59 protein-coding genes and 1 tRNA gene (1 of these 60 cut by a window edge) are annotated in these 55,021 nt (G+C 68.5%); 29 read left to right on the forward strand and 31 right to left on the reverse strand.

Going from position 1 to position 55,021, the window contains the following annotated elements; genetic code table 11:
* Positions 1–1,301 carry the 3' portion of an MFS transporter gene (locus ACFOY2_RS44665; RefSeq protein ID WP_379534225.1) on the forward strand. It extends 112 nt beyond the left edge of the window, so only the last 1,301 of its 1,413 coding nucleotides appear in the window; its start codon lies off the left edge, out of view; it ends in the stop codon at positions 1,299–1,301.
* Here the strand turns inward: ACFOY2_RS44665 and ACFOY2_RS44670 are convergent.
* Together ACFOY2_RS44670 and ACFOY2_RS44675 are read right to left on the reverse strand one after the other, a co-directional pair.
* Complete coding sequence (locus tag ACFOY2_RS44670; RefSeq protein WP_379534226.1) at positions 1,294–2,172, reverse strand: Fpg/Nei family DNA glycosylase; 879 nt, start codon at positions 2,170–2,172, stop codon at positions 1,294–1,296. The genes ACFOY2_RS44665 and ACFOY2_RS44670 overlap by 8 nt on opposite strands.
* A 19-nt stretch (positions 2,173–2,191) precedes the next feature.
* Positions 2,192–2,797, reverse strand: a complete 606-nt coding sequence (locus tag ACFOY2_RS44675; protein ID WP_379534227.1) for a TenA family protein — start codon at positions 2,795–2,797, stop codon at positions 2,192–2,194.
* Positions 2,798–2,820: 23 nt separating this feature from the next.
* On the opposite strand from ACFOY2_RS44675, the gene ACFOY2_RS44680 reads away from it, so the two are divergent.
* On the forward strand, positions 2,821–3,477 hold the full coding sequence (locus ACFOY2_RS44680; protein ID WP_379534228.1) for a GOLPH3/VPS74 family protein: 657 nt from the start codon (positions 2,821–2,823) through the stop codon (positions 3,475–3,477).
* Positions 3,478–3,544: 67 nt separating this feature from the next.
* On the opposite strand, the gene ACFOY2_RS44685 is transcribed toward ACFOY2_RS44680, so the two are convergent.
* Positions 3,545–4,804: an LCP family protein gene (locus ACFOY2_RS44685; protein WP_379534229.1), complete on the reverse strand. Its 1,260-nt coding sequence runs from the start codon at positions 4,802–4,804 to the stop codon at positions 3,545–3,547.
* A 335-nt stretch (positions 4,805–5,139) separates the two neighbouring features.
* Between ACFOY2_RS44685 and ACFOY2_RS44690 the strand changes: the two genes are divergently transcribed.
* Together ACFOY2_RS44690 and ACFOY2_RS44695 are read left to right on the forward strand one after the other, a co-directional pair.
* On the forward strand, positions 5,140–6,486 hold the full coding sequence (locus tag ACFOY2_RS44690) for a hemolysin family protein (RefSeq protein WP_379534230.1): 1,347 nt from the start codon (positions 5,140–5,142) through the stop codon (positions 6,484–6,486).
* Positions 6,483–7,496, forward strand: a complete 1,014-nt coding sequence (locus ACFOY2_RS44695) for a hemolysin family protein (protein ID WP_379534231.1) — start codon at positions 6,483–6,485, stop codon at positions 7,494–7,496. The genes ACFOY2_RS44690 and ACFOY2_RS44695 overlap by 4 nt, the downstream gene beginning before the upstream one ends.
* Positions 7,497–7,855: 359 nt before the next feature.
* On the opposite strand, the gene ACFOY2_RS44700 is transcribed toward ACFOY2_RS44695, so the two are convergent.
* Positions 7,856–7,938, reverse strand: a tRNA-Leu gene (locus tag ACFOY2_RS44700).
* Between the two features lie 200 nt (positions 7,939–8,138).
* Between ACFOY2_RS44700 and ACFOY2_RS44705 the strand changes: the two genes are divergently transcribed.
* From ACFOY2_RS44705 to pknB, 7 genes are all read left to right on the forward strand, one after another.
* Complete coding sequence (locus ACFOY2_RS44705) at positions 8,139–8,879, forward strand: DUF3662 and FHA domain-containing protein (protein ID WP_357813744.1); 741 nt, start codon at positions 8,139–8,141, stop codon at positions 8,877–8,879.
* Positions 8,880–8,896: 17 nt separating this feature from the next.
* On the forward strand, positions 8,897–9,367 hold the full coding sequence (locus ACFOY2_RS44710) for an FHA domain-containing protein FhaB/FipA (RefSeq protein ID WP_214319278.1): 471 nt from the start codon (positions 8,897–8,899) through the stop codon (positions 9,365–9,367).
* On the forward strand, positions 9,364–10,665 hold the full coding sequence (locus ACFOY2_RS44715; protein ID WP_379534232.1) for a Stp1/IreP family PP2C-type Ser/Thr phosphatase: 1,302 nt from the start codon (positions 9,364–9,366) through the stop codon (positions 10,663–10,665). Before ACFOY2_RS44710 ends, ACFOY2_RS44715 begins: the two co-directional genes overlap by 4 nt.
* The gene (locus tag ACFOY2_RS44720; protein WP_379534233.1) at positions 10,666–12,087 is read left to right on the forward strand and encodes an FtsW/RodA/SpoVE family cell cycle protein; all 1,422 of its coding nucleotides are present in this window, start codon (positions 10,666–10,668) and stop codon (positions 12,085–12,087) included.
* Positions 12,084–13,544, forward strand: a complete 1,461-nt coding sequence (locus ACFOY2_RS44725; RefSeq protein ID WP_379534234.1) for a peptidoglycan D,D-transpeptidase FtsI family protein — start codon at positions 12,084–12,086, stop codon at positions 13,542–13,544. Before ACFOY2_RS44720 ends, ACFOY2_RS44725 begins: the two co-directional genes overlap by 4 nt.
* 21 nt (positions 13,545–13,565) lie before the next feature.
* Entirely contained in the window at positions 13,566–14,921 is a 1,356-nt protein-coding gene (locus ACFOY2_RS44730) for a serine/threonine-protein kinase (protein ID WP_379534235.1), read from the forward strand.
* Positions 14,922–15,004: 83 nt separating this feature from the next.
* Complete coding sequence (gene pknB / locus ACFOY2_RS44735) at positions 15,005–16,864, forward strand: Stk1 family PASTA domain-containing Ser/Thr kinase (RefSeq protein WP_379534236.1); 1,860 nt, start codon at positions 15,005–15,007, stop codon at positions 16,862–16,864.
* 152 nt (positions 16,865–17,016) lie between these two features.
* Here pknB and ACFOY2_RS44740 read toward each other — a convergent pair whose 3' ends face one another.
* From ACFOY2_RS44740 to ACFOY2_RS44750, 3 genes are read right to left on the reverse strand one after another with little or no spacing between them, the layout of a single operon-like run.
* Entirely contained in the window at positions 17,017–17,589 is a 573-nt protein-coding gene (locus ACFOY2_RS44740; protein WP_379534237.1) for an anthranilate synthase component II, read from the reverse strand.
* Positions 17,586–17,744, reverse strand: coding sequence for a hypothetical protein (locus tag ACFOY2_RS44745; protein ID WP_379534238.1), 159 nt, complete (start codon positions 17,742–17,744; stop codon positions 17,586–17,588). The genes ACFOY2_RS44740 and ACFOY2_RS44745 overlap by 4 nt, the downstream gene beginning before the upstream one ends.
* A gap of 1 nt (position 17,745) precedes the next feature.
* Positions 17,746–18,354: a class E sortase gene (locus ACFOY2_RS44750; protein WP_379534239.1), complete on the reverse strand. Its 609-nt coding sequence runs from the start codon at positions 18,352–18,354 to the stop codon at positions 17,746–17,748.
* 144 nt (positions 18,355–18,498) lie between these two features.
* On the opposite strand from ACFOY2_RS44750, the gene ACFOY2_RS44755 reads away from it, so the two are divergent.
* Entirely contained in the window at positions 18,499–18,747 is a 249-nt protein-coding gene (locus ACFOY2_RS44755; protein WP_357813772.1) for a cell division protein CrgA, read from the forward strand.
* 55 nt (positions 18,748–18,802) lie between these two features.
* On the opposite strand, the gene ACFOY2_RS44760 is transcribed toward ACFOY2_RS44755, so the two are convergent.
* Together ACFOY2_RS44760 and ACFOY2_RS44765 are read right to left on the reverse strand one after the other, a co-directional pair.
* The gene (locus tag ACFOY2_RS44760; RefSeq protein WP_379534240.1) at positions 18,803–19,672 is read right to left on the reverse strand and encodes a rhomboid family intramembrane serine protease; all 870 of its coding nucleotides are present in this window, start codon (positions 19,670–19,672) and stop codon (positions 18,803–18,805) included.
* Between the two features lie 200 nt (positions 19,673–19,872).
* Positions 19,873–20,409, reverse strand: a complete 537-nt coding sequence (locus tag ACFOY2_RS44765) for a peptidylprolyl isomerase (protein ID WP_379534241.1) — start codon at positions 20,407–20,409, stop codon at positions 19,873–19,875.
* Positions 20,410–20,630: 221 nt separating this feature from the next.
* Between ACFOY2_RS44765 and ACFOY2_RS44770 the strand changes: the two genes are divergently transcribed.
* Positions 20,631–21,068: a YtxH domain-containing protein gene (locus tag ACFOY2_RS44770; protein ID WP_357813781.1), complete on the forward strand. Its 438-nt coding sequence runs from the start codon at positions 20,631–20,633 to the stop codon at positions 21,066–21,068.
* 95 nt (positions 21,069–21,163) lie between these two features.
* A complete protein-coding gene (locus ACFOY2_RS44775) occupies positions 21,164–22,240 on the forward strand; it encodes a hypothetical protein (RefSeq protein WP_379534242.1) in 1,077 nt (358 codons plus the stop codon).
* Position 22,241: 1 nt separating this feature from the next.
* On the opposite strand, the gene ACFOY2_RS44780 is transcribed toward ACFOY2_RS44775, so the two are convergent.
* The gene (locus ACFOY2_RS44780) at positions 22,242–22,757 is read right to left on the reverse strand and encodes a hypothetical protein (RefSeq protein ID WP_379534243.1); all 516 of its coding nucleotides are present in this window, start codon (positions 22,755–22,757) and stop codon (positions 22,242–22,244) included.
* 124 nt (positions 22,758–22,881) lie between these two features.
* Here ACFOY2_RS44780 and ACFOY2_RS44785 point away from each other — a divergent pair, with 124 nt between their 5' ends.
* Both ACFOY2_RS44785 and ACFOY2_RS44790 read left to right on the forward strand, forming a co-directional pair.
* On the forward strand, positions 22,882–23,553 hold the full coding sequence (locus ACFOY2_RS44785; RefSeq protein WP_379534244.1) for a response regulator transcription factor: 672 nt from the start codon (positions 22,882–22,884) through the stop codon (positions 23,551–23,553).
* Positions 23,550–24,917, forward strand: a complete 1,368-nt coding sequence (locus tag ACFOY2_RS44790) for a sensor histidine kinase (protein WP_379534245.1) — start codon at positions 23,550–23,552, stop codon at positions 24,915–24,917. The genes ACFOY2_RS44785 and ACFOY2_RS44790 overlap by 4 nt, the downstream gene beginning before the upstream one ends.
* An 11-nt stretch (positions 24,918–24,928) precedes the next feature.
* Here ACFOY2_RS44790 and ACFOY2_RS44795 read toward each other — a convergent pair whose 3' ends face one another.
* The 6 genes from ACFOY2_RS44795 to ACFOY2_RS44820 all read right to left on the reverse strand — a co-directional run bounded on the left by ACFOY2_RS44795 (position 24,929) and on the right by ACFOY2_RS44820 (position 28,455).
* Positions 24,929–25,264, reverse strand: a complete 336-nt coding sequence (locus ACFOY2_RS44795) for a hypothetical protein (RefSeq protein ID WP_379534246.1) — start codon at positions 25,262–25,264, stop codon at positions 24,929–24,931.
* Positions 25,261–25,638 (reverse strand): SgcJ/EcaC family oxidoreductase, encoded by a 378-nt coding sequence (locus tag ACFOY2_RS44800; protein ID WP_379534247.1) that lies wholly within the window; start codon positions 25,636–25,638, stop codon positions 25,261–25,263. The genes ACFOY2_RS44795 and ACFOY2_RS44800 overlap by 4 nt, the downstream gene beginning before the upstream one ends.
* A 111-nt stretch (positions 25,639–25,749) precedes the next feature.
* Positions 25,750–26,322, reverse strand: a complete 573-nt coding sequence (locus ACFOY2_RS44805) for a PadR family transcriptional regulator (RefSeq protein WP_379534248.1) — start codon at positions 26,320–26,322, stop codon at positions 25,750–25,752.
* 46 nt (positions 26,323–26,368) lie between these two features.
* The gene (locus ACFOY2_RS44810) at positions 26,369–27,163 is read right to left on the reverse strand and encodes an MBL fold metallo-hydrolase (RefSeq protein WP_379534249.1); all 795 of its coding nucleotides are present in this window, start codon (positions 27,161–27,163) and stop codon (positions 26,369–26,371) included.
* Positions 27,164–27,393: 230 nt separating this feature from the next.
* Positions 27,394–27,810 carry an acyl-CoA thioesterase gene (locus ACFOY2_RS44815; RefSeq protein WP_379534250.1) on the reverse strand — a complete coding sequence of 139 codons (417 nt, stop codon included), beginning with the start codon at positions 27,808–27,810 and terminating at the stop codon, positions 27,394–27,396.
* Positions 27,811–27,813: 3 nt separating this feature from the next.
* The gene (locus ACFOY2_RS44820; protein WP_379534251.1) at positions 27,814–28,455 is read right to left on the reverse strand and encodes a TetR/AcrR family transcriptional regulator; all 642 of its coding nucleotides are present in this window, start codon (positions 28,453–28,455) and stop codon (positions 27,814–27,816) included.
* 105 nt (positions 28,456–28,560) lie between these two features.
* Here ACFOY2_RS44820 and ACFOY2_RS44825 point away from each other — a divergent pair, with 105 nt between their 5' ends.
* From ACFOY2_RS44825 to ACFOY2_RS44835, 3 genes are all read left to right on the forward strand, one after another.
* A complete protein-coding gene (locus tag ACFOY2_RS44825) occupies positions 28,561–28,887 on the forward strand; it encodes a hypothetical protein (RefSeq protein ID WP_379534252.1) in 327 nt (108 codons plus the stop codon).
* Positions 28,888–28,889: 2 nt separating this feature from the next.
* Positions 28,890–29,276, forward strand: coding sequence for a hypothetical protein (locus tag ACFOY2_RS44830; RefSeq protein ID WP_357813819.1), 387 nt, complete (start codon positions 28,890–28,892; stop codon positions 29,274–29,276).
* 73 nt (positions 29,277–29,349) lie between these two features.
* Positions 29,350–30,687, forward strand: coding sequence for a hypothetical protein (locus tag ACFOY2_RS44835; RefSeq protein WP_379534253.1), 1,338 nt, complete (start codon positions 29,350–29,352; stop codon positions 30,685–30,687).
* A gap of 29 nt (positions 30,688–30,716) precedes the next feature.
* On the opposite strand, the gene ACFOY2_RS44840 is transcribed toward ACFOY2_RS44835, so the two are convergent.
* Genes ACFOY2_RS44840 through ACFOY2_RS44850 form a run of 3 tightly spaced genes read right to left on the reverse strand, consistent with a single transcriptional unit; the run spans position 30,717 to position 32,130 of the window.
* The gene (locus ACFOY2_RS44840; protein ID WP_379534254.1) at positions 30,717–31,148 is read right to left on the reverse strand and encodes a protein-tyrosine phosphatase family protein; all 432 of its coding nucleotides are present in this window, start codon (positions 31,146–31,148) and stop codon (positions 30,717–30,719) included.
* Between the two features lie 50 nt (positions 31,149–31,198).
* Positions 31,199–31,405, reverse strand: a complete 207-nt coding sequence (locus ACFOY2_RS54765) for a hypothetical protein (RefSeq protein ID WP_449290160.1) — start codon at positions 31,403–31,405, stop codon at positions 31,199–31,201.
* Positions 31,402–32,130, reverse strand: a complete 729-nt coding sequence (locus tag ACFOY2_RS44850; RefSeq protein WP_379534255.1) for a phosphotransferase — start codon at positions 32,128–32,130, stop codon at positions 31,402–31,404. Before ACFOY2_RS44850 ends, ACFOY2_RS54765 begins: the two co-directional genes overlap by 4 nt.
* A 135-nt stretch (positions 32,131–32,265) precedes the next feature.
* Between ACFOY2_RS44850 and ACFOY2_RS44855 the strand changes: the two genes are divergently transcribed.
* From ACFOY2_RS44855 to ACFOY2_RS44870, 4 genes are all read left to right on the forward strand, one after another.
* Positions 32,266–32,691, forward strand: coding sequence for a nuclear transport factor 2 family protein (locus ACFOY2_RS44855; RefSeq protein WP_379534256.1), 426 nt, complete (start codon positions 32,266–32,268; stop codon positions 32,689–32,691).
* Positions 32,692–32,731: 40 nt separating this feature from the next.
* Positions 32,732–33,175 carry a hypothetical protein gene (locus tag ACFOY2_RS44860; protein ID WP_379534257.1) on the forward strand — a complete coding sequence of 148 codons (444 nt, stop codon included), beginning with the start codon at positions 32,732–32,734 and terminating at the stop codon, positions 33,173–33,175.
* A 41-nt stretch (positions 33,176–33,216) separates the two neighbouring features.
* Entirely contained in the window at positions 33,217–33,519 is a 303-nt protein-coding gene (locus ACFOY2_RS44865; protein WP_379534258.1) for a type II toxin-antitoxin system Phd/YefM family antitoxin, read from the forward strand.
* Positions 33,520–33,689: 170 nt separating this feature from the next.
* Positions 33,690–34,088 carry a hypothetical protein gene (locus ACFOY2_RS44870; protein WP_379534259.1) on the forward strand — a complete coding sequence of 133 codons (399 nt, stop codon included), beginning with the start codon at positions 33,690–33,692 and terminating at the stop codon, positions 34,086–34,088.
* 8 nt (positions 34,089–34,096) lie between these two features.
* Here ACFOY2_RS44870 and ACFOY2_RS44875 read toward each other — a convergent pair whose 3' ends face one another.
* A complete protein-coding gene (locus ACFOY2_RS44875) occupies positions 34,097–35,830 on the reverse strand; it encodes an ABC transporter ATP-binding protein (protein ID WP_379534260.1) in 1,734 nt (577 codons plus the stop codon).
* Between the two features lie 257 nt (positions 35,831–36,087).
* Positions 36,088–37,047, reverse strand: a complete 960-nt coding sequence (locus tag ACFOY2_RS44880) for a 5'-nucleotidase C-terminal domain-containing protein (protein ID WP_379534261.1) — start codon at positions 37,045–37,047, stop codon at positions 36,088–36,090.
* Between the two features lie 254 nt (positions 37,048–37,301).
* Here ACFOY2_RS44880 and ACFOY2_RS44885 point away from each other — a divergent pair, with 254 nt between their 5' ends.
* A complete protein-coding gene (locus ACFOY2_RS44885) occupies positions 37,302–39,515 on the forward strand; it encodes a penicillin acylase family protein (protein WP_379534262.1) in 2,214 nt (737 codons plus the stop codon).
* Here the strand turns inward: ACFOY2_RS44885 and ACFOY2_RS44890 are convergent.
* The 9 genes from ACFOY2_RS44890 to ACFOY2_RS44930 form a co-directional block, all read right to left on the reverse strand.
* Positions 39,497–40,090, reverse strand: a complete 594-nt coding sequence (locus ACFOY2_RS44890) for a GTP-binding protein (RefSeq protein ID WP_379534263.1) — start codon at positions 40,088–40,090, stop codon at positions 39,497–39,499. The genes ACFOY2_RS44885 and ACFOY2_RS44890 overlap by 19 nt on opposite strands.
* The gene (locus tag ACFOY2_RS44895) at positions 40,071–40,469 is read right to left on the reverse strand and encodes a DUF742 domain-containing protein (RefSeq protein ID WP_379534264.1); all 399 of its coding nucleotides are present in this window, start codon (positions 40,467–40,469) and stop codon (positions 40,071–40,073) included. The genes ACFOY2_RS44890 and ACFOY2_RS44895 overlap by 20 nt, the downstream gene beginning before the upstream one ends.
* Positions 40,466–40,897, reverse strand: a complete 432-nt coding sequence (locus tag ACFOY2_RS44900) for a roadblock/LC7 domain-containing protein (protein ID WP_379534299.1) — start codon at positions 40,895–40,897, stop codon at positions 40,466–40,468. Before ACFOY2_RS44900 ends, ACFOY2_RS44895 begins: the two co-directional genes overlap by 4 nt.
* Positions 40,897–43,275, reverse strand: a complete 2,379-nt coding sequence (locus tag ACFOY2_RS44905) for a sensor histidine kinase (RefSeq protein ID WP_379534265.1) — start codon at positions 43,273–43,275, stop codon at positions 40,897–40,899. The genes ACFOY2_RS44900 and ACFOY2_RS44905 overlap by 1 nt, the downstream gene beginning before the upstream one ends.
* A 170-nt stretch (positions 43,276–43,445) precedes the next feature.
* A complete protein-coding gene (locus ACFOY2_RS44910; protein ID WP_379534266.1) occupies positions 43,446–43,967 on the reverse strand; it encodes a hypothetical protein in 522 nt (173 codons plus the stop codon).
* An 87-nt stretch (positions 43,968–44,054) separates the two neighbouring features.
* The gene (locus tag ACFOY2_RS44915) at positions 44,055–46,367 is read right to left on the reverse strand and encodes a peptidase M6 (protein ID WP_379534267.1); all 2,313 of its coding nucleotides are present in this window, start codon (positions 46,365–46,367) and stop codon (positions 44,055–44,057) included.
* Between the two features lie 137 nt (positions 46,368–46,504).
* Positions 46,505–48,556, reverse strand: coding sequence for an OmpL47-type beta-barrel domain-containing protein (locus tag ACFOY2_RS44920; protein WP_379534268.1), 2,052 nt, complete (start codon positions 48,554–48,556; stop codon positions 46,505–46,507).
* A 255-nt stretch (positions 48,557–48,811) separates the two neighbouring features.
* Entirely contained in the window at positions 48,812–49,339 is a 528-nt protein-coding gene (locus ACFOY2_RS44925; RefSeq protein WP_379534269.1) for an EF-hand domain-containing protein, read from the reverse strand.
* Positions 49,340–49,436: 97 nt separating this feature from the next.
* A complete protein-coding gene (locus ACFOY2_RS44930) occupies positions 49,437–49,964 on the reverse strand; it encodes a hypothetical protein (protein ID WP_379534270.1) in 528 nt (175 codons plus the stop codon).
* Positions 49,965–50,152: 188 nt separating this feature from the next.
* Between ACFOY2_RS44930 and ACFOY2_RS44935 the strand changes: the two genes are divergently transcribed.
* From ACFOY2_RS44935 to ACFOY2_RS44950, 4 genes are all read left to right on the forward strand, one after another.
* Positions 50,153–50,797 (forward strand): DNA alkylation repair protein, encoded by a 645-nt coding sequence (locus ACFOY2_RS44935; protein WP_379534300.1) that lies wholly within the window; start codon positions 50,153–50,155, stop codon positions 50,795–50,797.
* 5 nt (positions 50,798–50,802) lie between these two features.
* Positions 50,803–51,180, forward strand: coding sequence for a hypothetical protein (locus tag ACFOY2_RS44940; protein WP_379534271.1), 378 nt, complete (start codon positions 50,803–50,805; stop codon positions 51,178–51,180).
* Between the two features lie 63 nt (positions 51,181–51,243).
* Entirely contained in the window at positions 51,244–52,023 is a 780-nt protein-coding gene (locus tag ACFOY2_RS44945) for a class I SAM-dependent methyltransferase (protein ID WP_379534272.1), read from the forward strand.
* Between the two features lie 188 nt (positions 52,024–52,211).
* Positions 52,212–53,324 carry a winged helix DNA-binding domain-containing protein gene (locus ACFOY2_RS44950; RefSeq protein ID WP_379534273.1) on the forward strand — a complete coding sequence of 371 codons (1,113 nt, stop codon included), beginning with the start codon at positions 52,212–52,214 and terminating at the stop codon, positions 53,322–53,324.
* A gap of 179 nt (positions 53,325–53,503) precedes the next feature.
* Here the strand turns inward: ACFOY2_RS44950 and ACFOY2_RS44955 are convergent, their stop codons facing one another.
* A complete protein-coding gene (locus ACFOY2_RS44955; RefSeq protein ID WP_379534274.1) occupies positions 53,504–54,376 on the reverse strand; it encodes an aldo/keto reductase family oxidoreductase in 873 nt (290 codons plus the stop codon).
* A 130-nt stretch (positions 54,377–54,506) separates the two neighbouring features.
* Here ACFOY2_RS44955 and ACFOY2_RS44960 point away from each other — a divergent pair, with 130 nt between their 5' ends.
* Complete coding sequence (locus tag ACFOY2_RS44960) at positions 54,507–54,950, forward strand: winged helix-turn-helix transcriptional regulator (protein ID WP_379534275.1); 444 nt, start codon at positions 54,507–54,509, stop codon at positions 54,948–54,950.
* Positions 54,951–55,021 lie beyond the last annotated feature (71 nt).

A 55,021-nucleotide genomic window follows, 5' to 3' on the forward strand; every position in this document is an offset into this window, starting at 1 on the left:
CCGACCTGGGCCTGTCGACGGGAATGCTGAGCGGGGTCGTCAGCGCGTACGTGCTGGGCTACGGCGGCTTCATGCTGCTCGGCGGCCGGGTCGCCGACCTGCTGGGCCGGCGACGGGTGTTCCTGTTCTTCCTGGGGGTGTTCCTGCTCTTCTCGGGGCTCGGCGGCTTCGCGGAAGAGGGCTGGGTGCTGCTGGTGGCCAGGTTCGTGACGGGGGTGGCCGCCGCGTTCATGACGCCCGCGGGCCTGTCCCTGATCACCACGACGTTCCCCGAGGGCAGGCAGCGCAACCAGGCGCTGCTCATCTACGCGGGGACGGCCGCGGGCGGATTCGCGCTGGGGCTGGTGATCGGCGGGCTGCTGACGGCGTTCGGCTGGCGCTGGGTCTTCTTCGCCCCCGTCCTGTTCTCGGCGGCGCTCCTGATCGCCGCGATCCCCCTGCTCAAGGAGACCGGACGGCCGTCCTCGGCGCGCGGGTTCGACCTGGCGGGCGCGCTGAGCGTCACGGGCGCGATGATGCTGCTCGTCTATGGGGTCGTACGCCTGGAGCACCCGGAGAACGGCTGGCCGCTGACCGTCGCGGTCTTCGCGGGCGGGTTCGCCCTGCTGGCGGCCTTCGTCGCGATCGAGCGCCGCTCGGCCAGCCCGCTGGTCCGCCTGGGCATCCTGCGATCGGGCCCGCTCGTCCGGGCGAACATCATGGCCGCCCTGCTCACGGCCTCGTTCTTCGGCTTCCAGTTCCTGGTCACCCTGTACCTGCAGGAGCTGCGCGGCTGGTCCACCATCCAGACGGGCCTGGCCCTGCTGGCCGCCGCCGCCGACGTGATCCTCGCCCCCATACTGACGCCGTGGCTGGTCAACCGGTTCGGCAACGCCAAGGTCGTCCTCGCAGGGCTGCTCTCGGGCCTGCTGGCCTACGCCCTGTTCATCGGGGTGGGCCTGGACTGGACGTACGCGGCCATGCTGCCGTCGATGCTGCTGATCGGCGTGATGTTCGCCCTGGTGTACGGCCCGGTCACGATCGTGGCCACGGACGGCATCGCCGAGCACGAGCAGGGCCTGGCGGGCGGCCTGATCAACACCTCGTTCCAGTTCGGCGCGGCCCTTGGCCTGTCGGTCGTCACGGCGGTCAACGTGGCCGCGCTGGGGGCGGCGACAGGGCAGGAGGCAGGGCTGGCCGCGCTGCGTACGGCCCTGATCGTCCCGCTGACGGCCACGCTGCTCGGGGCGATCGTCGCCGCCGTCGGCCTGCTCGCCCGCACGCGGACCGCGGACCGCGTTCCCGTCAACGCGGCTACTTGAGCAGCCGGGAGAGCCTGCGGTCGGCGAGGGGCTTGCCGCCGGTCTGACAGGTGGGGCAGTACTGCAACGACGAGTCGGCGAACGACACCTCGCGGATGGTGTCGCCGCACACGTCGCAGGGCTGCCCCGCCCTGTTGTGGACCCGCAGCCCGGACTTCTTCTCCGCCTTGAGGTCCTTGGCCGCCAGCCCCTGGGCCCGCTCCACGGCGTCGGCCAGCGTGGTGACGATGGCCTCGTGCAGGTCGGCGATCTGCTCGTCCGTCAGGGTCGCGGCGATCTTGAACGGGGACATCCTGGCCGCGTGCAGCACCTCGTCGGAGTAGGCGTTGCCGATGCCGGCGATGATCTTCTGGTCGCGCAGCAGGCCCTTGATCTGGGTACGGTTGCCGCCGACGATGCGCTTGAGCGCCTCGACGGTGAAGGATTCGTCGAGGGGGTCGGGGCCGAGGGCGGCGACGCCGGGGACATCGTCCGGATTTTTCGTGACATAGACGGCGAGGCGCTTCTGCGTCCCCGCCTCGGTCAGCTCGAACCCCGGCGCCAGGCCCTCGTCGTCGGGCGCCATCCTGACCCGCACCGCGAGCGGGCCCTTGCCGGGACGGACGGGCTTGGCATTCGAGAGGTCCTCACGCCAGCGCAGCCACCCCGCCCTGGCCAGGTGGATGACCAGGTGGAGACCGTCACAGTCGAGATCGAGGAACTTGCCGTGCCTCGAAACACCGGTGACGGTCAGCCCGCCGAGCGCCGTGACCGGCGGATCGAAGGTCTTGAGCGCCTGGATGGCGACCACGTCGACCCCCAGGATCGTGCGCCCCACCGCCCGCTCACGCAGAAAGTGGGTGAGAGACTCCACCTCGGGAAGTTCCGGCATCTCACCAGGGTACGCGGCGCTACGGCACGTCCCAGAACGCCAGCTCGTGGGCCATCCCCTCGGTGAACAGCGCCTGCGCCCGTTCGGGATCGGGGTCGGCCTCGTCGATCATCTGCCCGATCCGCGCGGTGAGCGCCGCGAAGCCCGGGTCCGCGTAGGTGTCCACCCAGGCGCGGTAGCGCGGCTCAACAGGCGGATTCTCCGCCAATATCCGCCCAAGGGTCGAATATCCCCACATGCACGGATACAGCGCCGCCAGCCCCTCCCCGTACGACGCCGCCGACTCCAGCAGGAACGCCGTGTACGCTGCACACGCCGGCCCCTTCACCGCCCCCTCCAGATCGGCGCCGAACTCCGCCGGCATCGTCCTGTGCAGACTCAGCTCGTCGTGGAACGTCGTGTGCGCCAGGTCCACCAGATCTCCCAGATGCGCGTCGGGCGCCTGCCAGGCCAGCCGCGCGAACACCCGCACGTAGTCCAGCAGGAACAGGTAGTCCTGCTCAAGCCACGACCTGAACACCGGCTCCGCCAGGTCACCCCGGCCGATCCCGGCCACGGTGGGATGGTCGAGCTGCGCCCGCAGCAGCGGACGGCCGACGGCGTGCAACCTCTCCGACACAGTCATGCTTGGGAGGTTAGTGTCACGGTATGACCGTGACGATCGCCGAGGAACTTCTCCTGCTCGCCTACAGCGAGGACGAAGGCAGGCAGCTCATCAGCACGATGCAGCTCGACCCCGCCCTCGCCGGGGCGATCCTGGCCGAGCTGGTCATCGCCGGGCGGGTGGAGCTGTCGGGCAAGAAAGTGACGATCAAGGACCCGGCCCCGCTCGGGGACGACGAACTCGACGCCACGCTGGCCCGCATCGCCGAGTTCGGCAAGGACCGCGATGCGTCCTGGTGGGTGCAGCGGCTGCAGTCGGGCAAACTGCGCGGGCGCCTGCTCTCCAGGCTGGCGCGGGCCGGGGTGCTGAACGAGGAGCACGGGAAGGTGCTGGGGATCTTCCCGACCACCCGCTGGCCCGAAGCGCACCCGGGAGTGGAGGCGGACGTCAGGGAGCGCGTCTCCGCCGTGCTGGCGGGCGCCGAGCCCGACGCCCGCACGGGGGTCCTGATCGCGATCACGCACGCGGCCAAGCTGGACAGGAAGGTCTTCCCCGCCGAGAGCAGGGCCCGCGTCAAGGAGATCGCGAAGGGCGACTGGGCGGCCAATGCGGTCGCCCAGACCATCAAGGCCATGACGGCTGCCGGGGCCATCGCAGCCGCCGGAGCCGCCGGAGCCATCAGCACAGGCGGCGGCTCCTGACGCCCCCGGCAAGCAGGACGGGCCGGCCGGCGGGGCTCAGACGGCGCGGCCGACGCAGACGAGCGACTCAGGCGGCGTCGATGATGTTCTTCGGCACCGGCTTGTCCTCCTTCAGCGCCTCGAACAGGGCCAGGGCCTTGGCCCGGTCCCACTTGATCGCCTCGCCACCGCCCGCGATGGCCTCGGTGCCGCCGAACGGCACCACCGTCGTCACGGGGCTGTCGCCCATGGCGAGCCCCAGCGACAACATGTCGAACGCGCCGGTGCCCGTGTCGACCTCGACCGCGTCCGTGGCGCTCATCGCCAGCGGGATCGAGGTGAACGGGTTGATCAGCACGCCGGGGCTGGCCGCCTTCTTCACGACCGCGCCCAGGAACTGCCGCTGCCGCTTGGTCCGCTCGAAGTCGGGCAGCGCGCCGCCCTTGCGGGTGCGGACGTAGCCGAGGGCCTGCGAGCCGTTGAGCTCCTGGACGCCCTTCTTCAGCTTGAGCCCCGCCTTGGGGTCGTCCACGTCGGCGCGTACGTTGATCTCGACCCCGCCGACGGCGTCCACGATGTCCACGAAACCGCCGAAGCCGATCTCCATGTAGTTGTCGACGCGCACGCCGGTGACGGTCTCGACGGTGCGGGCCAGCAGTTTCCCGCCGCCGAACGCGTACGCCGAGTTGAGCTTGTCACGCCCCTTGCCCGGGATGGTGACCGCCGAGTCGCGCGGCAGGCTGACCAGGGTCGGCGGGTCGCCGCTGTCGGAGATGTGCAGCAGCATCATGGAGTCGGTGCGCTGGCCGACGGCCTTGCCGGTGGCGAGCTTCTTGCGCTGGGCCGCCGACAGGCCCTTGCGGCTGTCGGAGCCGACCAGCAGCCAGTTGGTGCCGGGGGTGTCGGCGGGACGGCCCGGGTATTCCTCGAGCACGCCCTCGATGCCGGCCAGGCGGGAGTCGATCCAGAAGAACATGCCCACGGCCGCCACCAGGAGCGCCACCAGCACCCCTGCGACGATCTTCAGGATGGTCCTGCCGGAAAACCGCCTGCGCGGCTGTCTCGGCGGCGCGTCGGAAGGTTCGCCCTTGGAGCGCAGCGGCCTCATGGGGCTCCTGCCGGCACGTTCCTTGCCGTAGACACGCCCGCCGCCGCCTCTGGGCGGCTCGGAGGGCGGCGGCGCCTCGGAGTACTGGGAGGCGGCCGGAAGCTTGTGTGTGGGGGCCCCGCCGGACGGGACCTGATGAGCGGGCGCACCCCCCGAGCGCAGGCCGTCGCCGCGCCTTGGCGGCAGCGGCCTGGCGTCGCCTGGCGAGCGCATGGCCCTCGTCCGGTCGTCCTCAGACACTTCGGGTTCTTCCTTTCGGCTTGTCATAGACGCTACGTCCAACCCCCAGCCAGTGCAGAGGTCCGGCCAAGTTTCGTCTAGGGAAAAGTACCCGTAACCAGGGCAACGCAATGGTCAAGCCTAGCGACGCAACGTATTCGTCCCGTCCTGGACAATATTCGTCCGGCTCTGGATCCCGGATGAACGTGTGATGCCGGGTCACTGCGGAAACATAGACGCCACCTGTGTCGTTAGCGTTATGGACGACGTCTAGCTGAAGGGAAGATCGTGTCCGCTGCGGACCCGTGGAGTCTTTGCCCGTGCGTGAGCACGGGTTCCTCTGAGAGCTCACTCTGGTGAGCGCTTATCTGGGCTTGCTGGCCCTCTTCGTTCTCACCGCGGCGACAGGCTACTTCGTCGCCCAGGAGTTCGCCTTCGTCGCCGCCGACAGGGGGGTGCTCCGCGAGCAGGCCGCGGCCGGCGACGCGTCCGCCGAGAAGGCGCTCAAGGTGACCTCCCGACTGTCATTCATGCTCTCCGGCGCGCAGCTCGGCATCACGGTGACGGCACTGCTGGTCGGCTTCCTGGCGGAGCCGGCGATCTCGGTGCTCGTCCGGCCGTGGCTGGTCGACTGGGGCCTGCCCGACACCATGATCTCCTGGATCTCGGTGGCCTCGGGCGTGTTCGTGGCGACCGTGGTGCAGATGGTGCTGGGCGAGCTGGCGCCCAAGAACCTCGGCATCGCCCGCCCCGAGCCGGTGGCCAAGTTCCTGGCCGGTTCGACGCTGGCCTATCTGGCGATCGTGGGGCCGGTGATCAAGCTGTTCGACTCGGCCGCCACGGGGCTGCTCAGGCGCCTCGGCATCGAGCCGGTCGAGGAGGTGGAGCACGGCGCGACGCCGGAAGAGCTCTCCCGCATCATCGCGGAGTCGACCCAGGCGGGTGAGCTGCCGCCGAAGCTGTCGGACCTGCTCGAACGCGCCCTGGAGTTCGGCGACCGCAACGCCGAGGAGATCATGGTGCCGCGCCCCCGCGTGGTGGCGCTGCGCGACTCGCAGCCCATCTCCGACCTGCTCGAGGTCATGCGCGAGTGCGGCCACTCCCGCTACCCGGTGCTCGGCGCCGAGGGCGACGTCGTGGGTGTGTCGGGCGTACGCGAGCTGCTCTCCTCCGGCCTGGACGAGGGCAAGATCGCCGCCATCACCCGTCCCGCGCTGCTGGTGCCCGACTCGCTCCCGCTTCCCGTGGTCCTGGACAGGATGCGGGTGGCCAAGGACGACATCGCCTGCGTCATCGACGAGTACGGCGGCCTGGCCGGCGTCATCACGGTCGAGGACCTGGCCGAGGAGCTGGTCGGCGAGCTGATGGACGAGAACGACCCGGAGCCCGCGGGCCCGGTGGAGCACCCGGACGGCACCTGGGAGGTCCCTGGCCGTCTCAGGCTGGACGAGGTGGAACGGGCGACGGGAGTGGCCCTCCCCGAGAGCGACGACTACGACACCCTCGCGGGCCTCATCCTGGCCAGGCTCGGCCGGATGCCGAACGCCGGAGACACGGTGACGGTCCCCATCAAACCGGACACCGACCCGTTCACCGACGCCCCTGAGGAACACGAGGCGGAGCTGACGGTCATGAGCCTCAACCGCCGTGTCCCCGAATGGGTGCGCGTGGCCCCCTTCAAGCACGCGGGGGCGACCCGATGACCATGATCATCGTAAGCGTCGCGCTGCTCTTCTTCAACGCGCTGTTCGTGGCCGCCGAGTTCGCGTTCGTCTCGGCCCGCCGCCACCGCCTGGAGGAGGTGGCCGCCGGCGGCAACCGCCTGGTCAGACTGGCGGCGAAATCGGCCGTAGGCGGCGGCAGACAGCTCTCGCTGATGCTGGCCGGCGCCCAACTCGGCATCACGCTGTGCACACTCGGCCTGGGCCAGGTAACGGAGCCGGCGATCGAGCACGCCCTGGAGCCGGTATTCGCAGCAGCCGGAGTACCGGAACCGCTGCGGCTGCCCATCGCCCTGACGATCGCACTGGCCCTGATCACCTTCCTCCACATGGTGGTAGGCGAAATGGCCCCGAAGTCCTGGGCACTGACCCACCCAGAGCGCTCGGTCCTGCTCCTGACGTTCCCGTTCCGCGCCTTCACCTCACTGATGAGCCCCCTGCTCTCGACACTGAACGGCCTGACCAACGTCATCCTGCGCCTATTCGGCGTGGAACCCCGCAACGAACTGGCGACAACCAGAACCCCCCGGCAGCTGGCCATGCTGGTAGGCGAATCAGGCAGGATGGGCCTACTGGACAGAGAAGAACACGACCTGCTAACGAGAGCCCTCCGCCTGGACGGCCAAGGCATAGAACGCCTGATGGTCCCCATGGCAAAAGCGGTGATGGTCCCCCCGGAAGCAACAGCAGACCAGATCAAGGCGGCAGCCGCAGCCAGCAACCACCTGAGACTCCTGGTAGGCACCCACGACCGCGTGGAAGGCGTCCTCCACGCAAGAGACGCCCTCCTGAGCCCGTCGAGCAAGGCATCAGACCTCTCCAGACCCCTCCCGAGACTGGCCTGCACAACACAGGTCCCCGAAGCGGTCACAGCCCTCCAGGAGGCCAGGGCCCATCTCGCTCTGGTCACAGATCAGGCAGATTCCGTCATCGGAATGGTGAGCCAGACAGACCTCTTGGGCGAACTCCTGGACACCAACAGTGTGACCTAAACCACAAGCAAGCCCCCCGAAAGCCCCCTGCAACCGTGGGGCCGTACCGTCAAAAGACGGCCCCACAACAAATCAGGGCCTTGCGATCCGCCCGCCACTTCGCCAATGTGGGTCTGCACTCCCACAAAAGACGAAGGAGAACACCCCTTGAAAGGAAGAAAAACCTTGAAAGGGGCACAGGGCCCTGCAGGGCCAGGAAACACCAGCCACACCCCGGTTGTGACGGGGGGCTCCGGGGGCAAGCCCCCGGAACGCTTTTCCTGCTGGGGGTCCGGGGGTTATCCCCCGGGGGACATGACGAGGGGACCCGAGGGAGCAAGTCCGCCAAGACTTGCGACCAGGGGCCCCCAGTCACCGAGTGGGCGAGGAGGGATTTGAACCCTCACGTCCTTTCGGACACACGGACCTGAACCGTGCGCGTCTGCCGTTCCGCCACCCGCCCTTGTGGGTGCGGAAAGAACATTAGCACGGAACAGCCACTGGTACTGAACCCGGATACGATCGCATAAGACACGTGAGCGGAGGAGCTGGGCGCGACGGCCGACGAGCGCCGGCACCCCCCGCGACGTGGGACGAGCGGGAACCGGGCGCCGGAAGCGTCTGGGGGCCGCGATCATATGCACGGAGGAAGGGAGGTACCCGGTGGGAGTCCTTCAGCGCTTCGAGCGAAGGCTCGAAGGCTTGGTTGAGGGGGCCTTTGCGCGGGCGTTCAAATCTGACCTTCAGCCGGTCGAGGTCGCCAGCGCGGTTCAGCGGGAGATGGATGAGCGTGCGGCGATCGTCGCGCAGGGTCGCACGCTCGTGCCCAACGACTTCGTGGTTGAGCTGTCCACGACCGACAGCGAACGGCTTGAGGTCTACGCCGACAGCATCAGCCACGAGCTGGCCAACCTCGCCAGGGAGTACGCCAAGGAACAGGGCTACTCTTTTGTGGGACCGGTCCGGGTCCGCTTCGAGACGGCCGGCGACCTGGCTGTGGGGCTGTTCCGCATCAGGTCCGGCGTCATCCGCGGCGCGACGGTCGAGCAGGACGAGATCCGCCAGCCGGCGAGCGACCTGCCTCCGTCGCGGCCGAACGCGTTCAACGGGCGGCCCAGGCTGCTCGTGTCCACTCAGGACGACCCGCAGGGCGACCGTTCCTACGAGCTCACCACTCCGGTGACCTTGCTCGGCAGGGGCACCGACTGCGATCTTCGTCTGGTCGATCCCGGAGTTTCGCGGCATCATGCGGAGCTGCGCGTCGAGGGCCACACTGTGGCTCTCGTCGACTTGGGGTCGACCAACGGCACTTTTGTCAATGGCCAGCCGGTACGCAGGATCGAGCTCCAGAACGGCACGCGAGTGACCCTGGGGCGTACGACTCTGGTGTTCCGGCGCGATTAGGGGTAGACAAGCGGTCCATGTCCGAGCTCACGCTGCTGCTGATCCGGCTCGCCTTCCTGGCGGTGCTGTGGTTCTTCGTCATTGCCGCAGTCGGCGTGATCCGGACTGACTTGTTCGGGTCACGCACGGCTCCCGCGGGTCCACGCAAAGGCGCGAAACCCGCCAAACCCGTGGCCAAGCCCAAGAGCAAAAAGGGCGAGCCACGACAGCTCATCGTTACAGGTGGCCCGCTGCAAGGCACCACCATTAACCTCACGGAGACGCCCATCACCATTGGCCGGGCTAATGACGCCACGCTGGTAGTCAGCGACGACTACGCTTCCAGCCGGCATGCCCGGCTCTTCCCTCAGGACGGTCAGTGGATCGTGGAAGATCTCGGTTCGACCAACGGCACGTATCTCGACCGCTCGAAAGTCACCCGCCCGACCCCGGTGCCGCTCGGTGTTCCGATCCGCGTCGGCAAAACAGTCATTGAATTGCGCAAATGACCATCGCACTCCGCTACGCCGCCCGCTCGGACGTCGGCCTCCTCCGCGAAGGGAACGAGGACTCGGCGTACGCCAGCGGCCGCCTGCTTGCCGTCGCAGACGGTATGGGCGGGCACGCACACGGCGAGGTGGCGAGCTCAGTCGCCATCGCCGCCATGGCCTCTCTGGAAGAGGCCCAACAGGGGGGTGACCTGCTCAACGCCATCGAGGCAGCGGTACGCGACGCCAACCGCAAGCTGCACGAGATGGTGGGGCGGGATCCCAGCCTCAAAGGCATGGGCACGACTCTTACGGCCATGCTCTGGAACGGCACCCAGGTCGCCCTGGTGCACGTCGGCGACTCGCGCGCCTACCTGCTCAGGCGCGGGGAGCTCTACCAGATCACGCATGACCACACGCTGGTGCAGCAACTCGTCGACGACGGGCGCATCACGCCGGAAGAGGCGGCCACGCATCCGCAGCGCTCGATCCTGCTGCGCGCACTCGACGGCAGCGGCGAGGTCGATCCCGATCTCACGCTGCGCGAGGCGCAGGTGGGCGACCGCTACCTGCTGTGTTCCGACGGCCTGTCGGGCGTGGTGAGTGCGGAGACGCTGCACGCCACGCTCACCAACATCGACGACCCGGAAGAGGTCGTGCGCCAGCTCATCGATCTGGCGAACCGGGGTGGCGGGCCCGACAACATCACGTGCGTGCTGGCCGACGTGCTGGAGATCACCGAGGGCCAGCAGGTGCCCACCGAGGCCGCCATCGTCGGTGCCGCGGGCATGACCCGGCTGCACGGCAACCCGCAGGACGCCTCTCCGGGGCAACCCGGCGCGGTGACCGCACCCCAGCCGGTGCTCAGCGACGACGACTTCGACGAGCCGGTCGCCCAGGCGTCCAGGAGCTCCGGGAGACGCCGCCGTCTGTGGCCCGTGCTGGTTACCGTGCTGGGCGTCGGCGCGATCATCGCCGGCGGCGGTTACTTTGGATACCAGTGGACCCAAGGCCAGTTCTTCGTCGGTGCCAGGGGCGACGAAGTGGTCGTGTTCCAAGGGGTCAAGAGGGAGCTGGGTCCGTTCCAGCTCTTCCACGTCTCCCAGGCCACCGGGCGGCAGCTCTCCAAGTTGTCCGAGGCCGACCAGGCACTGATCAGGAGCGGAATCCCCGTGACCACCGTCGCCGAAGGCATGACGAAGATCAACGCGCTGCAGTTCTCCTCCCAGGGAGAGCAGAAGAGCGAGACCCCCGCGGAGGCCACCGAGTCCCCCGAGCCGGCGGCCACCCCGGCCTCGACCAAGACGAAACAGCAGTAGATGAACGAAGTCGCCCCCTCCTCGGTCCCGATGCCGGCCAAGCGCCGCACAGCCCAGTTGATCATGCTGGCGCTCGCGGTGCTGATCGTCATGGGCGCCTACGCCAACGTGGGCCTGGCGCTGGACGGCCAGATCCCCGCCGGCATGCTGACCTACGGCCTGGGGCTGGGCGGCCTGATGCTGGTCGGCTACCTGGTGCTGGCGAAGTTCGCCCCGTGGGCCGACCCGCTGATCCTGCCGCTGGTCACCTTGATCAACGGTCTGGGCCTGGTGGTGATCTACCGGCTGGAGTCCGGCGGCATGCCCCTGGCGTCCGCGACCAACCAGATCATGTGGACGGCCGTGGGCGTGGTGATGTTCTCGATCACCCTGGTCGTGCTGCGCGACCATCGCGCGCTCCAGCGGCTCACCTACACCGCGGGCGCGGTCGGCATGGTCCTGCTGGCCCTGCCGGCGGTCCTGCCCGCCAGCGTCAGCGAGGTGCAGGGCGCCAAGATCTGGATCCGGTTCGGCAGCTTCGCCTCCATCCAGCCGGGCGAGTTCGCCAAGCTCGCGCTGGTGGTCTTCTTCGCCGGCTACCTGGTGGCCAAGCGCGACGTGCTGGCGCTGGCCGGACGGCGGTTGCTCTTCATCGACCTGCCCAGGGCCAGAGACCTCGGCCCCGTCCTGGTCACCTGGGTGCTCAGCCTGCTGGTGCTGGTCTTCGAGAAGGACCTGGGCACCTCGCTGCTGCTGTTCGGCACGTTCATCGCGATGCTCTACATCTCGACCCAGCGCACCTCGTGGGTGCTGATCGGCGTGCTGCTCTTCGCCGGCGGCGTCTTCATCGCCGGGCAGCTCTTCGACCACGTCGCCGCCCGCTTCGCGGCCTGGTCCGATCCGACCAACCCGGTCTTCTACGGCAATGCCCCGATTTGCCAGCTGGACCCGCCGGGCGACCCGATGTGCAGCAAGAGCTTCCAGATCATGCAGGGCCTGTACGGGATGGGCGCGGGCGGCATCCTCGGCACCGGTCTCGGCAAGGGTCACCCCGACGAGATCCCGCTGTCGTTCTCCGACTTCATCTTCGCCGCCACGGGCGAGGAACTGGGCCTCACCGGCCTGATGGCACTGCTGATGATCTACGCTCTGCTGGTCCAGCGGGGTCTGCGCACCGCCTTGGCGGCCCGCGACCCGTTCTCCAAGCTGCTGGCGGGCGGCCTGTCGTTCATCCTGGCCTGGCAGGTGTTCATCATCGTCGGCGGTGTGACGAACCTCATCCCCCTGACCGGCCTGGTCACCCCGTTCATGTCACAGGGTGGCTCGGCGCTGCTGGCTAACTGGATCCTTATCGCGCTGTTGGTACGCATGTCTGATGCGGCCCGGCGCCCCCCGCCCCAGGCGATCCAGAACGAAGGAATGACGCAGGTGTTCCAGCGATGAACGGCACTCTGAAGCGCGCGGCCGTTGCCTGCCTGGCCATGTTCGCGCTCCTGATGTTCAACGTGAACTACGTGCAGGCGGTGAAGGCCGGCGGGCTGCAGGACGACCCGCGTAACAAGCGCAACTTCTACGAGCGCTACGCCATCGAGCGCGGTCGCATCACGGCCGGCGGCAAGGTCCTCGCGCAGTCCGTCGAGACCGACAGCAAGGACTTCAGGTTCATCAGGAAGTACCCGGACGCCAAGCTGTACGCGCACGTCACCGGCTTCTTCTCGCCCGAGAGCGAGGGCGCGATCGAGAACGCGGAGAACCAGCTCCTCGACGGTTCCAGCCCCGACCTGCTGCTGCGTCGCAGCATCGACCTGTTCACGGGCGAGCCCCCCAAGGGTGCCAACGTCGATCTGACGATCAACCCCAAGGCCCAGAAGGCGGCCTACGACGCGCTGCGGCAGAGCGGCAAGCGCGGCGCCCTCGTCGCGCTCAACCCCAAGACCGGCGGCATCCTGGCGATGGTGTCGCTGCCCTCCTACGACCCCACCGAGTTGTCCGGAACCGACAAGGGCAAGGTGTTCCCCCGCTTCGACGAGCTGGCCAAGCAGAAGGACCAGCCGCTGCTCAACCGCACCATCGGGCAGACCTACCCGCCGGGCTCGACGTTCAAGGTCGTCACGATGGCGGCTTACCTTGAGGCCGACTCCTCGCGCGGCCCTCAGACGACCGTGGAGGCCCCGCAGCGGCTGCCCCTGCCCAACACGAACCTCAGCCTGCCCAACTACGGAGGCGCGGCCTGTGGCTCCGGCTCGGTGACTCTGACGTTCGCGCTGGAGAAGTCCTGCAACACGCCGTTCGGCAGCATGGGCATGGAGCTGGGCTACGAGAAGATGAAGGAGCAGACCGAGAAGTTCGGCATGGGCAAGCAGATCGGCGTGCCGATGTCGGTGGCCCAGAGCGACTTCGGGCCCGAGGAGGACAAGGCGGCTCTGGCGATGGCGTCCATCGGGCAGCGCAGCAACAGGATGACGCCGCTGCAGATGGCCATGATCGCGGCGGGCATCGCCAACGACGGCAAGGTGATGAAGCCGTACCTCGTCAACAAGATCACTGACGCCCAGGGCGACACGATCGACGAGGCCCAGCAGGCGGAGCTGTCGGAAGCGGTCAGTTCCGAGACAGCGGGCAAGTTGCGCGAGATGATGGTGAGCGTCGTCGCCAACGGCACTGCCAGCCTGGCGCAGGTGCCGGGCGTCGAAGTAGCGGGCAAGACGGGCACGGCGGAGACCTCCGAAAAGGCGCCGCCGCACGCCTGGTTCATCTCCTTCGCGCCCGCCAACGACCCGCAGGTGGCTCTGGCGGTCATCGTCGAGTCAGGCGCGGCCAACGTCGGCGCGGAGGCGACCGGCGGCCACACGGCCGCCCCGATCGCGAAAGCCGTGCTGGAGGCGGTGCTGAACAAGTGAGCGACGCTAACGTGCTGGGTCATGCGGCTCCGTAACCGCTACCTCCTGGTCTCCCGCATCGCCGCAGGCGGCATGGGGGAGGTCTGGCGTGCCCGGGACGAGTTGCTCGGGCGCGAGGTCGCGGTGAAGGTGCTGCGCAGCCACATCAGCGCCGACCCGACGTTCGTCGAACGGTTCCGCAACGAGGCGAGGATCACCGCGGCGCTGGCCGACCCCGGAGTGGCGCAGATCTTCGACTACGGCGAAGAGGGCGAACTGGCCTACCTCGTGATGGAGCTGGTGCACGGGGAGCCGCTGTCGGCCATCCTGGCGCGCAACGGGGCCCTCGGGCCCGAGGTGGCGCTCGACGTGGTCCACCAGACCGCCAAGGCGCTGCACGCGGCCCACTCCGCCGGGATCATCCACCGTGACGTCAAGCCCGGCAACCTGCTGGTCACTCCCGAGGGCGCCATCAAGGTGACGGACTTCGGCATCGCGCGGGCCATGGAGGCGGCGCCGGTGACGCAGACGGGCACCGTGATGGGCACCGCCCAGTACGTCAGCCCCGAGCAGGCGCAGGGGTTCCGGCTCACCCCGGCGACCGACCTCTACTCGCTGGGCGTGGTGGCCTACGAGTGCCTGGCGGGGCGCACGCCGTTCCTCGGCGACAACCAGGTGGCGATCGCGCTGCAGCACCTCAACGAGCAGCCGCCGCCGCTGGGTGTGGACGTTCCCGCGCGGGTGCGGGAGCTGGTCTTGGCGCTGCTGGCCAAGGAGCCCGAGATGCGGCCCGGGTCGGCGATGGAGGTGGCCGACCGGGCGTACGTGCTGCGTGAGTCGCTGGCCGGCGCCGGGCCTGGCGCCGACCTGAGCATGTTCACCGATCCCGGAGGTTTTCGGGTTCGCGAGCCCGAGGACGAGTCGGCGACCGACCGCCTCGCACCGGCCACCACGCCGCAGCAGGAGCCGCCCGCCGGGGGAAGACGCCACAGGAAGACCCTGGCCCTGGTGGCCACGGCAGGCTGCGTGGCCGCGGTGGGGCTCAGCGCCATCACCTTCGCCGACCGTCAGCCGAGCGGCCAGCCGACTCCCGAGGTGGCCGAGCCGACCAGGAGGTCGGCGACACCCAAGGCGGAGCAGGCCAGGCCGACGAAGACGAAGAAGCCCACACGCAGGCCCTCAGTGGTTCCGGTGAAGTCACCGAGGCCAACACCTTCGCGGTCGGCTACGGTAAGCAAGTCGGCTACTCCTACCAAGAAGCCGACACACAAACCTACCCCGACCACCCGAACCCCAACGCCCACGGCCACCCCGACGCCCACCACTACACCGACAACTCCGACACCCACCGCCTCGCCGGACCCGGGTGATGCAAACCCGACCAAAGAGGAGACGTGACGCGCTATGGGGTCGATGATGGACACCGGCGGCCCCCCGAGCAGGCCGGTACCCAAGATGAACGGTAAGGGACAGTGCAGGAAATGACTCAGCCTCGGCTACTCGGAGGTCGCTACGAGCTCGACGGTGTCGTCGGGCGCGGCGGCATGGCCGAGGTGTATCGTGCCCGAGACATCCGGCTGGACCGCATAGTCGCGATCAAGACCCTCCGATCCGACCTGGCGCGCGACCACACCTTTCAGGCCCGGTTCCGCCGTGAGGCGCAGTCGGCGGCCTCGCTGAACCACCCGGCCGTCGTCGCGGTCTACGACACCGGCGAGGACACCACCGAAGGCGCCCCCGTGCCGTACATCGTGATGGAGTACGTCGACGGACGGACGCTGCGCGACCTGCTGCGCCAGGATCGGCGACTGCTGCCCGAGCGCGCGACGGAGCTGGTGGACGGCATCCTGCGGGCGCTCGACTACAGCCACCGCGGCGGCATCGTGCACCGTGACATCAAGCCGGCCAACGTGATGATCACGCGGGCGGGCGACGTCAAGGTGATGGACTTCGGCATCGCGCGCGCGATGGCCGACAACCAGGCCACGATGACGCAGACCGCGCAGGTGATCGGCACCGCCCAGTACCTCTCGCCCGAGCAGGCGCGGGGCGAGCGGGTCGACGCGCGCAGCGACATCTACTCCACCGGCTGCGTGCTGTACGAGCTGCTGACCGGGCAGCCGCCGTTCACCGGCGACTCCCCCGTCGCGATCGCCTACCAGCACGTGCGCGAGGACCCGATCCCGCCGTCGCAGATCGACCCCGAGATTCCGCAGTGGTGCGACGCGATCGTGCTCAAGGCCATGGCCAAGGACCCGGCCCACCGCTACCAGAGCGCGGGCGAGATGCGGGCCGACATCCAGCGGGCGATGTCCGGGATGCCGACCGACGCCCAGACGATGGCGATGACCGGGGGCTTCAACCAGGGCACCCGCATGATGACCGCCACGCAGTCAGCCGCGGGCCAGGCCACGCAGCGCCAGAACCCCGTCCCCCCTTACGAGTACGGTGAGGGCGAGGGCGGCGGCCGCGGCGGCCGGCGCAGGGCCAACAACGGCGGCGGCAACACCGCGGTCAAGACGGCGCTGTGGATCGTCATCCCGTTGCTGATCATCGGCGGGTTCGTCTGGGTCGGCTACGTGGTGTTCGGCCAGGGAGGCAGCTCCACGGCCGACACGCAGGTCACGATCCCGGTCCTGGCGACGCAGAAGAGCGACTTCGCGCAGAAGCAACTCGAGGACCTCGAGCTCACCGTCCAGGTGGTCGAGGAGTTCAACGACGCCGACAAGGGCACGGTGTTCAAGACCGAGCCGGCGGAGAACACCAAGGTCGACAAGGGGACGCAGGTCAAGCTGTTCGTGTCCAAGGGCGCCGAGAAGATCAAGGTGCCCGACGGGCTCGTCGGCCTGCAGCAGGCGGAGGCCATGGCGAAGCTGGAGGAGGCGGGGCTTCGCGGCAGCGTCAAGACCAGAAACTCCACCAGACCGCAGGGCACGGTCGTCGCCACCGAGCCCAAGGCCGGCACGTCGATCGAGAAGGACGGCACCGTCACGCTCTTCGTGCCCAAGGACCTCAGCGAGGTGCCCGAAGTTACGGGGCTCACCGTTCAGGACGCGCAGGCGCAGCTCAAGTCCGCCGGCTTGAAGAGCAGGATCTCCCCGCAGTCGAGCGACCAGCCCTCGGGCACGGTCATCCAGACGAACCCGGGCCCCGGTACCAAGCTGCCGGCGAACACGACGGTCACCCTGGTGGTGTCCACCGGCCCCGAGGAGACGACGCCGCCGCCCAGCGACGATTTCCCGTCGGAGTCGCCCACGGACGACCAGCAGCCCGACCTTCCGACCGACGAGCCGACCGAGGAGGAGAGCAACCCGATCGGCGACGACGGCCTCGGAAACTGAGCGGCATGGAGAAGGGCCGCCCATCCCCCGCGCGGGATGGGCGGCCCTTCGGCTTGTGGCTCTCGGGAAGTCCTGGGGAAAGAGAACGCCCCCGCCGCTCGGGGGCAACGGCGGGGACGCTCACTTGTACCTCGCTCCACGCGAGACGTTCGTTACACGATTGCGCGCAACCAATTGCGGAGCAATCGGTGGCCGTGTTCGGACAACACGGACTCGGGGTGGAACTGGATGCCCTCGATGGGGGCCGTACGGTGGCGCAGGCCCATGATGATGCCGTCCTCGGTGCGCGCGGTCACCTCGAGCACCTCGGGGACCGTCTCGGGCAGCACGGCCAGCGAGTGGTAGCGGGTCATCCGCACGGGTGAGGGCAGGCCCTCGAACACGCCCTGGCCGTCGTGGGAGACCTCACTGGTCATGCCGTGGACGAGCTCGGGCGCGCGGGCCACAGTGGCGCCGTAGGCGACGGCGATGGCCTGGTGGCCCAGACAGACGCCGAGCAGCGGCCGGTGGTGCTCGGCCGCGTAGCGGACCAGGGGGACGCTCACACCGGCCGCCTCAGGGGCGCCTGGGCCCGGGCTGATGACGATGCCGTCGAAGCCCTCGGCGTCGTTCACGCCCACCTCGTCGCGGGGTCGCACGTCGCAGTCGGCGCCCAGCTCGCGCAGATACTGGACGATGGTGTGGACGAAGCTGTCGTGGTTGTCCACGACCAGCACGCGGCTCATTTCCTCACCGTCACCTCGTCCAGCGTCACCATGGGCTCCATGAGCGGGAACACGGCATACCAGAGTACGGCCACGACGGCGGCGACCAGCACCGCGGCCGTCAGGACCCGCGTGCGGGTGTTGCCGGGCAGCTTGCGCCAGAGCCAGGCGTACATGTCAGTCCTCCCTCGGCTCGCTCTGTTTGAGCACGCCGTAGACGATGAGGCGTTCGGCCGCCGAATATTCCGGGTGGCAGGTGGTGAGCGTGATGAAGGCGCGGATGGGGCGGATGTCGGGCTTTCCCGGCACGGCCGCGATGACGTCCACTTCGTCGGGCTGTACGACGTCCTGGGATGTCACGCGGTAAATGTGGCGGGTCTCCCCGGTCTCCACGATGATCTCGTCGTCGCGTTCGAGCTCGTCGATCTCGTTGAACGGCGCCGCGTACGTGGTGCGGTGGCCCGACAACACGAAGTTGCCGACCTCGCCCGGCATGGCGCTGCCCGGGTAGTGTCCCGGGCCCATCTTCAGGTGCTGGGCGTCCACGCCCTCGATCACGGCGTACTGGTAGTCGCGGCCGAGCTTGGGAATGCGCAGCAGGGCGACGGCCGCGCCCGGCTCGATCTTCTTCTTCGCCGTCTTCTTGGCCGCCAACTCGCGCTGGAGCAGCAGTTGCTGGCTCTGCGTGTAGGCGCCGGTGCCCCAGAGCAGGTACGCGCAGAACAGCATGAGGATCAGGCCCGCGGTGATGCTCGTCTCCCCCACGGCCCGGAGCATGGCCCGCATACGATCAGCGTATTCGGGACAGTTGCGGCGGGCTGGGATCGCCATATTGTGCGCGTGGCGACTATCCTGGGCATCGCTAAGACTACCCTTAACGAAGAGCCTGTGGACGATCCGGAAGCCCAGGCCCTCAGCAGGAGTTATCCAGTGCCCAAGTCCAAGGCTCGCAACAAGAAGGCGGTCTACACCCCGCCGCAGAGATCCCAGCAGGTCAAGGTCAGCCCGCGCTGGCTGGCACCCACGATGGTCGTCGCCTGGATCATCGGCATCCTGTGGATCTCGATCTACTACGTCGCCCCGCGGGCGCCCTTCTTCAGCGACCTCCAGAACTGGAACCTGCTGATCGGGTTTGTTTTCATCATCTTCGGTGTGGTGCTTTCCACCCGCTGGCGTTAGTTCTTTCCACAGTCTTTTCCACAGCCTGGGGAAGTCGGCGTCGGCCTGGGGAAGCTCAGCCGGCGCCGCTGATGATCGCCGAGGTTCGTACCATCACGAGCACGGCCAGCAGGGCCAGCGCTCCCGCGATCGCCAGGACCTGCCACAGGGTCCTGTTGTTCTTGGGGGCGTAGGCCAGCGCGCCCGACAGCAGCGTGCCGGTGATGAGGCCGCCGATGTGGCCGGTCCAGCTGATGCCCGAGGCCAGGAACGTGATCGCCAGGTTGATGACGAGGAGCACGGCGATGCCGCGCACGTCCAGGTTGAGTCGGCGTCCCATCACGAACATCGCGCCGAACAACCCGAAGATGGCGCCGGACGCGCCGACGGTGGGCTGGTCGAGCCCGTCGAGCCAGAGGCCGAGCACCGAGCCGCCGAGCGCGCTGATCACGTAGAGCGCCAGGTAGCGCACGTGGCCGAAGGCACGCTCCAACTGGGGGCCGATGGCGTACAGCGCCCAGCAGTTGAACAGGATGTGGAGAACTCCGCCGTGGACGAACGCGGCGCTGATCAGCCGGTAGTACTCGTCCAACAGAGCCACGCCTCTGGGCCACATGGCCAGTTCCAGCGTGATGGCGCTGCCGCTCAGGTATTGGGCGCCGAAGACCAGGACGTTGACGACCAGGAGGGTCCACGTCACATAGGTGGTGCGGACGACGCCGCCGCCGAAGGTGGACTTGGCCTGGCGGATGCCCCGGTTGCCGTCCGCCACGCACTCCGGGCACTGGAACCCGACCGCGGCGTCTCTCATGCAGTCGGGGCAGATGGGGCGTTCGCAGCGTTGGCAGCGAACCCAGGTCTCCTTGTCGGGGTGCCGGTAGCACGTGGGGACGGCCTCAGCGGGCTGCTCTGGCTGCGGGGGCGGGCTGGGCGGCTGGCTGGTCATGCCCGAAAGCCTATGGTGTGTACGAGGGTGCCGCGTGGCCCCCAACGCCGCCCCTGGCCTCGGCACGGTGCCCTTCGATGCCGCGGAGCCCTTCGGTGCCGGAGCGGGCGTCGCAGCCCTGCTGAAACCCCGGCGCGGGCCCCGCAGCCCCGTCCGGGAGCCCCCCTGGCTCCGGAGCGGGGGTTGCGGGGCGCGTCGGGTCAGGCCGGGATGCGGTCGATGGTGACCGACTCCAGGATGACGTCCTCCGCCGGACGGTCGCGCCCGTCAGTGCGGGTCTTGGCGATGGAGTCCACCACCTCCTGGCCCTCCACCACCTCGCCGAAGATGGTGTGCTTGCCGTTGAGGTGCGGCGTCGGCCCGACGGTGATGAAGAACTGCGAGCCGTTGGTGCCCTTGCCGAAGCGGATGCCCGCGTTGGCCATGGCCAGCAGGTAGGGACGGTTGAACCAGAGCTCAGGGTGGATCTCGTCGTCGAACTCGTAGCCGGGCCCGCCGACGCCCTGGCCGAGCGGGTCGCCGCCCTGGATCATGAAGCCGGAGATGACCCGGTGGAAGATCGTGCCGTCGTAGTAGCGGTTGGTGCTCTTCTCGCCGGTGCCCGGGTGCGTCCATTCGCGCGTGCCCTCGGCGAGTTCGACGAAGTTGCGCACCGTTTTCGGGGCTTTGGTCGGGAAGAGTTCGACCTTGATGGTGCCGTGGTTGGTCTTCAGGTTTGCGATCAGCTTCTCAGCCACGAGATAGCTGCCCCCCATCTATGTACAGGGTTAGTTTGTGATGTTTGAGGATTATGGCCGTTAGGCCTCCTCGGGCCATCCTCCCATGGCCGGCCATGATTGAGCCGCCTTGTCCAGGGAAGGTCAGCGTCGGGGCCCCAACGACAGGGGAGGTTGTCGTGTCCCTGACACTGAGAAGACGCCGCGTGGTGATAGCTGTACCCACCACGTGGATGGGCCGAATGAAGGCCCAGGCCGCAAATGCCGGCCAGCGTATGGCGCCGATGGCGGATCAGGCCAAGGTGGTCGCCGCCCAGCGCTTCGTGAACGCCCGTTACTGGGCGGCGCCGCGGCTGGAGTCCGCGGCGCAAGGGTTCGAGGATCAGGTCGCCCCCAAGGTCAGCTCGATGCTGTCCGCGGCGGCCAGGAAGATCGACCCGACGCCGTCGCGCTCGCGGCGGTGGCCGATGTTCGTTCTGCTGACCGGAGCCGCGGTGGGTTCGATCGGCTACATGCTTTACCGCCGCAACGCGCAGCAGTGGACCGAGCACATGAAGGACTCCGCGTCTGATGCCTCACAATGGGCCGGCGAGAAGGCGGAGCGGACCGCGCAATCCGCGGACCGGATGGCGGCCAAGGTGTCGAACAAGGCGGACGAGGCATCTCGCAAGATGTCGTGATCACGTCGGGAAGCGCGCCTCCGTTGGATACGGGGGCGCGCTTCCGTCGTGTACGGCCTCTTGACGACATACCAAGCGCTTGTTAGAACCCGGGCATGGCGCTGTCTCCCCTCGATGACTACCCCGTGCACCAGGCCGCCCAGGTCATGCGGCACGTGACCACCTCTGACCGCAACTTCTACGACCGCTACTACTTCAACTGCCACGCGGGCTCCGGCGAGCTGATGCTGATCGTGGGCCTCGGCCAGTACCCCAACCTGGGCGTCACCGACGCCTTCGCCTGCCTCCGCCACCGCGACCTGCACCGCGTCGTACGAGCCTCCCGCGAGCTCGGCCCCGACCGGATGAACACCGAGATCGGCCCGTTCCGCGTCGAGGTGCTCGAAGGGCTCAAGCGGCTGCGGGTGGTGCTGGAGCCGAACGAGCATGGCCTGTCCTTCGACCTCCTCTGGGAGGGCACGATCCCCGCCACGCTGGAGCCGAGACACTTCCTGCGGTCACAGGAACGGGTGATCTTCGACTCCGTGCGCCTGGCGCAGACAGGGGTCTGGTCGGGAAACATCCGGATCGGCGAGGACGACATACCGGTCACACCCGACCGCTGGCAGGGCGCCAGAGACCGCTCCTGGGGCGTCAGGCCGGTCGGCGAACCCGAGCCGCCCGGCATCCAGGCCAAGAACTCCGGCACGTTCTACTGGCTGTACGCGCCGATGAAGTTCGACGACCACGCCATCCTCTGCATCGTCCAAGAGGACGAACGGGGCCGGCGGCTGCTGGAGGAGGCCGTGCGCGTCTGGTCGGACGGGCGGGACGAGGAATACCTCGGCAGGCCGGACTACCGCCCGGTCTACGCCCCCGGCACCCGCGACGTCGTCGAGGCCACGATCTCCTTCTCCCCGCCCGGCGGCAAGCCGTTCGACGTACGCTGCACTCCCCTCCTGCCGGTACACCTCATGGCCGGGACCGGCTACGGGCTGGAGCCGGACTGGAAACACGGGATGTACCAGGGCGTCGGCCCGGTCGTACGGGGCCTCACCTATCGCCTGCCCGACGACGCCGCCAAGATGTGGGGCATGGTCGACGCCGTCGGGCGCTTCGAGTACGACGGCCTGGTGGGCCACGGCCTCTACGAGTACTGGGCCCTGGGGCCGCACCCGTCGTTCACGGACTGAGTCAGTCGGACTTCTCGCAGGTGATCTTGACGGTCTTCTGGGGCGTCCCGGTGACGCCCTCCGCGGGCTTGGCGGGGCCGGCCCGGAACTCCTGCGGCAGCTCGGAGCCCTCGACCGGCTTGGCCTTGGCCCACTCGCCGGCCTCGCCGCGCTCGAGTTTCCTGACCTCCACGCCTTCGCCGCCCTCGATCTTCCTGATCTGGATGCCCTCGCCCTTCACGAAGTCCTTGACTTTCACCGCCTTGCCGTCCGCGAGCTTCTTGACCGCCCCGGCCTCCCCGGCCTTCTTCAGCTCCTCGATCTCGGCCGGGTCGAGCTGCCGCACCTTGCCGTCCTTGGTGACGGCTGCCGCCCGCGCGGACGCGAGCTCGACGATCTTGCCGTCCGCGGTCTTGCAGATCATCTTCGCGCCGGCGGTGGAGGGCGTGGGGGTCTGGTCGGCCAGGGCCGAGCCCGCCAGGCCGGAGATGGCCAGCACGGCGACCGCGCCGAGCGTCGCGAGACGTCGCTTGAACATGGATGCTCCTCACTGAAGTCGATCGAACGCTTCAGAGCTTGGCCGCACGTACCTGAAGTGATCCTGAAGAGGACCGAAACGATCTTCAGGTTCTCTTTAGGTGACCTGAGGCACGCTGGTGGGCGTGCGAGTGCTGCTGGTGGAGGACGAGGAGCGGCTGGCCGACCTGATCAAGGGCGGGCTGGCGGGTGAGGGCTTCGCCGTGGACGTGGCCCACGACGGGCGCGACGGGCTGTGGCTGGCCACCGAGAACAGCTACGACGTCATCGTCCTGGACGTGATGCTGCCCCGGATGAACGGGTACGCGCTCTGCGCCAAGCTGCGCGAGGCCGGCGACTGGACGCCGATCATGATGCTCACGGCCAAGGACGGCATCTACGACGAGGCCGAGGCGCTCGACAACGGGGCCGACGACTACCTGGCCAAGCCGTTCTCGTACGTGGTGCTGCTGGCCAGGCTGCGCGCCCTGGTGCGCAGGGGCGGACGGGAGCGGCCCGTGTCGATCACCGTGGGCGACCTGGTGATCGACCCGGCCGGGCTGCGCTGCCGCAGGGGCGAGGCGGAGATCGGGCTGACGCCCAAGGAGTTCGCCGTGCTGCACGCGCTGGCGCGCCGGCCCGGCGAGGTCGTCTCCAAGAGCGACCTGCTCGACCAGGCCTGGGACTTCTCCTACGACGGTGATCCGAACATCGTCGAGGTCTACATCAGCGCGCTGCGCCGCAAGATCGACGCACCGTTCGGCAAGACCACGCTCATGACGGTCCGCAGGGCCGGCTACCGGTTGGAGGCGATGTGAGGCGGCTGTTCGCTCGGGACTGGGGGCTGTCTTCTGTACGGGTGCGCGCGACGGCGGCGGCCACGCTCGTGGTGGCGCTGGCCCTCGGGCTGGTGGCCTTGGCGCTGGTGGTGACGTTGCGCGGCACGCTGGAGAGCAACGCGGACATGGAGGCGGCCAAGAAGGCCGAGGCGGCGATGCCGTACGCGAAGACGCTGCCGGTCACCTCGCCTGGCGGGATGGTGATGAAGGACGCCAAGCCCACCACAAACCTGGGCGAAATGCCTTCGGCAATAGCGGTGACGAAGGACGTGGTCAAGGGGAGCGAGGTGCGCCTGAGCAACGGCAAGGCGGTCGCGGCCGGCGACCCTGACCTGCTGCTGACCAAGGAGCACAGCGCGGCGACCACCGAGTGGGCGCAGCCTGGCCGGTATGCCGTCGCGCAGCTCTCGGTGGCCACCGAGAGCGGCCCCGCCGTGCTGCTGTCGCGGGTCTCCCTGGCCGGCGCCGAACAGGCGCTGGAGACGCTGAACAGCGCGCTGCTGCCCGGCCTGCCCGCCGTGCTGCTCGTGGTGGCCGGGATGACCTGGTTCTCGGTGGGCCGCACGCTGGCGCCGGTCGCCGCGATCAGGGCCAAGGTCGCCGACATCACGGCCAGCGACCTGCACCAGCGTGTTCCCGTACCGGACTCCAAGGACGAGATCGCCGCGCTGGCCACCACCGTGAACGGCACGCTCGACCGGTTGGAGACGGCGGTGGGCACGCACAAGAGGTTCGTGGCCGACGCGGCGCACGAGCTGCGCAGCCCCATCGCGACCCTGCGCGCCCGCCTGGAGCTGGCCGAGCCCAGCGAGCTCACCAGGGAGGCCCTGGCCGACGTCGAACGCCTGCAGTCGCTGGCCGCCGACCTGCTCATCCTGGCCAAGCTGGACGCGGGCGAACCGCTGCGCACGAGTGAACTGGACCTCGGCCAGGTGGCGGCCGAGGAGTCGCTGCGTGTGCGGCGGCGACCCGAGGTCCGCGTGGAGCTGGACGTCGAGCCGGACGTGGTGATGGAGGGCTCCCGCGCGCACCTCGACCGCCTGGTGACGAACCTGGCCGACAACGCGGTCCGGCACGCCGCATCGACCGTCCGGGTACGCGTGCACACGGCGGACGACGAAGCCGTGCTGGAGGTGACCGACGACGGTCCCGGCATCCCGCCCGAGCACCGTGAGGCGGTCTTCGACCGGTTCACCCGGCTGGACGAGGCACGGGCCAGGGACGCGGGCGGCGCGGGGCTGGGCCTGCCGATCGCGCGGGACATCGCCCACCTGCACGGGGGCACGCTCGTGTACGCCGGCTCGGGGTTCGTCGCGAGGTTCCCCCTCGCGACGAACCCTTGACCAGACGGTGTTCAGGTGACCCGGGTGGCGCATCCCAGCTTCGCCCCGATGTGCGTCAGCCCTTCGGCGAAGCCCTCGCGCGTGCGCCGTCCGAACCCGATGAACAGACGGTTGGCCAGCGGCACGCCCCAGCGCAGCCACTCGGCCACGTTGTAGACGCGGTGGACCACGCGGGTGCCCTCGGGGTGGGGGGCGAGCGACCATTCGCCCCGGTACCACCAGCCGCCCTGGTAGGCCAGGGCGTGCTCGCCGGTCTCGGTGCTCGGCACGTTCTCCAGCAGTACCGGCCACACGCGTTCGACCGGCGCCGCGACCACTCCGGTGACCTCGGTGATCAGCTTCTTCACGGCCGGCTCACCCTCGTGTTCTGGAAGGAGGCGAAGCGCCAGCCCTCGGACGTGCGCAGGGCGGTGAGCGTGATGACGGACTCGCGGCCGGGGTCGTGCTCGCCGTCAACGGACGAGGAACCGCCCGAGATCACCAGGGCGACGTCGTCGCTCAGCGGTCTGATCAGCGGCTGCCCGCCGCCGGAGTCGAGTTTGATCGGGAGCTTGAACAGCTCGCGATGGCTCTCCTCGATGGCCTGGCGGCCCTTCATGTGCAGGCCGAAGAACGTGATGTAGTCGGCGTCCTCGGTGAACAGCCCGGCGTAACCGGCGGCGTCGCCGGCGTTCCAGGTTTCCGCCATCCGCGTGAGCAGGCGGACGATCTCTGTGGACATGGCACAGCTCCCTGTGTGGCGGCGCCTATCCTGTGAATGCGAGTTCGGGCAGGGCAGGCGCCTTGTTCGGATTTCTGGCCGCCGGGGTGTTGGCGCACCTCGGCGGCCCTTTCACAGCTCGACCGTGCTCTCCCAGTCGAGCTGTCGCTCGTCGAGCCGGTCGAGCAGCTTCCTGATCCAGTCGAGTTCGGCGGTCTGCAGCGCGTGCTCGAACTCCACCTCCAGCATGAGGATCTCGGGCAGGCCGCTGTCGGCCATGGCTCTCATATGGGCCTGCATCCCGGTGACGGCGCCCTCGATGGTGGCCGCGCGACCGCGCAGCGCCTGCCGCGCCTCGTCCATGGGCAGGCAGCCGATGAGCGAGACGGCGGCGACGAAGGCACGCCTGTCGACGTCGGGTACTTCGAGGAGCCTGCGCAGGCGGGTGGCCAGCTCCTTGCGGCCCTCTTCGGTGATCTCGTAGACCGTGCGCTCCGGTCTGCGGCCCGCGCGGTCGGTGCCTGCGGGCACGATCAGCTCGTCCTTGGCCAGCCGCTCGACCGCGTGGTAGAGGCTGCGCGGCAGGCCGGTGATGTAGTCCTTGTGCGTGTCGACGATGAAGCGGTGGAGCTCGTAGGGGTGGGCGGCGCGCACCGTGAGCAGGGCCAGCACGGTCAGGCCGACCAGGTCGTGGCGTCGCGCCATGTTGCCTCCCTCTATATTGCAATTTGCAATATAGCTCAGGCGGGCGTCAGGCGTCGAGTTGCATGAAGGCGCGTTCGATGACCTCCCTGGAGACGTCCTCGGGGTAGGGGAAGAGCTTGATCACGTCACGCAGGCCCTCCACGTGGGCCCGTTTGGCCAGCTCGGCCACGAGGACCAGCTCGTCGTGCTGCTCCCGCGCGAACGCCAGGTCCACCACCGCCCCGTGCCCCGGCACGACCACCGGCTCGGGCATCGACTCCATCATCGCGGCCGTGGTGGCCGGCCAGTCGAGCGGATAGGAGTCGCCGAACGCCGGGGGCGCGCCCTGCTCCACCAGGTCACCAGCGAACAGCACGCCCGCGTCGGGCACGTGCACGACGACGTCGTTGCTGCTGTGCCCAAGTCCGAAATATCGTAGATGCACCATGCGCCCGCCGATGTCGAGGCCGGCCTCCGACGTGAACGTGTGGTCGGGCGGCACCAGCGTGACCTCCTCCAGTTCCTCGCGCTGCTCCGGCCGCCGCTTGATGATGCCGGCGCGGTGCTGCTCGCCGTACTGGTCGATTTCCTCGGCGCATCTGATGTGGCCCCAGATCTCGGCGGGGCGGAAAAGGGCGTTGCCGAAGTAATGGTCGAAGTGGGCGTGGGTGTTGACGACGGTCCACGGATAGGCCGTGACCGTCCTGATCGACCTGATCAGGTCCGTCGCCTCCCGGTGTGACATCCGCGTGTCGATCACCAGGCAGTGCCCGTCGCCCACGACCAGACCCACGTTCAAGTCGAACGACTCATGGCGCCGGACATAGACCCGGTCGCCGACCTCCTGCCACTGCTCGCTCATGCCAATGAACCCTACTTTTAGGAGCGACCCATGGCATATGACTTCCAAGTGCTCCGCATGAGCTGATCAGCCCCGCAGGTACGTCAGCACCGCCAGCACCCTCCTGTGCCCGTCTGCGGCGGGCGGGAGGTCGAGCTTCGCCTGCGGGTGAGCGCCTCCAGCGCGGTCCTGTCGAGCACCCTGCGACCGTATCCGGGGCCAGAACGCCTGGCAGTAGTGCTGGGCGGTTGTCAGGCCAGCAGCAAGGGCGCGGCGGCGGCGCGTAGTTCGGAGCTGAAGGGGGCGGGGCGGAAGGTGGCGGGGTCGAGGTTGACGTTCACGCGGTAGCCCTCGGCGTGGACGATCGACCGGTCCTTGGACAGGACGCGGAAACCGTAGACGCCGCTGGTACGGCCCATGCGGTCGAGCCAGAAGTCGACCAGCACCTCACCTGCCCCGGCGACCGGCGCGTTGTAGGTGATCTTGAACTCGCGTACGGCGAGGTAGATGTCCTTGAAGCGGGAGATCGCGGGGTCGAAGTTCCAGCCCTGATCGGCCCAGAAGTCGGAGATGGCGCGCTCGACGAGCAGGGCGTAACGCGAGTTGTGCAGCAGGCCCATGGCGTCGAGGTCGTCGAAGTGCACCTGGGCGGGGCGGGTTTCCGGCAATGTTCAGTCCTCCGGGAGGAGTGCGGGGTCGGTGGTCAGGGCGCGCAGCCGATCGCGGACGGCGCGGCGGGCCCGGTCGTAGACGGCGTCGCTGCCCAGCAGCCTGACCTGGGTGATCGCGCTCTCGCCGAGCGCGTCGATCTCGTACGCGAGCTGCGCGGGATCGGTGTCCTGCACCAGCTCGCCCAGGTCCACCGCCTCCTTGACCACCCGCTCGATCAGGGCGAGCCAGTCGGCCAGCGCCTTGGCGACGCGCTCGCGCACGGGCCCGGGACGGTCGTCGAACTCGACCTGCGCCGCGAAGAAGAAGCAGCCGCCCGGCAGGACCTCGGCGGCGTAGAAGCGCAGGCGGGCCTCGTGGAGGGCGATGACGCGGCCCACGCCTGGCGGCGTCTTGAACGCCGGTCTGACGATCTCGTCGACCCATTGGCGGGCGGCCCACTCGATGGCGTCGAGCTGGAGCTGCTCTTTGTCGCGCCAATGCGCAAAGAATCCGGACTTGCTGACGCCGACGGCCGTCGCCAGCCTGCCCAGCGTGAGCCCGTCGAGCCCGTGCACCGAGGCCAGCGACACCGCCTGCTCGAGTATGGCCTCCCGGCTGCGCCTCCCGCGCACCCTCCGGCCGTCTTCACTGGTGTCCGTCACATCCGGAACTATACCTGAACGACCGATCGGTCTTAAAGCTCGCCCGGAGCGCTCGAGTGCGGGAAAGGCTGTTCACACAAGGCTCCGGAGAGTTACCGTCATGCCATGGCGATGCCCATCCCATCACGGCGGAACGCCCCGGACGCCGATCCCTCCGCGGCGCAGGAGACGACGTCGTTCATCGTCAACCTGGACAAGACGACGCTCGACGCGCTCCACCAGAAGGCCCGCTCCGACGGCCGCTACATCTCCGAGATCGTCCGCACCGCGGTCGAACGCGAGGTCAGCAACATGACGCACGCGACGATCCTCATCCAGCGCTGGAACCTGCAGTGCGAAGACCTCGACCGCGCGGCCGACGCGCTCAGCGTGGACCGCATCTCGGACGAGGTGATGCACCGGCTCGGTCTGCACAGGAACCAAGAGGGTTGATCATGATCCCTGGGCGCGTCCTCGACGTGGGAGCCCTGGTCGACATCGCCGTGGCGAAGACCAACTACGCCCGCAGCATCGTGGCGCTGAGCCTGTATCGCGGCGGAGGGCTGTGCATCCCCGCGACATCCCTGGCCGTCGTCTACTCGATCATCCCGCTCGCCACGAAAGCGGAACTCCTGGAGCTGACCAGCAGCCCGGCCGTGGAGGTCGACGGCCTCACCGAGGGCAAGGTGCCCCACCTCGCCGAGATCCTCGACGGCTCCGCCGACATCACGGCCGCGCACGCCGTGCTCTGCGCCCGCGCCACCCGGTGGCCGGTCCTCACCGATCGCGCGGTCTTCCTGCGGAACCTGGACCCGGCGATCCCCATCGACGAGCTTCCCTAACAGACGGCGTGGGCCGCCCGGGGCCGCCTCCACTAAGGTGTAGGACCCGGACAAACGAGGAAGCTGAATCGTATTGGCTCATCGCGCCCTGGTCATCGCCATGCTGCCCGCGATCGGGCTGCGCCTGCTCGCCGTGCTCGGGTTCCCGCCCGCCATCCTGTTCTACGGCGACTCGTTCGCGTTCCTGGCGGAGGAGCTGACCCCCGGCACGAGCAGGCCGTCCGGCTACTCCCTGCTGCTGGCCGTACTGCGGCCCGCACACAGCCTCACGCTGGTGACCGTGTTGCAGCACCTGCTGGGGCTGGCACTCGCCGTAGCCGTGTACGCCCTGCTGCGCCGCCGCGGCCTGCCGGGCTGGGGTGCCGCGCTGCTGGTCACCCCGCTGCTGTACGACGAGTTCCTCGTGCTGCTCGAACACATGATCATGGCGGACGCGGTCTTCATCGTGCTGGTCACGGTCGCGATCGTGCTCATCGTCTGGCGGGTCACCCCGACGACGGCCGCCGTCGGCGGACTGCTGCTCGGCCTGGCCGGGATCACCAGGTCGGTCGGCCTGCCACTGCTCATCCTCACGGCCGCCTACCTGCTGATCAGGCGCTACGGCTGGCGGCCGCTGCTGGCGCTGCTGGTGGCGGGCGCGATCCCGCTGGGCGCGTACGCCACCTGGATGAAAGTCGAGAAGGACAAGTTCGGGCTGACCCAGGCCGACGGGAACTTCCTGTGGTCCAGGACCATGAGCTTCGCCGACTGCGGGGTGATCAAGCCTCCTGAACGGCTGGCCGTGCTCTGCCCGGACATGCCCGTGGAGCAGCGGCCCTATCCGCCCCACTGGCTGTGGGAGAGCTTCTCACCGCTGCCGAAGGTGCCGGGCACGGCCAACCGCAACCAACTCGCAGGGGAGTTCGCCAGGCAGGCGATCCTGGCCCAGCTGGGAGAGTACCTCGCCGCGGTCGCGACCGACCTGACGCAGTTGCTGCGCTGGGAGCGGACGGCGGTGGAGGAGAAGACGCCGTACAAGCTGCCCGTCGCCGAGCGGCCGATCAGCGAGTCGGTACGCGGGGTCGCCGAATCCTACGAGGCGGGTCCTGCCGCGACGCGGGTGGTGGAGCCGTTCGCCGGCTGGCTGCGCGCCTACCAGCGGTTCGGGTACGTGCCGTACCCGCTGCTCATGCTGGCCCTGGTCGGGGCGCTGGCGGCCGGGCTGGTGCGGCGGCGGTGGGAGGCGCTGCTGCCCGGGGTGGCGGCGCTCGCGCTGGTCGTCTCGCCGCCGTTCCTGGCCGCCTATGACGTGCGGTACGTGATCCCGGCGATCCCGCTGATCTTCCTGGCTCTGGGGCTGGCCCTGGCCGGCGGGTCGCCCGCGTCCGGGAAGCGGACCCCCGCGGACGAGCCGGAAAGCCTCCGGGTCTGACACGGGTCCGACCGTCGAGTAGGGGGCCGTCACCCTCTGAAGGCGGTGACGTAGCGGCGCTGCCAGGGGGTTTCCACGGCGTGGCGCGAGTAGTGGGCGCGCACGTAGGCGGTCGCCTCGTCGCCCGGGACCCCGTCGAGCACGGCCAGGCAGGCCAGGGCCGTGCCGGTGCGGCCCCGTCCGCCGCCGCAGGCGATCTCGACACGTTCTGTCTCCGCCCGCGACCACGCCTCGCGCAGGGCCTCGGCGGTAGCGGCGCGGTCGGAGGGCAGCCAGAAGTCGGGCCAGCGCAGCCAGCGATGCTCCCAGTCGACGGACGGGGGGCGGCGGCCGAGAAGGTAGAGGGCGAAGGCGGGGTGGGGGCCCTGCGGGAGCGGATGCCGCAGGCCCCGGCCGCGAACCAGCCTGCCCGAGGGCAGCCGCAACACTCCGGCCGAGGTGGGGTCCCAGGTCGTGCTCATGGTGGTCGAGCGTAGCTTCGGGGGGCGGCGTCCGAACGACCCCTCCGCTTTCAGCCGAACGTTGAGGCCAAAAGCGCCGCCCCCGCTCCCAGCCAGGGGCGGGGCCGAAGGCGCCGCCCTCGACGAGGATGACCAGGCCGATCCCGATCAGTACGAGCGGCCGCTCCCTGGGCGAAGAAGAGCGCCAGGATCACGATGTCGTCGATGTTGGTGACGGCGAACAGGCCGACGGCCTGCCCGATGATTCCCGCGTTCACGATGGGGTTCCCAGGGCGGTCAGCAAGAGCTCTCTGTGTGTCCTTACGAGGTCGCGGTCGGCCGTCGCCCAGGCCACGGCCGCCTCCGCGTGCCGGCGACGGACCGGTGACAGGCGCGGATCGTCCGCGTTGGCCGACTCGGCGGCGACGATCTCGCCCTGCCTGCGCACCATGGCGTCGACCAGCCGCCCGCCCTCGACCCGGCCGTACCCGTCGCGCAGCTCCCGCAGGTGGCGGGCCTGGTCGGCGATCGGCACGCGGCCCTGCGACTGGACGCACCACGTCCAGGCCAGGTAGCCCAGATCGTCGAGCCGGTCGCCGGGGCGGCAGGAGGACCAGTCGATGAAGGCCACCGGCAGCCCCTCGCGGAAGACCGTGTTGAACGGCCCAGGGCCGCCGTGCACGACGCACTCGCGGCCGCCTGCGAGGGCGTGGCCGGCGGTGAGGTCGTGCAGTTCGCGGAGCATGCGCCCGCCGGCGGCATACGCGCCGGGCGCGCGCTGGGACGGATGGTCGGTGGTCGAGCCGGGGACGTAGCTCAGCACGTCACGTCCTTGCTCGTCGATCCCGAGGTGGAGCGGCGCGTAGGGGTAGCCGGCGGACGCCAGGAAGGTGAGCACCTGGGCGGCGAAGGCCGAACCGGCGTCGCGGGGGCGGCGGACCGTGTCGCCCACGCGTACGACCTGCGGGGTGTTGTGCCCGCCTTCGAGCGGTTCCTCTGTCACCGGGTGGTCGAAAGCAGCATGGGCGTCTCCCCCGTTCCTGGCCGGACCACCACATAGTAGTGATGACAACCAGGCATCCTCTGATTACCTGGGTGGTAATCGACGGGCCTCGGGCCCGCCCGGGAGGATGACGGCATGACGAACGACACCCGTGCCATCGTGGAAGAGCTGCTGGGCAGGCTGGCCAAGGGCGAGCACGACCGTACGGCGGAACTGTTCGCCGAGCCGGTCGACTGGCGGCTCGACTGGCCGGAGGCGGGGCATCCCGCGGTGCCGTGGATCCGGCCCAGGTCGAGCCGGGCCGACGTGGCCGACCACTTCCGGTCACTGGACGCCCACCACGTGCCGGAACTGAACGCCACGTCCGTGGAGCGGATCCTGGTGGACGGGGCCGACGCCGTGGTGCTGGGGACGATCGCGCAGACGGTGAAGGAGAGCGGCGTCGCCTACACCTCGCCGTTCGCGCTCCACCTCACGGTCGATGACGGGCTCGTCACCCGCTACCACATCTACGAGGACAGCCTGACGGTCGCACGCGCGCTCGGCACCCAGAAAGCCTGACGCTCTCGAAACCGATGGAATGCGGCGTTACGATCGCCGCATGCTGGGCTTAGGCGCCACCGAGTTGGTGTTCCTCGTCGTCCCGATCGCGATCCTCGCGCTGGGTGTCGGTCTGTGGCTGGCTCGGCGCAGGGCGGCGCACACCTACCTGGATCTGGACCTCCTCACCCCCATCGAGGTGCAGGCCCGCGCGCACGACCTCATCGAGGTAGGCCGGTTCGACGACGCGGTCGAGCTGATCCGCAAGGAGTCCCGGGTGTCGTCGCACACGGCGGAGCAGGTGGCCAACGCGCTGCTGGCCGGCCACGTCCTGCCGGGCGTGCCGACGATGGAGGAGGACGACCTGCCCACCACGATCCGCAGGTTGGTCGCGGAGGGCCGCAGGAAGCAGGCCGTCTTCCTCGCACGCAGCCACGAGGACATGAGCCGTTCGGAGGCCGAGGCCTTCGTCGACTCCCTCACCTCACCCGAACAGGACCTGTGAACCATGTGCCGCCAAGTGGCGCATCATTGCAGACTTGACGTGTGAGCACTCCTGAGCTCGCCTACTCCAACGAGCTCTCTCAGCGCGATCTACGCAACCGGTCGGCGGAAATCATGGACGGCCTGGAACGTGGGGAGCGATACGCCGTTACCCGTAACGGCCATCACATCGGCGACCTGGTCCCGATCCGCCGTCGACGCCGGACGGTTTCGCGCGCCGAGTTCGCCGCCGCGTCGCGCGGCATGCCACGACTGGACGACCGGAAGTATCGCGACGACATGGACCGCCATATCAATGACGATCCGTACGACGTCACCGTGGTGCCGGTAACCCGTCCGCAATAATGCTCCGCGGCCTTGCCGGCTGGAGAGCCCGTCAAACGGGACCGGCCGCCCCGGCGCGTACGGGATCGGGCCGCATGTACGAGAGCCTCCTGCCGTATTCGTGATTCGCGGAACCTCGCGGCGGCCGGGTTCGTTTTCTGGTTGGCACGAGCCCTTGGGGGAAGGTGGTCATGGGCACGAGCAGAACCAGGCAGAAAAAGCGTCCTCGATGGGAAGTGAGCTGGTCTGAATCCGCCGTTCCTGAGAAGCGGCTGCCCTTTCGGCGCTTCAGGGTCACCGCCCACCATCGGGCGGTGTGGCGGGAATGGGCGCCGGTGACGGCGGCCACCCTCATCGTCTTCGAGTTGCTCTATTTCTTCCTGGTCGCCGACATGCTCGGGGGAACGAGCATGGCCGGTGTCGTCGTGACGGCCGCCGCCGGCTGTCTCACGGTCTGTTCCAGATTCGTGCAGGAATATGCGCGGTTCCGGCGCGCGAACGCCATAGTGATTCCGCTCCTCACCATCGTTGTCGTCTCCGTGGGCGTGATGCTGATCGCCATGGCCGCGGAGACGTTGTCACTCGCGTAAGTCCCATCTCAATGGCGAAGCGCGTCCGGGGTGTCGTCGTCGACCAGGAACCCGCCCGACTGGTGACGCCAGAGCCGGGAGTAAGGGCCTTGGGTCTGGAGCAACTCGCTGTGGGTGCCCTGCTCCACGACGCATCCGCGGTTGAGCACGACAAGGCGGTCCATGCGGACGACGGTGCTCAGCCGGTGCGCGACCACGAGCGCCGTACGGTCCTGCATCAGGTGCCACAGGGCCTCCTGGACGAGGATTTCGCTTTCGGAGTCCAGGGCGCTGGTCGCCTCGTCCAGCACCAGGATCGGGGCGTCGCGCAGGATGGCGCGCGCGAGGGCGAGGCGTTGCCGCTGGCCGCCGGAGAGTTTGACGCCACGTTCGCCGACCAGGGTGTCGAAGCCGTTCGGCAGCGCCTCGGCGAACTCCGTGACGTGTGCCGCCTGGGCGGCCCGCAGGATGTCGGCGTCGGTGGCGCCCGGCCGGGCGAAGGCGATGTTGTCGCGTATCGACCGGTGGAACATGGCCGGTTCCTGGGGGACGTAGGCGATGAGGCTGCGCAGGTCGGCCTGGCGCAGCCGGGAGATGTCCTGGCCGCCTATCAGGATCCGGCCTCCGTCGACGTCCATGAGGCGCAGCAGCAGCCGGGTGAGGGTGGTCTTGCCTCCGCCGGACCGGCCGACCAGCCCGATCTTGGTGCCGCTGGCGATGTCCAGGTCCAGGGTGTCGAACAGGGGCGGGCCTGCCGAGTGCCCGAACCTGACCCGCTCGAAGCGGACGCTCGCGTCGGCGGGACGCAGCGGTTGCGGGTCGGCCGGGTCGAGCACGGTCGGCGGTATGAGGAGGAGTTCGGCGAACTGGGCGGCTTCGGTGAGCACGCTCTCAAGGCGCCGGTATATCTGGTTGAACTCGAACATGATGCTGATCGTGTTCGTGTAGTAGGTGAACGTCACGATGATGGCCTCCACGCCCAGGCCGCCTCTGAGCGCGACGGCCAGGAGCAGGCCCACCGCACTGGTCAGGACCGTGAGCGGGGCGACGATGGTGTCGACCCGGAGGTTGCTGAAATCCCAGGAACGCAGCGACAGCCTCTGCTGCTCGGCGATTCTGGCCCGGTGTTCCGTGGCTTCGCGGTCCTCGGCGGCGAACGCGCGGACCGTCTCCATGTTGGCCAGTACGTCGGCGACATGGCCCGACACCAGCACCTTTGCGGCCTCGCGTTCGTCGACCAGCGCCTGGCGGCGGCGAATGAGCGGGGCGATGAGAAAGCCGGTGACAAGGATGACGCCCACGAGAACGAGCACCAGAAGCGGGTGGTACTGCCACAGCACCACCGAGGCGAAAACCAGCGGCACCAGCTTGGCCATGATCGAGAACGTGAGCGTGTCGACGAAGTCCTCGAACCGGGCGGAGAATCCCAGCACCCGTTTGGTCAGCGAGCCCGCGAAGTTGTCGTGGAAGAACGCGGCGTCCTTGGTCAGGAGCTCGTCCATGCCCACCACGCCGAGCCGCTCGATGCCGCGGGCGTCCGTGCGGTTGAGGAAGTGCAGTCCCACCCGCCACAACGTCTCGCCCGCCAGCAGCAGCGCGCCGAAGACGAGCACGTAGGGCAGTAGCGCGGCGACGGAGCCGTCCCCGCCGCCGGCCAGATGCCCCACCAGCCCGGCCACCGCCAGCGGCGCCAGATAGAACAGGCAGATGTTCCCCAACGCCGGCAGAATCAGCGCCGGCACCGCGACCCGCCGCTGCCGCATGAGCTCGCCACAGTAGTGGCGTAATGCCAGCAGAACCGCTGATTTTCGTACAGATGAACCGTCTCTGGGATCCCCGACTAATCCGAGCACCATCATCCGCTCCCTGAGCTCCTACACCGCCTTGGCTATGCTGCCTGCAGGGTGCGGGGAAGAGCGAACGATTTTCCGGCCACTCCTGCCACAGGAGATGCACGTTATTCCGGGTGACGGCGAATCGCCGGGCGGAACGTCTTCCCCCCCGGCGATCAGCTCGTTGCTCATCGAATGGTGACGCGGTCTCCTAACGGCGCCTTGACCGGTGAGTTCTTCACGATGTAAGACGCCAGCGCGCCTCGGTCGTCCGGCCCGCCACGATAGACGGTGGTGCTTCCCTCCCATTTCGGGTAGCCCAGATCACCGGCCACCAGAACGTAGTTGGCCGCGACCTTGATCACCTGGTCGTCGGTCACCGGAACGCCGTTCAGCGTCATTTCGGTGACGGCCCCGCCCTCCAGCGTGTAGCGAAGCGAGGCCGAGGGCGTCAGCACCCAGCCCTTGGGGTTCGGAGCCGCCAGCACCTTCTTGAGCTGCGCGACGGTCACCGCGTTCACGTCCACGGCGAGCCCGGCCGGCTGGGTGTCCCACAGTTCCTGGTAGGTGACCGGCCCCGCGTTCAGGCCCGTGAAGAACCCGTGCCTGCCGACGAGTGCGGCTTCGGCGCCGGAGGCGGCCTGGACGGAGTCGAGGTAGGCGTCGGCGACCAGTTCGGCCAGCGGGCCGCCGCTGGAGGTCAGCGCGATGTCCTCGGCGGTCGCGCCGAACGTTTCCTCCCCGCCCGGCCAACCGCACTCGAAGTAGTAGAGAGTGTTGGACACCAGGCCGTCGGGCTGCTTGAGCTCGATCTGGACCGAGGTCTTGCCCGTCTCCCGGTCCCAGTCGAGCGTCTCCAGCACGGCGGTGAACGAGCCGCCGTGGTCGGCCGGCGCCTTGATGGCCTTCCACTCCTCGGTGCCGACGAGGCGATACTGGATGAGCCGCCTGTCGGCGGGAATCCCCTCGAAGGAACCGTGGATTTTGAAGGTCAGCGGGCACTTCGTGGCGGTGGTCCGCTCGAAGAAGATGGTGGCCTTCTGCACGGAGTTCTGGGCCGAATCACGCGTAGCGGAAACGGCCTGGTTCGGGACGGCGTGCGCCGCCGCCGGGACAAAGGCACCGGACGCCAGGACGACAACGCCCATCAGCCCTCCGATTCGGCGCCCAGTCCTGCTTGATAAGTCCACGCTATTCCTCTCTGTAGATCCGCGACAGGAAACCTAGCCGGACCGACCGACAATCCCGCGGGCGGAAAACGCCGACGCTCGGGGATCTCTATTGCCGCATTGCCGGACGGGTGGTACTCCTTTTGGAGCAGGTTGATCATCAGCCGCCCGGGGAGTCGATCGTCGCCGTCCCACGCAGAGCTCCTGACCCCCGAGAAAGGTGGACCCCCCTCATGAACCACCCACTGACCCGGCGTCGTGTCCTGGGCGGAGCAGCCGGGCTGGCCATCGGAACCGTCTCGGTGGGGCTGCCGCCCGCCACCGCACAGCCCTTACCCGATCTCGCCCGCTGGCACGAGCAGGCGGCACGCGTGACGATCACGCGTGATGACTGGGGCATCCCGCACGTGGTGGGCAGGACCGACGCCGACGCGGTGTTCGGGATGATCTACGCCCAGGCCGAGGACGACTTCAACCGGATCGAGACCAACTACCTCGTCAGCCTGGGCCGCCTCGCCGAGGCCGAGGGCGAGAGCGCGATCTGGCAGGACCTGCGCCAGCGGCTGTTCGTCGATCCCGAGGGGCTGAAGCGTGATTACGCCAAGAGCCCCGCCTGGTTGCGCAAGCTGATGGTGGCCTGGGCCGATGGACTGAACTTCTATCTCGCGACGCACCCCGGCGTGCGTCCGCGCGTGATCACGCGGTTCGAGCCGTGGATGGCGCTGAGTTTCTCGGAAGGCAGCATCGGCGGCGACATCGAGCGGGTGCCGCTCACCCAGCTCGAGTCCTTCTACGGCGAACGCAGGGTGCCGATGACCGACGCGGAGCGCGAGGTGCTGTTCAGCGAGCCCAGAGGCTCCAACGGCATGGCGATCGCGCCGAACCGCACACGCGACGGCCACGCGCTGCTGCTGATCAACCCGCACACCAGCTTCTTCTTCCGCTCCGAGCAGCATGTGACGAGCAGCGAAGGGCTCAACGCCTACGGCGCCGCCACCTGGGGGCAGTTCTTCATCTACCAGGGCTTCAACGCGAACGCGGGCTGGATGCACACCTCCAGCGGCGTCGACAACGTCGACGAGTTCGCAGAAACGATCGTCACCGGGGCCGACGGCCGCCGTTCCTACCGCTACGGCAACGCGCTGCGGCCGGTGAAGACGAAGACGATCACGCTGTCCTACCGCACCGCGGACGGCCGGCAGGCGCAGCGCGGCTTCACCACCTTCGCCACGCATCACGGCCCGATCGTCCGCGAGGCGGACGGCAAGTGGATCGCGTTCGCGCTGATGAACAAGCCCGTCGAGGCGCTGCAGCAGAGCTTCCTGCGCACCAAGGCGCGCGATTACGCGGGCTACCTGGATGTGGCGGGCTTCAAGGCCAACAGCTCGAACAACACGCTGTTCGCCGACTCGAAGGGCGAGATCGCCTTCCTGATGCCGCAGTTCATGCCGGTCCGCGACGATCGTTTCGACTATCGCAGGCCCGTCGACGGCAGCGATCCTGCGACCGACTGGCGCGGGTCGCACAGCCTCAAGAGCCTGCCGCAGGCGGTGAATCCGAAGACCGGCTGGACGTTCAACACCAACAACTGGCCCTGGACCGCCGCCGGCTCGGACAGCCCCAAGGCCGCCGATCATCCACGCTATTTCGACCAGGCCGGCGAGAACCCGCGCGGCCCGCAGGCGATCCGGATGCTGACCTCGCGCGACGACTTCACCCCGCAGACGCTGATCGCGGCCGCCTTCGACCCCTACCTCACCGCCTTCGCCCGGCTCGTGCCGGGCCTCGTCACGGCGTGGGACAAGTTGCCCGAGGACGACCAGCAAAAGGCGCGGCTCGCCGGCCCGATCGGCCTGCTGCGCGACTGGGACCACCGCTGGGGCGCGGACTCGACCGCGACGTCGCTGGCCGTGTTCTGGGGCGAGGCGCTCTGGGCGGTCTGCGCCCAGAGCGCGAGGGACGCGGGCCTGTCGGTGTGGGACTACATGGCCGAGCGCGCCACCGACGCGCAGCGGCTCACGGCGCTCGGCGAAGCGGTGGACCGGCTGAGGCAGGACTTCGGCGGCTGGCAGGTGCCCTGGCGGGAGATCAACCGCTTCCAGCGCAACGACGGTGCGATCGTCCAGAAGTTCGACGACGCCAAGCCGAGCATCCCGGTGCCTTTCACCTCCGCGCAGTGGGGCTCCCTCGCCTCGTTCGGGGCGAGGCGCTACCCGGGAACCAAGCGTTATTACGGCACCAGCGGCAACAGCTTCGTGGCGGTCGTGGAGTTCGGGCCGAAGGTGCGCGCCTGGGCGGTGACGGCGGGCGGCGCGAGCGGGCATCCCGACTCTCCGCACTTCAACGACCAGGCAGAACGCTACGCCAACGGCGACCTGCGGCCCGTCTACTTCTATCCCGACGAGCTCAAGGGCCACGTCGAGCGCAGTTACCGGCCAGGCAGATGAGCATCGTGGGACTGGGCGGCCATCAGGTGGTCGATGAGCGCGAGCAGCACATCGCGTCCCGCCTGACGGTCGCGGGCGTCACAGAGCATCAACGGCACCTGCGGATCGAGATCGAGCGCCTTGCGGATCTCCTCTTCCGTCCGGTCCCTGACGCCGTGGAAGCAGTTGACGCCGACGACGAAGGGGATGCCGCGGCTCTCGAAGAAGTCGATCGAGGCGAAGCTCACGTCCAGCCTGCGGGTGTCGACCAGGACGACCGCGCCCATCGCCCCGTTGACCAGGTCGTTCCACATGAACCAGAAACGTTCCTGCCCGGGGGTGCCGAACAGGTAGAGCACCAGTTCGGCGCTGATGGTGATGCGGCCGAAGTCCAGCGCGACGGTGGTGGTGGACTTGCCGCCCACTCCGTCGAGGTCGTCGACGCCGACGCTGGCGTGGGTCAGGTACTCCTCCGTACGCAGGGGGGCGACCTCGCTCACCGCGCCGACCAGGGTCGTCTTCCCGACGCCGAAACCACCGGCGATGAGGATCTTCACTGCCAGGGGAGCGGCTTGGTCAGAGTTTGCGTAAGCCATCCCTCACCGCCTCAAGGATTGCCATGTCGGGCATGCCGCCCGCCTTCGCGAAAGCCAGCGGCGGCCGGGCCCGTACCTGGCCGGCCTCGACCAGATCGCCGATGAGGATCTTGGTCACGGACACCGGGAGGTTCAGCGCGGCGGCGACCTCGGCCACTGCCAGAGGCCGCTCGCACAGAGCGAGGACGGCACGGTGCTCCGGCTGCATCCTTCTCATGCCGCGCCCGGCCTCAGAAGAGACCTCGGAAATCGCCGTCACCAGGGTGATCAGCGTGAGGTCGTCCCGCTCGGAGGTGGTTCGTCCGCCGGTGATCGTGTAGGGACGGACAAGCGGCTCGTCGGCGTCATCGTCGTCGAAGCCGTCCGTCCAGTGTTTCATCCGTGTCTCCCCACGTCCTCGGTCTGCGGGGTACGCGAGCCGGTCCCGAGCTTCAGGCCGACCTGCTGGATCAGGGTGTGCATCGCCTCGGTCATCAGCTCGGCGTCGACCTCCTGGGAGGCGACCACGGCCAGATGCGTGCCGCGGCCCGCCGCCGTGATGAACAACCACAGCTCGGCCATCTCGATGATGACCTGGTGGACCAGTCCGCCGCTGAAGAGCTGCCCGACCCCGCGGGCCAGGCTCTGCTGGCCGGTGGCGATCGCGGCCAGACGTTCGGCATCAGCGCGTTCGATGCTCCTGGACCGGCTGATCACCAGGCCGTCGTCGGACAGCACGATGGCGTGCCGGGTGCCCGCGACCTGGTCGACCAGGCCGTCCAGGAGCCAGTCCAGGTCGGTGTTGGTGGCGGTGGTTCGCTGCGTCATCATCGATCTTCCGTGGTAGGGGAGCCGGGCTCGGGGGATGCGTCCGGCCGGGGCTGCGAGGCGTCGTCACCGGTCCTGCGTTTGCGGGACTGCCGCTGGAACGCGCCGATCACCGCACTCGATCGGCCTGGCTGGTCGCGTACGGCCCATGTCTCCCGTTCGATCTGTTCATCCCTGTCTGCCGGGACTTTGAGCTCGGTGACCAGGCTGGCCTGGCGCACCCGCTGCGGCAGCGGCCGGCGGTCGGACGACCTGGGCGTATCGTCCGAGGGCGCGCTGTTTCGCGGAGCTTTGTCCCCAGCAGATGATGTCACGGATGCCATCGCGCGTCCCCTTGACCGAGCCGGCAACTGCGCGTCCCGGGGGCCGGTGGCGACCTCCTCGGGTACGGCCTGGGGACGCTCCACCACCACCGCCTCCGGGAGCAGCACGATGACCCGGGTGCCGCCGAAGGCCGACGGCCGCAGCTCCACCTGCAGGCCCAGGCCCGCGGAGAGCCGGGCGACCACGTACAGGCCGAGCCGCACGTCGTCGGCGTGGGTCATCACGTCGAGCCGGGGCGGCGACTTCATCAGGGCGTTGGCGGCCGCGTACTGCCCGGACTCCATGCCCAGGCCGCGGTCCTCGATCTCCACGGCGACGCCCCGGCTGACCGGTGCGGCCCGCACCTCGACGGGGGTCAGCGGCTTGGAGAAGGTGGTGGCGTTCTCCATCAGCTCCGCCAGGACGTGGACCAGCGGTCCCACGGCACGTTCCGCCACCCACGGCTCGCCCTCGACGTCGATCACGATCCGCCGGTAGTCCTGCACCTCGCCCTGCGCGGCGCGCAGCACGTCGAGCAGTTTCACGGGCTTGCGCCAGCGGCGCTGCGGCTGCCCGCCGCCGAGGATCACCAGGTTCTCCTCGTAGCGGCGCAGCCGGGCGGTCAGATGGTCCAGGTCGAACAGGCCCTCCAGCACCTCGGGGTCCTCGTGCTTGCGCTCCAGCTCGTCGAGCTTCTTCAACTGCAGGCCGATGAGAATCTGCGTACGGCGGGCGATGCGCTGGAGCATGCGCTGGAAGCCGCGATGCTGTTCCGCCTGCCGCACGGCGGTGTGGACGGCGCTGCGGCTGGCCAGGTTGAGTGCCTGCCCGAGCTCGCCGAGCTCGTCGGGGGTGGGCTCGACCAGGTGCACCTCCGCGTCCACGTCGACGTCTTCGCCGCGCTCCAGCCGGGCGACCACCTTGGGCAGCCGCTCCTGGAGTTCCTGGGCCTCCTCGCGCAGGTGGAGGATGCGCCGGCGGAGAATGGAGGTGAGACGCCAGCTCGTGAAGATCACCAGGCCCAGGGCGAGCAGACCCACGCTGGTGACGCTGACGAAGATGACGAAGAGCATGTCGGCGTGGCCGTAGCCGATCTTGCTGACGTTCTCGAGCCGGAGGCGGAGCAGCTCCCGCACCTGCGCGGTGACCGTCTCCACCGAGGAGCGCCACTTGGCGCTGTCCCCGCGCAGTATCACCTGGTTGCTCCCCAAGGCGACCAACCGCTCTTCCAGCGCGTTCACACTCCGCCAGGCGTCGCTGGTCATCAGCGTCCTGTACCGGGTCTCGTCACCGGTGAGACTGGGGATCACCCGGGATCGCAGCAGGTGCTTCCTGGTGCCGATCGCGTCGATGACCAGGCCGTACTCGTCCCTCGTCAGGCGCCCCTTCATCCAGCCGCGGGCCAGGACGGCGTCCTCGCGGCCGATCAGGTCGATGACCCAGTAGAGGTCGACCAGCGTCTGCGACTTGCTGTTCACATCGCCCTCATCGGTGTTGCTGAGGACGGTCAACACGCCGAGGTTCGACTCGATGACCCCGGTGTAGAAGTCGAACGCCTTCTGCGTGCCGGACAAACCCGCGTCCACCGCGCGGCGCTGCTCGTCGAGGAGGCCGAGCCGGCGTTCGGTCTCGACGATGGCGTCGGTGAGCCCCTCCTGCCCGTCGGCGGCGTCCACGCCTGTCAGGGGACGGAAGGCGTTCACGGCCTGGTCGGTCACCGCGCGCTGCTCGGCCAGCTTGTCACGGAAGGCGGCGCTACGCGGGCTGGCCTGCCTCTCCGCGGTGAGCCGTCGCTCCTGGTCAAGGCTGAAGAACAAGTCCGCTGCCGGCCCGCCGACGGTGTCGGTGGCCAGATCCATCTGGGCCTTCTCCTCCCGCCACTGGCTGGAAAGCTGGAACATGCCAGAAGCCAGCAGCGGGGTGAAGGTCAGGCTCGGCACGAACACGACGATGAGCAGCACGGTACGCAACGGCAACCGCCGCATACCGGCCAGCCGCCGCGCCCCGTCCCGCACCGGCCCGCCGCCCACCGTCTTCGTTCGCCGACGCCCGACCAGCCTGCCCAATCCAGCCACGTGCAGGACACTCTCCTCACCAATCGGTGCATCTACCCATGTAGGCGATTGGTGCCTGATAGTAGCCATACGGCAGTTGAGCCGAAACCCCCGGCCTCACCCGCCTGACCGGGCAAAGCTTCGCGCGTGGGATCGGGCCCGCATGCGATCATCTCACCGGACGTACTGTCCTAATCGCGGGGATCCACGTTCCACGTGGCCGGCAGGTCGCTCCCGCAGAAGACGCAGACGTAGTCGTCCTCCCGCACGATGCCGGCCTCTTGACAGGTGGTGCAACGCCGGAAGACCACCTGTTGCGTGAAGCCGGACGGATGGTCCAGACCCACCTGCCCCAAAGCCTCAGCGACCGCCGGCCATGACGTGGTGTCCGGACAGTACCCGGTGGAGTGGTTGCTCACCTCACGGACCTCCCACCCACCACCCACACGGCCGAACGAGATCTCGCCCGCGCTCAGAACGAGACCGCCGCCCGCGCATGCGACATGCTCACTCCGGCGCGGAGCCAGCCGCAACACACCATCCGTGTCCACCACGAAGGTGAACGGCTCAGCCAACTCCTCCGCCGGTCGCTCGGCCATCCACCCGTCGAGGTCGGCCCTCGAACGGATCGACTGGCCCTTGCCGTCAGGCTGGACCGCCGCCTTCACCTCGGCCGGTCCGACGTATCGATAGCTGCGCACCCGATCGGTCACGCCGGCCACCATAGACGACCGTGTGCGTCGAAGGCGCTCGCCCCGGCCGGCGGGGGCCGGGCCGGGGCGAGCGTAGGGGTCAGCTGGTCAGTGGGTGGTGTCCTGGGTATTCACCTTGCAGGTGGAGGTGGTCGTCTTTCCCGGATCGCTCACCGAGGTCGCGGTGAGCCGGATCGTGGCGGAGTGGGCGCTGCCCGGTGTACGGGTCACGTGGACCGGGACGTCGACGGACTGGCCGAACGCGGCCGTGGTCAGGTTGTTGGGCAGGTTCGCCGACCAGCCCGCGCCCGTGGCCGAGGTCGACAGCCGGTAGATGTCGTTGCGCAGGTGAGCTCGTTCGTCCTGCGGGTGCAGCGCCGGATCCGTGGCCGCGTCCTTGCCGGTGTTGGTCAACCGGAACGAGCAGGTGGTGGCACGTGCGGGGGCCTTGCCTCCGGGCGTGCCCTTGCCGACCGCCACGCCGCGCTGCTGCGGTCCTGCGCCCGCCGGGTTCCGCACGCCGATGACGTAGTGCAGCAGGCCCTTGGCGTCCTTGTAGGTGTTCACGATGGAGAAGTGCAGGCCGTTGGCGGTGTCGACGTACTCGTTCTTCGAGCCCGAGTTCGTTCCCGCGTGGAAGAGCGCGTCATTGAGCTGCCGGTAGTCGCCGATCGTGCGCATCACCTCGGTGCCGTCAGGCCGCTTGTAGTCCAGCATGCCGATGTCTTCGGGATGCGCGTCCACCACCCACGTGAAACAGTTGTAGCCGCAGGTCGCGCCCTCCTTGCCGTCGCCTCCCGGCTCGTATGCCTTGTTCTTGGCGATCATCACGCCGTTGTCCGGCTGGAACGAGCCGTACCCGATCCGCTGAACCGTCTCAAGGGTGTAGTTGCTCCACCCGCCGGAGGGGCCGCCGCCGTCGCACAGCGGGTTGGCGTTGACGTCGCAGGCCGGCGAACGGTCGATCGGCGCGGATCCGTCCAGCAGCACCTGGACACCCGCCCGGGTGCCCTTCGGCAGCGGACTCGCGTTCACCGCCCTGGCGATCACGTCCACGACCGCGAGGCCGGACTTGGCGAGCCCGTCGCGGTTGAGCCGCAGCACCGAGGAGTAGGGCACGAAGCCCATCCCTATCTTGTTCCGCAGCGTCTGCTCGGCCCCCATCGAGGCGCCCTGCTGCGCCGGCACCCGCCAGCGGTTGTGCGGACCGCCCGGCCCGTTGAACGAGCCCCGATCCATCATGTCCCACGGCCCCGACCCCGCCCGGTGATACGGCTGCACGTACGGATTGTTGTTGTTGTCGCCGATGCTGAAGAAGAAGTGGCTCAGCTCGTGCGTGATCGTGCCGGAACTTTCGCCCTGCCGCACCGTCGACTGGCCCCACAGTTGCGAGCCCGCGAGCCAGGAGGTCCAGGGGACGTACCGGCTGGGCACCGAGTTGGGCAGCGCCGGGTTCGGGTTGCCCCAGACCTCCCGGGGCACGTCCTGCGGCGAGTTGAACTTCATCTCGCCGAACTCCTGCCACACCGAGGTCTCGTCGTAGCCGGCGTAGATCCGCAGGACCACGTCGTAGCCGCAGTTGCGGGTGCAGTCGGCGTCCTCGTGCCAGAGCTTGTCGGCGTCGGTCTCCAGGCGGGTTCCCGCGCAGTTGTTGATGCCGGCCTTGTCGGTGACCGTCACCGTCGCGTCGAGGGTGAGGTGGGTGTCGTCGGGGATGGCGGTGACGACCCGCTGCCCGGACGGGGAGACGCCCGCGATCGTGATGAGGTCGCCGACCTTGAGGAACGTGGTCGACTCCACCGCGATGGTGCTCACGTCGGCTTGGTTCCCGGCCACCGTGGTCTGACCGGGGCAGCCCTGCTGGCGTTCCTGGCCGATGTCGTTGAGGCCGTACTGGGAGGAGTTCTTCGGCATCCGGTACGGCCCGAAAGCCGTCACCGACGAGACGCCGAGCCTGCCGCCGCTCTGCTCCATCCAGTACCCGTTGATGGTCTGATAGTTGTTCACCGGGCTCGGCTTGTTGAAAAAGTCGGCATAGAACTGCGCGACCTTGTCCCGGGTGACGGGGTCGATCTGCGGGTTGCCGAACGGGTCCGACTGCTTCGGCTTGGTGATCACGAACGGCTGGTCGGGAAAGTCGACCGCGACGAGCGCCACCCGAAGCGCGCGATCGGTCGGAACCGCGCCGTTGGTGGCCCAGTTCACCCCGGGAATCGGCTTGTAGTCCTGCCAGGTCATGTCCTGCTGGTCCTGCACCCGCTGCGGGTCGATCGGCTGCATCGCGGGAGCGTCCCACGCCGCGGTGGTGGCCTGGCTGGTCTGCGTCATGTTCAGGGACAAGCCGAGCACGAGGACGCAGAACACGGTCAGGGTCTTGGCCGACAATCGTCGGGATGAACGGCGGCCGCGGTTCAAAAGCACAAAAACCCACCTTCCTAACGAACCTGCCGAGGCGGAAACTACGGTCCGAAGGCGTTCTCGTCACCATGCAGATGATGAGAGCCCTCTGCCGGCCGTCCCGACGTCTGTCGGGATTGGCTGATCACGCCGTTCTGGAGTCACCGGTTCTGGAAGGACAACGACCGGGTCTCCTCCTGGTTTCCGTTGGCGTCGGTGGAGCGGAAGGCGATCGTGTGCGCGCCCTTGTCGAGAACCCGGAACGGCTCGCTGTAGGTCTTCCACTTCCCGCCGTCGAGCCGGTACTGGGTCCTGGTCACGCCCGAGCCCCAGCCGTCGGCCGCCGTGAGTGTGACGACGGGGTTGACGTATCTGTCGCCCTGGTCAGGAACGCGCTGGGTCAGCTTCGCCTCGGTGGTGGGCGGGTCGACCTCGATCGCTTTCAGCGCCGCCTCGAGGTCGGGCAGGGGGCCGATGTGCTCTGCCGCGGTGACGGAGCCCTGCGGGGTGCCCGTGCGCTTCAGCAGGTCGGCGATCCGCGCGGCGCTCCACGGAGCCTGGCCGGTGGCCTTCAGGTAGGACTGGACGGCCACCACCGCTCCGGTGACGATCGGCCCGGCACCGGACGTGCCGCCGAACGTCCTGGTGTAGCGGACGTTGAGGTTCGCCGGGTCGCCACCGCCCTGCAGGTTGCCGTTGCCGCCCGAGGTCACGATGTTGCGTCCCCAGCCCTGCAGGTCGAACCTGGCGCCGAAGTTGGAGAAGCCCAGCCGCTCACGGTCGGTGTCGCCACCGGCTCCGGCCAGGATCGCACCGGAGTCCTGGACACTCCGGTCGAACCACTTGATCCCGTTCTGGACGTACAGATCGGAGTCGACGTTCTGGTTGCCGTTGCCGCCCGTCTCCACCACGGTGACCCCGAGCCCGTCGAGCAGCCGGATCGCATCGAAAACCGATGGTATCCACTCCAGGGGCGCGTAGTTCGTACCGCCGAGCGGGCCCACCGTCTGCTGCTCCAGCAGGACCGCGTCTCCGGGGACGAGGACGCCGAGGCCCGCGAGATAGGCCAGCGCCGCTCCCGGACTCCATCGGGTGCCCCCACCGGCCAGCGCCTGAACCGGCGAGATGCCGAACATCGTCGCCTCCGGCACGCCGCCCGTCACGCCGTACCCGTTGTCCTTGGCGACCAGTTCGCCGAAAACCGCCGTCCCGTGCTCGTCCGCGAAGCCCGTGTACCGAGGGAACACCGAGCCGCCGAGGTCGCTCGACGCGTCCAGCGGGAGGTCCTCGTGGGACATGTTCCAGTCGTACTCCAGGTCGACGATCTTGATGCCGGCGCCGCGGGCACGCGGGTCCTGGTGGGCGAAGTCGGCGTCGACGCCCTGCGGCGCGGGCCGCTGGTACCCCTGCATCCCGGTGAAGTCCGGAGTCGACGATGCCGGCGGCGGGACGAGGTCGGGGGCCGGATAGGCGAAGGCCACCTCGGGGAGCGATCGGAGGTCCTCGACCACCTGGTCCACGTCCACGTCGGCGGGCAGCACGACGCTGTACCAGGAGCCCAGGTCGGGGACCGTCTCGCCGGTGCGCGCCTTCGCCCTGGCGCTCAGGTCGTCCAGCCTGGCCACCGAGACGCTCGGCAGCAGCGGCGTGACGGACCGGACGCGATGACGGTCGAGGACCGTTCGGACGGGTTCCAGGTTCTCGCCACGGGTGCTGCGCAGGCTCTGGTTCGTCCCGCGCACCCGCAGCGTCTCCCGGAACTTGACCTCAAGGGCGACCTCGGACGTGACCTGCCCGGACGCCTCGAAGTCCCGGCCGTCGCGCAGGGACCCGGTCACGGTCAGCGCCTTGGTGGCCGGGCCGAACCCGGCGCGGGTCAGACTCTCCTTGTCGACATGCAGAACGAGGTCAGCCCGGCCGTCGCGATCGGCGTCGACGGCGGAGGCGAGATACCCGCCGCCGTCGCCGCGGGCGACCGGCGAGCCGGTGCCTAACCGGACCGTGGCCGGATCGACCTCCGTGGCATCCGTGCCTGCCGCGCCCAGCAGCGTGACCGGGACGAGTCCTGCCCCGGCGAGATTGACGTTCGCCGGGAGGACGACGGTGATCGTGGGTGGGGGTGGTGTCGCGGCTTGTGCGGGAAGAGCTCCGATCGCACTGACGGTCGCGACCAATGTTCCGAGGGCGACAAGGGCTGCGGGACGCTCGGCCATGACGAATCCATTCCATACATGGAGGGGTGACGGGGTCGGTGATGGAAGGTGTCGGCATGATCTAATCCCGCGCGGGCGCATCATGCACTGGCGCATCTGACGGAAGTATTGACGCCTGCGACCTACCGTTGTCGAAGCGTGTCCGGCGGCGGCCCCGCGCGGTCCGATCTCGTCACATCGCACCGCCGGCCCGGCAGGATCCCGCTGACCATCGCCGAGATCCTGCCGCACCAGGAAGATGGAATGGTCCCTCGGCTATTCCGCCAGCGCGCCGAAGACGTAGGTTCCGGGGGCGTTCGGGTTGTCGCCTGCCCAGAACTCCGTCCAGTGGGTGCGGAACTCCTCGCGGGTGAGGTGGCCGTCGCCGTCCAGGTCGAGGCGGGGGAAGACCTCGTCGGTCGCCGTGGGCGTCCCGTTCCACGTCTCGATGAGGGCGCCGTACTCCGAACGGGAGATGAGGCCGTCCCCGTCGAGGTCGATGGCCTCGAACATCGCGTCGGCGGTGCCGAAGACCGCGTCCGCCCTGTCACCGAGACCTTCGACGACGTGAAGCACCTCGTCGATGGTGATCGCGTCGTCGCCGTCAGCGTCGGAGGCGGACTGGAGTACCGTCCACCAGCCGGTCATGAGGCAGGCCAGTCGCTGCGGATCCACGGGTCCGGCGACGGCCATCCAACGGCGGGCGAGCGCCTGGAAGTCGGCCTCGGTCAACCGGCCGTCCCCGTCCACATCCATCGCCCGGAAAACTCCGACGACCTTTCTGCGCTGGAACTCACTGGCCACATCCGCCTCCGTTCTTCGGGAGACTTCATGTTTTCCGCGGTCACCGTTGGCCGACCATACTCAGTTGAGTGACGAACCTGTTACGTATCGTGAAAACTCAGAGGTTGCGCTCCTCCAGTTCGTCCAGAAGATCAGCGATGATCGAATCTTCGTCCTCGAAGGTCAGCCACCAGTCAGCGAAGGCCCGCCCATACTCGACGAGCGCGGCATCGTAGATGGCGGCCGGACGCTCGGCGGGCGCAAGTCCGAAGGTGCGCTTCAGCCACGCGACATAGGCCCCATGGGCGGGCTCGCCTTCGTCCTTGGCCGCGAGCAGGCGGAACAGCTCAGGTAGATCGCGTGCTTCGATGTACAGCTCTCCCTCGTCCCCGCAGAAGATCACCGGCAACCTGGCGAGGTCCGTGCCGCCGTCTCGCTTCCAGAGGGCATAAAAGGAGCCCGAGGCCGTTGCCTGGGCGAACGGGATGAGCCGGTCGCGCAACTCGGCGGGCGGCTCGGGACCGAGAGGAGAGACGCAACCGTACTCGAACAGCTCGAAGCCGTAGGAATAAGGCTCCCCGTCCAGGCTGTCCTCGAATTCCTTGAGGAGGTTGAGCTCGGGGATCGGGGAGAATATGGCACTCATGTTGCCTCCAAGTGGGCGGTCCTGCGCGAGGCAGCCCATCGCTTTATGGCTCGGCAGACGGGTCCTCATTCTCTCGTAGAGTTCGCCCCAACGGCGTGCACGGCAGAAAAGCCGACTTCCGTCGTAGGCTGAACCTCGCACGTGATGAACAGGAGGCTGAGGTGGCCGAGACGACGGTGGCCGAGTTGATGGCAGAGCTGGCCGAACTCGAAGACCCGAAGGCACGCGCGGTGAACGAGAAACACGGTGACGATCACGGTGTGAACCTCGGCAAACTGCGCGCGCTCGCGAAACGGCTGAAAACGCAGCAGGAACTCGCGTGCCGGCTCTGGGAGACGAATGACACCGCGGCAAGACTGCTGGCCACCCTGATCTGCCGCCCGAAGGCGTTCGAGCGTGACGAGTTGAACGCCATGGTGCGCGAGGCGCGCACGCCCAAGGTGCACGACTGGCTCGTGAACTACGTGGTGAAGAAGAACCCGCACTCCGAAGAGCTGCGCCTGGCCTGGTCCGCCGATCCGGATCCCGTGGTCGCGAGTGCCGGCTGGGCGCTGACCACCGAACGCGTGACGAAGAAGCCCGAGATCCTCGACCTCACAGGACTGCTCGACGTCATCGAGGCGGAGATGAAAGACGCCCCGGATCGCCTGCAGTGGGCGATGAACCACTGCCTGGCCCAGATCGGGATCGAACACACCGAGCACCGCGCCCGTGCGATCGACATCGGTGAGCGCCTGGAAGTGCTCAAGGACTACCCGACTCCCCCGGGCTGCACGTCTCCGTTCGCGCCCGTCTGGATCAACGAGATGGTGCGCCGGCAACACGACAAGTAGCAAGGGTGGAGCGCCCACTGGACGAAAAGGGGTTCGCTGTGCGCTTGTCAAAGCTACTTGCGGATCGGTTCTGGCGAGTAAATGCGTCATTAGGAGGTGATGCTGAGCCGGATCGCGCCCAGCGGTTCTCTGCGACCCATCCTGTGCGCCTCGGTCTGATCATCGGCGCTGCTGTCGGCGGTTTCTTCGGCATCTTCTTGCTGATCGGGGCCGCAACGGGATGGAAATACGCCTTCACGCTGTCTAACTTGCTCTTCTACCTCTGCGTAGCCGCCTTCGCCGGGTTGAGCATGATGGGTATCGGCTACGTCGAGCGCCGGCGTCAAAGGCACTACGGGCACTACCCGAATGAGGTGCGGGACGAGCCCGGCGGCCATCCGTAGCGGCCCGCGCGCGGGTGATCAAATCGCTTTACCGGCGCGCATCCGGTCGCCACCATGATTCCCATGAACACAGAGCTCGTGGAGCATTACACGAATGAGACCTCCGAGAACACCCGCCTCACAAGATCTCCGCACGGCAGACTGGAGTATCAGCGCACCCAAGAACTGCTGAGGCGAACGTTGATGCCGCCTCCGGCGCGCATCCTCGACGTCGGCGGTGGCGCGGGGGTGCATGCGCAATGGCTGGCCGCGGACGGCTACGACGTGCACCTGGTCGATCCGGTGCCCGCTCATGTCGATGCCGCAGCAGTCCTGTCCGGCGTCACCGCGGAGTTGGGTGACGCCCGTCAGCTGAGCATCCCGGACCAGAGCGTGGACGTCGTCCTGCTGCTCGGCCCGCTCTACCACCTGACCGATGCGGCCGACCGTGCCCAGGCGCTTGCCGAAGCCCGGCGAGTTCTGCGTCCAGGGGGTCTCGTGGTGGCCGCCGCCATCAGCCGCTACCTGTCTCTCATGGAGACCGGCACAAACGGGCGACTCACTGCCGAGATGACTTCCGCAGTGAGGAATGTCATCGCCACAGGGCACTACGACGGGCATGTGGGCTTCATGCCCACCCACTTCCACACCGCGGCGGAATTGGGGGCCGAAGTGCAGGCCGCAGGGCTGAGAGATGTGCAGGTGTACGGAATCGAAGGACCTTCTTGGCCTGCTCTGGACGTTGCCGGACAAGGAGAGTTCGACCGGCTTGTGGACGCGGCACTTCAGTGCGCGCGTATCGCCGAGCAGGACCCTCTGATGATCAACGCCAGTGCCCACTTTCTGGCAATCGCTCACGGATAAGGCTGTGCTGGAACAAGGGGGCGCGCATCGTACTGGGCACTGGAGAACATCGTCTCGGGTGTGCGGGACAGCCAGGGAGACAACGCCACCCCGTGCTCGGAATGGACGGTCACCCAGGTGATTCGGCGATCACATCGGCGGGATTGTCGGCGGCGAAGGATACGGTGACCGCCAGGAGGCGATAATCAGTGGAACTCACCCCCCAGCAGGTGCTCGGCCTGCGGATGTCCAGCCTGCTGCTTCGAGCGTCCCCCGGCGGCGCCGACCGGGCGACGGGCGTGGCCGAGGTGGTGACCTGGCTCGGGGCGATGCAGGCGCAAGACCTGGCCAGCGGTCTGTGGTCGTTCGGCGCGCGACTGCCCGGATACACCGCCGCCGACGTCACCGCCGCGCTGGAGCGGCGTGAGGCGCTGCGCACGTGGCCGATGCGCGGCACCATCCATTTCGTCCCGTCCCGCGACGCCCGCTGGATGGTCGAACTGATGGGCGTCCGGGTGCTGAACGGCGCGGCGCGGCGGCGCGAACAACTCGGACTCTCGGAGGAGACCGCCGTTCAGGCCATGGACGTGCTGGGCGCGGCCCTGGCCGGCGGCGGGCGGCTGAGCCGGTCGGAGTGCCTGGCGGTGTTGGCCGGCAAGGGCATCGACACCAGTGGCCAGCGCGGCTACCACCTGCTGTGGTACGCCAGCCAGCGGGGCCTGCTGTGCATCGCCCCCAACATCGGCAACGAGCAGAGCTTCGTGCTGCTCGACGAGTGGGTTCCCGACCCGCATCGGCCAGAGCGCGACGAGGCGCTGGGCACCGTCGCCCTGCGTTACTTCCGCGGCCACGGGCCGACCACCCGGCACGACTTCGCGGGCTGGACCGGCCTGACCATGGCCGACGCCAAACGCGGCATCGCCGTAGCCGGCGACGCGCTGGCCCGGGTGACCGTCCACGGGGTGGAGACGTACCTCGACGCCGCGCTCCTCGACACCGCCCCTCCCCCGGCCGGTGACGACGAGGTGCGCGTGCTGCCGGGGTTCGACGAATATCTGCTGGGCTACAAGGACCGCTCGCTCATGGTCGCCGAAGAGCACAAGGCGGCCATCATCCCCGGTAACAACGGGATCTTCCAGTCCACCGTGGTACGCGCCGGCCGGGTCGTGGCCACCTGGAAACGCACCCTCGCGACGAGCCGGGTGCGGATCGCCGTTCAGCCGCTCGTAACGCTCCACAAAAGCGACCAGGCGGAGATTGAGCGGGCGTTCGAGCAGTACGCGCAGTTCGTGGAACGCGCCCCGGAGGTGCGCTGGCCGTGACCCGTCGCACGCTCGAAGGTGGTTCGCCCAGCTTCGGAGTTTGCAGTGGCCTGGTTGGGCCGTCACCGCGAGCCCGAGCTCGTTGAGCCGGCAGAAAGTAGTCAGATCAGCGCAAGCGAAACCCGCGCCAGGGGTGGCGACGTGCCTGTCGCTGGACTCGGGCACGGCCTGCATGTCGTTCAGTGGCCGATACTCTCCAGGTCGGCCACGTCCTCATCGGAGAGGGAGAGCCCAGCGCCGACGATGTTCTCGCGCAGATGGGCTGTCGATGATGTGCCGGGGATGAGCAGGATGTTCGGTGAGCGCTGCAACAGCCAGGCCAACGCAATCGACATCGGCGTCGCCCCAAGCCGGACCGCGACCCCCGAAAGCGCCTCGGACTGTAGCGGCGTGAAGCCCCCCAGCGGGAAGAACGGCACGTAGGCGATGCCATCGGCGGCGAGCCGGTCGATGAGGTCGTCGTCGTGGCGGTAGGCGACGTTGTACATGTTCTGCACGCACACGATCGGCGCGATACCTCGCGCCTCGGCGACTTGCTCGGTGGTGACGTTGCTGACCCCGAGGTGACGGATCAGACCCTCTCGCTGGAGCTCGACGAGCGTCTCGAACGCCTCAGCGAGCGAACCGGGCTTGGGGCCTTCGGCATCGCCCATGCGCATGTTGACCAGATCGAGGGCTTCGACCCCGAGGGACTGAAGGTTCTCGTGGACCTGCTTGCGCAGATCTTCGGGTCGCCGGGCCGTGGGCCAACCGCCTTGCCCGTCTCGGTTCGCCCCCACCTTGGTGGCGATGAACAGCGACTCCGGGTAGGGATGCAGAGCCTCACGGATCAGCTCGTTGGTGACGCGCGGTCCGTACGCGTCGCTGGTGTCAACGTGAGTGATACCGGCCGCGACCGCCTCACGCAACACGGCCAGGGCGCCGTCATGGTCGGCGGGAGGCCCCATGACCCACGGGCCGGCGAGTTGCATCGCGCCGTAGCCGAACCGGGTGATGGTTGAGTCGCCCAGTGTCCAGGTGCCGCCGGGAAGTGATGTGGTGGGTGCGTTCATCGTCGTGCCTTTCGTTTCTCGCCGTGGGTGGCATCTTCGGCCTCCCTGGACGAGTATTGGAGAGCTACTTCCCGTGGGGAAGTAGGCACTCTGAAGTGCGTAACTCACCCACAGGCGAAAGGCAAGATCAGTGACGACGACGAAGGCCGCCCAGAGGGCGCAGGCCAAGGCGGGGTACAACGCATTCCTGGCGGCATGCCCCAGCCGCCAGCTCCTCAACCGAATCTCGGACAAGTGGGTCGTCCTGATCCTGTGTGCACTTGGCGGCGGCACAGCCGACACGTCTGACCAGCCCGGTGCATCGGATGCCGCACGAGCGATGCGCTACTCCGAGATCTCCCGCCTGCTGGCGGGAGTCAGCCAGAAGATGCTGACCCAGACCCTACGAGCACTCGAACGCGACGGCCTACTCACCCGCACCGTGACGCCAACCGTCCCCGTCACCGTCACCTACGAGCTGACCGACCTCGGCCTCTCGCTCCACCACCTGACACGCGACCTCAGGCACTGGGCACAGACCCACATGGACCAGGTCCTCGCCAACCGCGAGAAGCACGACGCTCGCACTCCTTGATGACCTGACCCAACCAACCATCCCCTTAATGGAACGACGATCATGCATTTGTAGTGCCGCTGCATCGATGT

This window comes from Nonomuraea purpurea (assembly GCF_042650645.1).
Taxonomy (GTDB): Bacteria; Actinomycetota; Actinomycetes; order Streptosporangiales; family Streptosporangiaceae; genus Nonomuraea; species Nonomuraea purpurea.

Bases quoted from the DNA above. Each gene is read 5' to 3' on its own strand.
- ACFOY2_RS44670 (WP_379534226.1), bottom strand. From the start codon at position 2,172: ATGCCGGAACTTCCCGAGGTGGAGTCTCTCACCCACTTTCTGCGTGAG.
- ACFOY2_RS44675 (WP_379534227.1), bottom strand. From the start codon at position 2,797: ATGACTGTGTCGGAGAGGTTGCACGCCGTCGGCCGTCCGCTGCTGCGG.
- ACFOY2_RS44680 (WP_379534228.1), top strand. From the start codon at position 2,821: ATGACCGTGACGATCGCCGAGGAACTTCTCCTGCTCGCCTACAGCGAG.
- ACFOY2_RS44695 (WP_379534231.1), top strand. From the start codon at position 6,483: ATGACCATGATCATCGTAAGCGTCGCGCTGCTCTTCTTCAACGCGCTG.
- ACFOY2_RS44710 (WP_214319278.1), top strand. From the start codon at position 8,897: ATGTCCGAGCTCACGCTGCTGCTGATCCGGCTCGCCTTCCTGGCGGTG.
- ACFOY2_RS44715 (WP_379534232.1), top strand. From the start codon at position 9,364: ATGACCATCGCACTCCGCTACGCCGCCCGCTCGGACGTCGGCCTCCTC.
- ACFOY2_RS44720 (WP_379534233.1), top strand. From the start codon at position 10,666: ATGAACGAAGTCGCCCCCTCCTCGGTCCCGATGCCGGCCAAGCGCCGC.
- ACFOY2_RS44725 (WP_379534234.1), top strand. From the start codon at position 12,084: ATGAACGGCACTCTGAAGCGCGCGGCCGTTGCCTGCCTGGCCATGTTC.
- ACFOY2_RS44730 (WP_379534235.1), top strand. From the start codon at position 13,566: ATGCGGCTCCGTAACCGCTACCTCCTGGTCTCCCGCATCGCCGCAGGC.
- pknB (WP_379534236.1), top strand. From the start codon at position 15,005: ATGACTCAGCCTCGGCTACTCGGAGGTCGCTACGAGCTCGACGGTGTC.
- ACFOY2_RS44740 (WP_379534237.1), bottom strand. From the start codon at position 17,589: ATGAGCCGCGTGCTGGTCGTGGACAACCACGACAGCTTCGTCCACACC.
- ACFOY2_RS44745 (WP_379534238.1), bottom strand. From the start codon at position 17,744: ATGTACGCCTGGCTCTGGCGCAAGCTGCCCGGCAACACCCGCACGCGG.
- ACFOY2_RS44750 (WP_379534239.1), bottom strand. From the start codon at position 18,354: ATGCGGGCCATGCTCCGGGCCGTGGGGGAGACGAGCATCACCGCGGGC.
- ACFOY2_RS44760 (WP_379534240.1), bottom strand. From the start codon at position 19,672: ATGACCAGCCAGCCGCCCAGCCCGCCCCCGCAGCCAGAGCAGCCCGCT.
- ACFOY2_RS44770 (WP_357813781.1), top strand. From the start codon at position 20,631: ATGAAGGCCCAGGCCGCAAATGCCGGCCAGCGTATGGCGCCGATGGCG.
- ACFOY2_RS44775 (WP_379534242.1), top strand. From the start codon at position 21,164: ATGGCGCTGTCTCCCCTCGATGACTACCCCGTGCACCAGGCCGCCCAG.
- ACFOY2_RS44780 (WP_379534243.1), bottom strand. From the start codon at position 22,757: ATGTTCAAGCGACGTCTCGCGACGCTCGGCGCGGTCGCCGTGCTGGCC.
- ACFOY2_RS44800 (WP_379534247.1), bottom strand. From the start codon at position 25,638: ATGTCCACAGAGATCGTCCGCCTGCTCACGCGGATGGCGGAAACCTGG.
- ACFOY2_RS44805 (WP_379534248.1), bottom strand. From the start codon at position 26,322: ATGGCGCGACGCCACGACCTGGTCGGCCTGACCGTGCTGGCCCTGCTC.
- ACFOY2_RS44810 (WP_379534249.1), bottom strand. From the start codon at position 27,163: ATGAGCGAGCAGTGGCAGGAGGTCGGCGACCGGGTCTATGTCCGGCGC.
- ACFOY2_RS44825 (WP_379534252.1), top strand. From the start codon at position 28,561: ATGGCGATGCCCATCCCATCACGGCGGAACGCCCCGGACGCCGATCCC.
- ACFOY2_RS44830 (WP_357813819.1), top strand. From the start codon at position 28,890: ATGATCCCTGGGCGCGTCCTCGACGTGGGAGCCCTGGTCGACATCGCC.
- ACFOY2_RS44840 (WP_379534254.1), bottom strand. From the start codon at position 31,148: ATGAGCACGACCTGGGACCCCACCTCGGCCGGAGTGTTGCGGCTGCCC.
- ACFOY2_RS44855 (WP_379534256.1), top strand. From the start codon at position 32,266: ATGACGAACGACACCCGTGCCATCGTGGAAGAGCTGCTGGGCAGGCTG.
- ACFOY2_RS44860 (WP_379534257.1), top strand. From the start codon at position 32,732: ATGCTGGGCTTAGGCGCCACCGAGTTGGTGTTCCTCGTCGTCCCGATC.
- ACFOY2_RS44870 (WP_379534259.1), top strand. From the start codon at position 33,690: ATGGGCACGAGCAGAACCAGGCAGAAAAAGCGTCCTCGATGGGAAGTG.
- ACFOY2_RS44875 (WP_379534260.1), bottom strand. From the start codon at position 35,830: ATGCGGCAGCGGCGGGTCGCGGTGCCGGCGCTGATTCTGCCGGCGTTG.
- ACFOY2_RS44880 (WP_379534261.1), bottom strand. From the start codon at position 37,047: ATGGGCGTTGTCGTCCTGGCGTCCGGTGCCTTTGTCCCGGCGGCGGCG.
- ACFOY2_RS44885 (WP_379534262.1), top strand. From the start codon at position 37,302: ATGAACCACCCACTGACCCGGCGTCGTGTCCTGGGCGGAGCAGCCGGG.
- ACFOY2_RS44890 (WP_379534263.1), bottom strand. From the start codon at position 40,090: ATGGCTTACGCAAACTCTGACCAAGCCGCTCCCCTGGCAGTGAAGATC.
- ACFOY2_RS44895 (WP_379534264.1), bottom strand. From the start codon at position 40,469: ATGAAACACTGGACGGACGGCTTCGACGACGATGACGCCGACGAGCCG.
- ACFOY2_RS44900 (WP_379534299.1), bottom strand. From the start codon at position 40,897: ATGACGCAGCGAACCACCGCCACCAACACCGACCTGGACTGGCTCCTG.
- ACFOY2_RS44920 (WP_379534268.1), bottom strand. From the start codon at position 48,556: ATGGCCGAGCGTCCCGCAGCCCTTGTCGCCCTCGGAACATTGGTCGCG.
- ACFOY2_RS44930 (WP_379534270.1), bottom strand. From the start codon at position 49,964: ATGAGTGCCATATTCTCCCCGATCCCCGAGCTCAACCTCCTCAAGGAA.
- ACFOY2_RS44935 (WP_379534300.1), top strand. From the start codon at position 50,153: ATGGCAGAGCTGGCCGAACTCGAAGACCCGAAGGCACGCGCGGTGAAC.
- ACFOY2_RS44945 (WP_379534272.1), top strand. From the start codon at position 51,244: ATGAACACAGAGCTCGTGGAGCATTACACGAATGAGACCTCCGAGAAC.
- ACFOY2_RS44955 (WP_379534274.1), bottom strand. From the start codon at position 54,376: ATGAACGCACCCACCACATCACTTCCCGGCGGCACCTGGACACTGGGC.